Below are 57671 nucleotides of genomic sequence, written 5' to 3' on the forward strand. Positions count from 1 at the left end.
GAAAACACCAAAACCAAGAACCGCCGCCCCGACTGGCTGCGCGTAAAACTTCCGTCAGGAGAAAAATTCAAAGAGGTTTCGGAGACCATCCGCGAAAATAATCTGAACACGGTTTGTTCGGAAGCACGCTGCCCCAATATGGGAGAATGCTGGGGCGCCGGAACCGCTACTTTTATGATTTTAGGCGATGTTTGTACACGTTCCTGTGCTTTCTGTGCCGTAAAAACAGGTCGTCCACCACAAGATCTTGATTGGGATGAACCCCAGCGTGTAGCTGATGCAGCTGCCAAAATGAAACTGAAGCACGTGGTGCTCACTTCTGTAAACCGAGATGAGCGCAAAGACGGCGGAGCTCCTATTTTTGCCGAATGCCACAAAGCCCTGCGTGAAGCTATCCCCGGCGTAACTATTGAGTCGTTGATTCCTGATTTCAGAGGAGAATGGGATGCAGCGCTGCAAATCGTTTTTGATACACCTCCTGATGTGTTGAGCCATAACCTGGAAACCGTACCCAGCAAATATCGAAGAGTACGTCCCCAGGCCCGATATGAGCGCTCACTTGAGTTGCTACAACGTACCAAAAATGCAGGCATCCGCACTAAAACCGGAATCATGGTAGGGTTAGGCGAAACCCGCGAAGAAGTCATTGAGTTGATGCAGGATTGCGTAGAACATGGTGTTGAGGTATTAACTATTGGGCAATATATGCAGCCCACCAAGATGCATCACCCGGTATTAGATTGGGTGCATCCGGACCAGTTTGCCGAGTATAAAGAAATTGGCGAGAAGCTGGGTATTGAGCATGTGGAAAGTGGTCCGCTGGTGCGATCATCTTACCATGCCGAACGTCACGTGTAATAGGCAAGCGGTTATTAGTGTAGACGGCTTCTGATGATAAAATCAGTCCTATTAACCAATAACTATTAACTAAGCTCGCATTGTAGTAACTTCAGGTAAATAAATAGATTATGGTTTCACTACTTATTGTACTGTCAATTAGTTACCTGTTAGGTTCCATCCCTTCTTCATTGTGGGTAGGGCAGATTTTTCATCATACCGATATCCGAAAATTTGGAAGCGGCAACCTTGGAACCACCAATGCCTTTCGTATCCTGGGATGGAAATCCGGCATTTCTGTTCTTTTTCTGGATTTTATGAAGGGCTTCGTAGCTTCCTACTGGGTGGCCATGTATGCGTTTGAAATTGGAAGCGGTCCCATAGCTCCTCCCGGCTGGGAAGCTGATGCTTTTTTGATGATTACTTGCGGGCTGTTTGCCGTAATCGGTCACATGTTTCCCATCTTTGCAAATTTCAAAGGCGGTAAAGGGGCTGCCACAGCCTGTGGCATGCTGTATGGTATCGAACCTATTTCTATTGGTATTTCCTCTGCGATATTTGTCGTAGTTGTTCTCACCACCCGCTACGTTTCACTGGCTTCAATTTTGGGTAGTTTTATTTATCCAATTAGTTTACTGATCATGCGTTATGGCCTTGGATACAATGTAGACGGCAGCATTATCATATTTGCTACTTTTATTGCCACCGGTATTATTGTGAAACACCGTTCCAATATTAAACGACTGATGGACGGAAATGAAAACCGTGTGAACATTTACGGAAATAAAGACAAAAAGAAAGAGACCGCTGAGAATATAGCGGAAGCTGAAGTATGAGTAACAAAAATGTGACTATTATCGGAGCAGGCAGTTTTGGTACTGCCCTCGCTATGGTACTGGATCAGGCTGGAAATAATGTACAGATTTGGGCCCGCGAACCCGAAGTTGCACAGGGCATAAATGAAAATCATATCAACCCTTCGTACCTCAGCGATATCAAAATTCCTGAAACCATCAAGGCCTACAATAACCTGGAGCAATGCCTGCAATCTCAGGACATTATCCTCTTTGCCACCCCCTCTCATGCACTCCGTGATGTAGCCAACAAACTAAAACCCTGCCTGGATGGACATGAGATTTTAGTCACCGTCGCCAAAGGTATTGAGAATGACACCTTCAAAACCATGTCTCAGGTGCTGGTTGAAGTAATGGAAGGCACCACCTATGAGGACAATATTGGTGTACTCTACGGTCCCAGCCACGCTGAAGAAGTAGGACTTTTTAAACCTACCACCGTGGTTTCTGCGGCTTATTCTACACGCACGGCGCGTATCATTCAGGAAACATTCTTGACCCCCATGTTTCGCGTGTACATCAACAACGATGTGATTGGGGTTGAAATCGGCGGATCCGTAAAAAACATTATGGCTATTGCCGCCGGCATCGTAGATGGCGCTGAACTGGGGGATAATGCCAAGGCAGCACTCATCACCCGCGGCCTGCACGAAATGAAACGCATGGGCGTAATGTTAGGAGCACACTCGGATACCTTTTCCGGCTTAACCGGAATGGGTGATTTGATTGTAACCTGTACCAGCTCACACAGCCGTAACCGATCAGTTGGTTATCGGATTGGTAAAGGGGAGAAGCTGGACGATATTATTAAAAGTATGAATATGGTAGCCGAAGGGATCAAAACGGCAAAATCAGTGAGAGACTGGTCGGTTAAAAATAAGGTAGAGATGCCCATCACCCACGCGGTATACCGGGTATTATTTGAGGATGTTGATCCAAGCGATGTACTTTATGAATTAATGACCCGCGATCCCAAAGACGAAATTGTTATGTAAATCGGGTTGCGGGTTTCATGTTTCGGGTTGCGAGACATTAACCCGTATCATGAACCCCGTATCTCGCAACCCAAATCCCATTTGCGATGAAAGACGAGTTTGAATTCTACATGCAGTATTCTGACACGGTCGAGGTGTCGTCTATGACCAAGACCGACCTCAAAAACCTGATTCAAACGGGAGAGAGCAGTTTTTTAGAGTTTAAACACAGTGTGGCATCACCCGAAAAAATAGCCCGCGAAATGGCCGCCTTCGCCAACACCAAAGGCGGAACCCTGTTGATAGGGGTAGAAGATAATGGCGAAATGCTGGGCTTAGAAGCCTATCACGAAGAAGAATTCTGGATTAATCAAGCAGCCCGCGATGAGTGCATTCCCGCCATCGAACCGGAAATAGAACTATTGAATGTGGGCGAACGCGACATTCTGATTGTGAAGATTCATGAAGCCGAAACCAAACCCATCTACGTAAAAGGGAAGAACCACCGGCAGGTTTTTGTGCGTCTCAAAGACGAAAGCGTGGTTGCCAGTGACGAACTGGTGGAAGTGCTGAAACAAAATGACTCCGACGAAGGGGTTACCTTCGAATATGGAGAGAAAGAACAGCAACTGTTCCGCTTTTTGAATGAATACGGAGAAATTACCGTTGAGCGCTATTCCCTGTTGGTAAGTTTAACTACCTACAGTGCCGCCAAGATTTTGGTAAACCTGGTAAGCGCCGGCGTCTTAGACCTATTTGAAAAAGATGGCGTTGCCCATTATACATTTTCCCAAAAAACTTCGTAATTTTGACTCGTTCTAAATAAAGGAGCGATACTACTATGAGCGTTCAAGAAGAAAACTTAGACGATGTAATCTCATCCCTGATTGATGTGGATGAGGAAGACGAAACCACATCTGATTCCACCAATCCCTTTGAAAAAGACGAACTGACCGGCGAACCGGTTATTCTTACCGAACGTGCCGCACGGCAGGTTGAGAAAATAAAAGCAGATGAAGGGATGGATGACAACCTTTACCTGCGCGTAGCCGTGGACGGCGGCGGATGTTCGGGCCTCAGCTATAAACTTGGCCTCGACTATCGCACCGACGAGGACAAAGTATATGAAAGCTACGGGGTTGAAATCATTGTAGCGCCCAAACATCTCATGTATGTTGAGGGGATGCAAATCGACTATCCCGACGGCCTTGACGCACGCGGCTTTACCTTCGACAACCCCAACGCCGTAGAAAACTGTGGCTGCGGAACTTCCTTCGCGGTTTAAGCTATTAGCACAACACAAGTAGATTATACTTAACGTCAGCTCGATATAAAACTTGTCATTGCATGGTATTCAGCGACCGTAAGGGAGCAAATACCGTGGCAATCTCCTGGATAATGCCTCTGAGCTTTGTTCTGGAGATCGCTTCGTCGGAAGGAAAAACACAGCTAATTCCAAAAAAGTGGGCTCCTCGCGATGACCAGCCTATTTTTACATCATTCTTATCTAGAAATCATGTTAATTCCCCGTCTCCGGAGAAGAACTCATTCCAAGCTGCTCCCGCATACGTTTCATCCCTTCCGCAGCTTTTAACTTCCAGTCTTCGGTCACATACCTGCGCACCATCAATACAGAACAAGGCGCCCGGTCGGCAATAATATCTGTGATGGTACCAAACAGCACATTACGTATGCCCCACTCATGCGAAGCCCCGATGATAATCAGATCATCTTTATGAGTTTCGAGGTCTTCGAGCATGCCGCCGGTCACATCTTCCGCTTCTTTTACGGTGATTTCCCAACGGTCAAAATTTTCGGTAAGGGGACGTATTCTTTGGCTAAGGGCTTCTTTCTCTTCTTCGGCATCAATACCCGGCTTCACTAACCGTAGCACTCTCAGGTCAGCCTCAACAGCCCGTGCCACGCGAATCCCGATTTCAAGCCCGAGGCGGGCATGCAGTCCGCCACCCCAGGGTACCACTACTGATTTAATTTCATCCAGATTACGATCTTTCAGCACCGCTACATCAGCCTTCAGGTTTTTGATGATACGCTGCACCGGCGAGTTGTAAATCCGGCCCAGGCTGAAGCCACCTTGCCAACCCATGACCATCATATCCGCTTTTCGATTTTCCGTTTCGGACATCAACCCTTTAAAAATATCATGCGAGGCTGCCGTAGCAGAATCGAATGTAGTTGCCAATAGTGATTCGGAATGTACTTCCTGCTGTTTCTCTGCACGGGATGCTTCACTTATGGATTTAATACTTTCCCGAACCGGCTCCTTATCCTCTAAAATTTGCTCTACCGTGGAAACAGGTGTTTGGTAGGGCACCTTCACCATATTCAACCCTGTTACAGAACCACCTTCCTCATCACCGGTAGCAATAAGCTGGGCTATTTTCAGTAAAGCTTTTTCGTGAACCGGGTTCGCCAAGGCCGCCATTACCTTTCTGGGCTCCGAGGCATTTAACGCACGTATAGCCGGAGTCCATTCTTCAAATTCAGATTCATGTTTTTGCGGGGCTGCGACCAACGCTCCGAAACCCTGCTCTTTCCAGTTTTCAGCCAGCTGGGGAAGGGCATGGTCAATTTCTACGCGATTCCGTCCCCACACAAAATACCAGGCCAGGCTAGCGATAATCAGAACCACCACGGCTATTTGGGCAAAAGGACCCGAATACACAATAATGGACAAACAACCCAGGGCAGCAATAATCTGCAACCAAGGCGTGCCTGGCGTTCGATAGGTCGGTTTATACCAATCCGGATTGGCCACCCGGAGCGCTACGCAACCAATATTCAGCGCGGCATAACTGTATAGCTGCAGCACACTGGCTATTTTTGCTAAATCTTCCAGGCTTTCCAGCAAGAGAAAAAACAGGGCTAACACGCCGGTAAGGATGATAGCACGATAGGGTGTCAATAATTTATCATGGATAGCACTGAGCCAGTTCGGCACCATACGGTCGCGCGCCATGGCCAGATTTATGCGGGATGATGCCATAATACTGGCATTGGCTGAAGAAAGCGTAGCCAGCAAACCGGCAATAATAATCGCGACAGCTCCCGGCGATCCCAAAATAGTACGTGCAGCAGTGGTCAATGGATCGCGAACATCAGCAATGGTAGACTGTTCAAACATACCGCCAATTACCAAAACAATAACTACATACAACAAGGTTACTAAAGCAACAGATCCAATAAGTGCCCGGGGCAGGTTCTTAGAGGGATCTTTTATTTCCTCAGCAACCGCTGCAATCTTCACAAACCCAAGAAAAGAAACAAACACCAAGGCCGTAGTGGCAGATATCGAATCAAATCCAAAAGGCATAAATGGATCATAGTTGGCACTATCAATATGGAATACCCCTAAAAAACTGAAAGAACCCAATATCACAAAAAGGACCAAGACCACTATTACTTGTGTTCGGCCTGACTCTTTAGCCCCTACTACATTTAATATGGTAAGCAGTATTCCTCCTATCACCGCACCCCAAAAAGCCGTTATCGGAAGAAACTGAGAGAGGTACTCCCCCAATCCATACAAATAAAAAGCGATGGCAAAAGTAAGACTCAGCCAAATACCCACACCTGAAATAGCTCCCAATGCCGGACCAAGTGAACGGGAAACAAAAAAGTAATCACCCCCGGAAGTCGGCATCCCGGTGGCTAACTCGGCGGCACTTGAAGCGGTTATCATACAAACAACGCCTGCTATCAGGTAAGCAAAAATGGCAGCCGGACCCGACATCTCCAGGGCAACCCCGGCCAGTAAAAAAATACCGGCACCAATCATCGTTCCAGCCCCGATGGTTAAGGCATCCCAAAAACCAAGCTCACGTTTTAAATCCGTCATAGTATGTATTCCCTTTTAGTTCCTATGTAATCTAATACCAATTTTTAGGAAGTAAAATTCACTTTCCACATAATTTATCGGTAAAATCATTACAAGCCTTTCCTTGTTTCTCTGTAAGATAATTGCGACCATCACAATGATATAAAAACAGATGAGGAGATTCACTACATGTCCACCTATAAATTCTATGAGCAGGTAAACAAGAACTTTGACAAGGCCGCCAGGTACACGCGATTTGATAAAGGTATACTGGCCCAGATAAAAATTTGCAATACAGTCTATCATGTCACTTTTCCCGTTCGGCGGGATGACGGCAGCATCGAAGTAATCGAAGGCTGGCGGGTAGAACATAGCCACCATAAATTACCCACCAAAGGCGGTATCCGCTTCAGCCACAAAGTGGATGAAGATGAAACCATGGCATTGGCGGCGCTTATGTCCTACAAATGTGCCATCGTAGATGTACCTTTTGGAGGTGCCAAAGGCGGGGTAAAAATCAGTACGCGAGAGTATTCCGAATCGGAAATTGAGCGCATCACCCGGCGATACACCTATGAATTGATTAAAAAGGGATTTATTGGTCCGGGCGTAGATGTGCCCGCACCCGATTATGGTACCGGAGCTCGTGAAATGGGTTGGATTCTGGATACCTATCGTCAAATGCATGATGACCTGAACGCCGAAGGCTGTGTAACCGGCAAGCCCATTCAGCAGGGTGGCATCCGGGGACGTACCGAAGCTACAGGACGAGGGGTCTATTTTGGCATCCGCGAGGCTTGTGACTCAAAAGAAGACATGAACAAGATCGGACTTGAAACCGGTGTAGAGGGTAAGACTTTTGTTGTTCAGGGACTTGGTAACGTGGGATATCACGCTTCCAAGTATATGACTGAAGCCGGAGCCAAACTGGTTGGTGTAGCTGAGATTGAAGGCTCCATTTATGATGAGAACGGCATCGACCTGGAGAAATTGATGGCTTTTCGCAAAGATACCGGCTCCATCATCGGTTTTGAAAACACCAAGGAACTGAAGAACCGCGATGATGCTCTGATGGCCGAATGCGATATTCTGATTCCTGCTGCCCTGGAAAGCCAGATTACCGGCGACAATGCCGACCGGGTGAAAGCTAAAATTGTGGCAGAGGCTGCCAACGGTCCTACCACTGCCGATGCACACGATATTCTAAAAAAACGTGGTGCCCTCATCATCCCCGATTCCTATCTGAATGCAGGTGGTGTAGTGGTGTCTTATTTCGAATGGCTTAAAAACATCCAGCATGTTCGCTATGGCCGACTGAGCAAACGCTTTGACGAAACCAGTATGAAGAAAATCCTGGGCGTTATTGAGAACCTCTCAGATCGAAGGTTTACCCAGGAAGAACTCGACAACCTGGCCCACGGTGCTGGTGAATACGACCTGGTTGATTCCGGTCTGGAGGAAACCATGATTACCGCTTATCAACAGATTGCCGAAATCCGTAACGAGCACGATCTCGATGATTTACGAACGGCAGCTTTCATCAATGCGATCAACAAAATCGGCATCATGTACGAACAGATGGGTATTTTCCCGTGATTAGGTAGTTTTTACTTTCCTGTAAGGGCGCATTGCCATGTGTCTTTACGCAATGATTATGAGGCAGGCCGTTTGGTCTGCCTTTTTTTGTTTGCCCAATTCAAAGGATCATCTATATTTAGGAGGGAAATATGTTCGGATTTAAATAGGCCTTATAAGAAAAAACGGTATTAAATTTATTTCTTATTGGGATGGTGGGATTGCGATAGTGGCAACCTACCTGGTATTGACCAAATAGAATCTATCCGAAGTTATAAGGTTATATCACTTTTTTACCCTAAGCACGGTTGAATACCAATTGTTTACTTATCACAGTCAAAATCTGTGGAAATCTCTAAATCCCCTTAATCCGTGATTCAAACACCTGCCTAACCTCCGAAAACCATCAATTTCTTTGGCAGGGCTACCAACATGTGCCCCAATAGAGGCCATGATGCTCACAAGTTAGAAAGAAACCCTTCAATCCACCTACACCGCTACCCCTTTTCCTCCATCACAGTATAGATCCATTCCACATAATAGGATATCCGGGAATTGTAGAATTCTTGTCCGCATACCCCATACCGGAATGCTGAAATATCAACTCCATCCCATCTTACGCCGCTGGCAACACCGGCTAAATACCACTCATTTTCTTTTTTAATGAGCAAAGGACTTCCACTATCACCTCGCCCTATCACTGCCCTATCACTCCTTCTGTAGCCAAAGCTTTGTCACCACAGTCGAATGTATATACGAGCCACTTATCTCTGGCTTCCTCTATCTTATTTTGAGCTCGCCTTAATTGTTGCCTGTTCGGCGAGGCTTCGTATTGACCAAGCTCTCCGTTTCCAGTGGCTCCTTTACCAAAAAGAATCCCAACCTGCCCTGCTTCATCCGCTGTTTGAAGAAGCTTTACGGGGCGTATCTCTTCAATGGGGTTCGCTAATTGAATCAGCGCGATATCATACATCGCCTCTTTGGCATTTATGACAGTCCGCGCTTTTTCCGGTGTTTTTTCAAGTGATATCACCCCGTCCATGTTTTCAACTAACTGATCGTATGACGCTTTGAACTCCGAATGAATAATCACCCGGGACACTTTTCGGGGTTTATTGTTAATGATCACTTCCTCAACAAATTCCGATTCCACAGAATGAGCTGCAACTACCACCCAGCGGCTGGTTATAAGTGTGCCATGACCACTTTCGGGTAAATCCACAAGCTGAGGAAAGGCGTCATCAGGAACCAGGTATTCGGAATCATTCACATCGGCCCGAATAATGATAAATATTTCAGCTATGGCATACAGGCACAGAAAGATGCCTGCAAAATGTAATGGGCTACTCAGCAGCCTGTTCTTGATGATTTGCATTTTGTTGATAATAGGTTCTAAATGGCTGCTCCACCTACGCGGATAGATAATGTTGGTTACGGGAAACACGGTATAAAAACAAAATCCGCGTCTATCACGGAATCCCCTTAAGCCGTGGTTCATGAACCATCTTGCCCAACCTCCGAAAAGCATCAATATCTTTTGCACCAACCCGGCGGAGGTTTCTCTTTTTTCTTTCTTTAACCCCGGGCTGCGTCCGGTTAACACCATAATCCCAATTCCACATTTTTTCGGACTTACCTGGGCTACCAACATATGCCCCCTAACGGGGCCTTTCATAATGACCAACATCACACACACAAAAAGAAAATCCGTGCTATCTGTAAATCTACCTCATCCGTGATTCATACATCATTAGCTTTATACCCAGAAAAGAAATCCGTGAAATCCCTCAATCTGCTAAATCTGTGATCGAAGCCACCTACTCCGAAGTCCAATACCCCACCGCTATAAATGACAAAGCCGAAGCCGTAATCCCAAAAACATTAGGATCTAACTCATAAGGAAGATTTTCTGCTCCCACCTTAAGCTGAAGAAACAGGGTGACACTGCCGCCTAACAGCATGGCTGTCATCGCCGCAGCCGGGGTGCTTCTCTTCCAGTACAAGGCACCTATCACCGGGACAAACAATCCGGAAACCATAAAAGCGTAAGAATACAGCATCAAGGTTAGCACGTCATCCATAGAATATGCCACAAGAATAGCCAGCGCTCCTATCACGAAAGTTACAATTTGGGAGGTCTTCAAAAACGAAGCACTCTCGTGATCCATATCATTTAGCTTAGAAAGAAAATCAGTTACGATATTACCGGATGAAGCCATCAGGCAACTATCAGCGGTAGAAAGGATAGCGGAGAAATAAGCGGCCAGCATCACGCCCATAAAACCCACGGGCAGCACGGTACGCAACAACATCGGCAGACCCGTTTCGGGATCAATTTCACTGACACTGGCAGCCCCCAAATAATCAAACATGCCCTGATCGGCGGCAACCCGGGCGAATAATCCCAAAGCCACGCCCATGAACGCCATTACCGGCCACTCAAACAATCCGGCCAGGTACCACGCTCGTTTAGCTGTTTTTTCATCCCGGCAGGCATAAATGCGCTGGTAGAGCGTCATCCCGATATACCAAATAGGGAAAATGGTAACCAGCCAGTACACCACATCCTGCCAGCTGAAATTGGTGAGCGAAAGCATCTCCGGGGAAACGGTGGCTTGTATTGTATCCCAGCCACCTACAGCCGAATACGAGATGGGAATCCCTACAAACACCAAGCCCAGCATCAGAATGGTCCACTGTATGGTATCGGTGTAGATAACGGCTTTTATCCCGCCCAACACAGTGTATACTACCGCCACAATGCCCATGATCAGGATGCCATTATCCAGGCTAAGATTGGCAAAAGTACCATTAGCCAACTTCGCACCGGCCAGAATCTGGGAGCTGGTAAATCCCGCATAGCCAATGGCTGAAATAACAGCTGCCACCAAAGCTACACTGCCCGAGTAGTGATGTTCGAATATCTGGGGAAAGGTGTAGGCATTTTTAAACACGGGGTTGTTCTTCACTTTGGGGATGAGCAGTACAGCTGCCGACCAAGCCCCCAACAACCCCGTAAACAACATCCACGAACCAGAGAGGCCCATGGTAAAACCGAGTCCGCCCAAGCCAATGGAAAAGCCGCCGCCTACATCCGTGGCCACCACCGAAAGACCGATATGCAGACTGTTCATATCGCGCCCACCCACGTAATAATCTTCCCCGCCTTTGTTTTTTCGGTAGAAATAATAGCCAAATCCCAACAGGCCAATGATATAAATGGCAAAAATGGTCAGGTCGATGGGATGCATGGATAAGGATCGTTGAGGTTAGGATGAGTGCGTAAATAGCCTTCAATATCAGCCATTTAACGTGTTTAAGAGCATTTCACCCAATTATAGGGGATATGAGGCGAAGCTTCAATTTTGAAAGGGGCTACCAGCATTTGCCCCATAGCGGCTCTATTACGATTACCCACATAACATCAAAAAGAAAAACCGTGTCATCCAACAATCTGTCGTAATCCGCGATTCAATCACCTAATTGCCCAACCTCCGCAAACCATCAGCTTCTCTGGCTCCCGCCGGGCGGAGGTTCGTCTTTAATTTTATCATCTAACCCCGGGCTGCGTCCGGCTGACAATTAAACCTATTTCAATATCTCTTCGGACTAACCCGGGGCTACCAATATGTGACCCCTAGCGGGGTCTTTCGTGATGACCGGCATCAAAAAAACAGAAAATCCGTGCTATCCTTAAATCCACCTAATCTGTGATTCATACACCATCAGCTTCATACCCAGAAAAATAATCCGTGCAATCCCACAATCTGCTCAATCCGTGATCACACTCTTTTCATTTTGGGCAAGGCCAGATTCCATCGAATAGATACCGTGCGAATCCCAATAATAACCCCGGTAGTCAGCAAATAATTAAGATTATCCGGAAGATCAATTTCAATCCCCAGGTAAAAAACGACCGCGCCGGCCAGGCAAGCGGTGGCATAAATTTCTTTTCGAAAGATAAGTGGCACTTCGCGGCACAACACATCACGGGTGATACCTCCAACCACGGCGGATATCATCCCCATCATGCCGGCCATAAAAGGATTCAACCCGAACGACAACGCCTTTTCCATCCCGATGATGGTAAACAGCGCAATGCCAATGGTATCAAAGAGGAAGAGGGTCTTGCTGTAATTGTTCAGCTTTTTCCCCATCAGGAAAGTAAAGGGCACGGCGGCCAGAATAACTATGGGGTAATTCATATCGGCCATCCAGGTGATAGGATGGCTGTCGAGCAGTAAATCGCGGACGGTTCCTCCGCCAATGGCCGTTACAAATCCCACGACGGAAGCACCGAAAATATCCATATCGGTTCGCGAGGCCATCCGTATACCACTGATGGCGAACACAAAGGTTCCGAAAAGATCAAGCAGGTAGATTACGTCCATTACTGAGTAATAGCTGGGTAGGTTAAAAGAAAATTACAGGCTTAAAGTATTTTTTTAGAGTATTGGAAGCAGGAGCTTTTGCGTTCCCAACGAGGACGTTGGGAACGAGACCTCAACATGACATCAAAAAAGAAAATCTGTGTCGTCCCACCATCCGTTAAATCTGTGATTCAACCACCTAATTGCCCAACCTCCGACAACCATTAGCTTCTCTGGCACCCTCTGGGCGGAGGTTCGCCCTATTCATCTTCTTTATCCCCGGGCTGCGTCCGGTTTACAATTAAACCTATTTCAATGTCTTTTCGGACTTACCCGGGGCTACCAACATGTGACCCCTAACGGGGTTTTTGATAATGACAAACATCAAAAAAAGAAATCCGCGCAATCCCAAAATCCGCTTAACCCGTGATTCAGGGACGGAATTTAATATCGACCTTCTTCGTGGGAGATTGCTCCTTCAAGCGAATCGCCAGTTGCTGCTGCATGTTGCCGGTGGCTTCCATCAGGGCGGTAGCTGCAGGGGATTCACTGTCTTCCAGCACTATCGGTTTACCGGAGTCGCCGCCTTCGCGCAGGGTTTGCTGCAGGGGAACTTCAGCCAGCACGGGCACATTCATTTCTTCTGCAAGATGCGCGGCTCCGCCTTTGCCAAAGATGTAGTATTTCTTATCCGGCATATCGGGTGGAGTGAAATAGGCCATATTTTCTACCATGCCCAGCACAGGCACATTCACTTTTTTGAACATCGCCACGCCTTTGCGGGCGTCATCCAGGGCCACGGTTTGCGGGGTAGAAACGATCACGGCGCCGGTCAGCGGCACGGTTTGCACAATGGTAAGCTGGATATCACCGGTTCCGGGAGGGAGGTCCATAATCAGGTAGTCCAGTTCGCCCCATTCCACATCGGTCATAAACTGCTTGATGGCGCTGGTAGCCATGGGGCCGCGCCATACCATCGCCTGGTCCACATCCACCAAAAAGCCCATTGAAACTAATTTGATGCCATATTTCTCATGCGGCACCAGTTTCTTTTGGGTGGTGATGTTAGGTCGGTCGTGGATATTAAACATGGTGGGGATGCTTGGCCCGTACACATCGGTGTCCATCAATCCCACTTTATGGCCTTTCTTAGCCAGGGTAGCTGCCAGGTTCACCGCTACGGTAGATTTTCCAACCCCGCCCTTGCCGGAGGCTACAGCAATGATGTTCTTCACGCCTGGCAGTATTTCCTGCTCTTGTTGCTGCTGTCCGGGTTTTGACGCTTCCATCTCCCGTTTCTTGGAGAGATTCACTGCCGTCTGTATATCTACAATGGCTTCACTGTCGATAAACTTGTGGATGGCATTCTCACACTTTTTAGTGAGCTTCTGCTCCAGTGCTTCATCCTTCTCGGGAAATTCGAGCGTGAAGGATACGTATTTGTCTTGCACGATCACGTCCTGAACCATGTCCAGAGAAATGAGATCGCGTCTTTCGGTGGGGTGTAAAATCTGGCTGAGTGCGGATTTAACCTGTTCTTTGTTGATAGCCATAACTGCTTTTTAACCTGTGTCTATTGAACGGTCATAATTTTCATGAATTGAGGCCCCAAAGATAAGTATTCTTGAGGAGGGATATGAACACAGATATTGTGGAATTTGGTTTCTTTTTCGAAGACAACAAGTTAAATAGACAGGACTTCTGCCGGTAAAATGCACAAAGAAAGTTTCCCTCGCCTGTTCCGATTAATTTGGGAAAGGAAGATCCATCAGTCAGTGAGTTCCTGACTGATGATGAGGAATCTGAGATCTGTTATGCGAGATAAAATGTTATAAAGGCCATATCAACCAAAGTCGCTAGCCTCCTTTGTAAGAAGGAATACAGCGAAAACACATCCTTACTTGAAATAAGCCACGAACTTGATTGTATAATACCAAACCTATCCCACATTTCTATAAACATTCCCAATAAATACCTATGTTGTGCCGATTTTTGGTGAACAAAGCCTTACCTTTCGCCTTATCGAAAAACAGGAATCTGGGGTAATAGTATCCCAAAATTCATGAACACAGATTTTATCCTTATACATGGCTAAACAAACGCCCTTTTATCACATCCATCAAAAAGCCGGAGCCAAATTGGTTGATTTTGCCGGTTTTGAAATGCCTGTTCAGTACAAGGGCATCAAGGCAGAACACAAAGCTGTTCGCGAAAGCGTAGGTATTTTTGATGTATCGCACATGGGCGAATTCTATATTCACGGCCCAGAAGCCTTGGATTTAATCCAGAAAGTAACGGTGAACGATGCTTCCAAACTTACGGATGGCAAAGCCCAATACACCTGCATGTGTTACGAAGACGGCGGTATTGTGGACGACCTGATTGTGTACAAATTGTATGATGACGCTGGTTACATTGCCGTGGTAAATGCCTCCAACATTAAAAAGGATTTTGACTGGATTACCCAAAATAACAGCTTTGATGCTGAAGTGATCAATCAATCAGACAACACCTGCCTGCTGGCCGTACAAGGCCCCAACTCCATCGACACCCTTCAAAAGCTGACCGACTTGGACCTCAGCGATATCGGGTTTTATTCTTTTAAGATGGGCAGCCTGGCCGGGATTGAAAACATAGTTTTTTCTGCCACCGGATACACCGGGGAAAAAGGATTTGAATTGTATTTCGATAAAAACATAGCCGATCCGGAAGCTATTTGGGGAGCCATCATTGAGGCCGGTGAGGAATTCGGCATTGAGCCCTGTGGCTTAGGCGCCCGCGATACCTTGCGCCTAGAGATGGGCTATGCCTTATACGGCAACGACATCACCAAAAACACCCACCCACTCGAGGCCCGCCTCGGATGGATTACAAAATTTGATAAAGGCGACTTTATTGGGAAAGCCACACTTCAACAAAAGAAAGAAGAAGGGCTGAACCGAAGACTGATAGGCTTTATGGTAGAGGGAAAGCGTAACATTCCCCGCCAGGGCTATGAACTCCAAAATCAGGATGGCGAACCCATTGGTGAAGTCACCAGCGGAACAATGTCCATCACTTTGGGTAAAGGTATAGGAATGGGGTATGTTGATAAATCCTATGCAGATGAAGGCACTGAGATACAGTTGGTGATACGGAACCGAACGGCACCGGCAGTGATTACACGTCCCCCGTTTATCAATCAATAATTTTTTTATTTAGAGAGAACCATGACCGACATACAACACATAGACGTATTTTTTTCATTACAGGCCTTCCAAGAGGAAGAACTACGCGGCAAAACGGCTGTTATCATTGATGTACTCCGCGCTTCTTCTTCCATTGCTACTGCTATTCATAACGGCGCCAAGAAAGTAATTCCCGTAGCCGATATGAGCGATGCCATGAAAATTGCCACCACTATGGATCAAAAAGATTACCTGCTGTGCGGCGAGAAAAACGGCATCAAAATTGACGGCTACCAACTGGGAAATTCTCCTGCCGAATATGGCCCCGATGTAGTTAAGGACAAAACCCTGATATTTAATACCACCAATGGCACCAAGGCTATTAAAAAAGCCTCTCTTGCCAACGAAGTGTTGGTCGGTACGTTCCTCAATCAGCAAAGCATCATCAATGCCTTGCAAGGTCGAGAAGGTGAAGTGGCCCTGATTTGCTCCGGCTGGCGCGGACGGATTTCCATTGAAGATATTTTGTTTGCAGGCTCGATGCTTCACACCATCTGCGAAGGAAATTTACCAGCCGCCGCCAAAGACGGAGCCAAAGTTGCATTTGGTCTTTTCCAAAAATATGGGGATGATATAGAACAGGCGATCCGCGAAAGTGACTATGCCAAGCGACTGGCCGATGTTGTTTCGTCGGAGGATCTTGCCTTTTGTTGTAAAGTAAATGAATTTGATGTGCTTCCCGGTATGCGGGATGGAATTCTTACAAACCTGAATGGCTAAAAAAGACTTAAATACATCCGGTAAAACCTCCGGCTTAGACGCCAACCGCAAAAAAGAAATTATGGGCATTATCGTAATTTCCATTGCGGTGTTGCTGGGGCTTAGTATTCTCTCCTATAATCCAGAAGATTATCAATACGCCCGGAGTATTTCTTTCCTGGATTTATTTAATCCGGATGCAAATTCCCGGCTGGTGCAAAACTGGTTGGGTCCGGTTGGAGCTTATATCTCTCATTATCTGGTACACAGCTTGTTTGGCTACACCAGCATTATATTGGCCCTGATTGTAGGCTACCACGGTTGGCATATCTTTCGGCGGAGAGATATCAGAGAACTGGGCTGGCTAACAGTGTTATCGGTTTGGGGGATGATTTTGCTTTCCACATTCATCGGATGGCTAAATGCCCATGCTTCCTTCCCGGATGATTCTATATGGAGCGGCACGGCAGGAGTAGCCATTGCCCAGGTGTTGTACAATATCACCAACATCGGTTCCATCATTATTCTTTCTGTGTTGATGCTGATTACCCTGCTGATGTTTGTAGACCGTGATCTCCAAAAAACCATCGACAATATGAAACTGTGGATGGAGAACCTGCAGGAAAAACTGGATGAACGCCGGGCCGCCCGACAACTTCGCAAAGAAGAAAAAGCCAAAGAACGCGAAGAACGGATAGCTCAAAAGCGTGCTGAGCAGGAAAAGAAGAAAGAAGAACAAGCCGCTCAGAAGAAACAAAAACAGGAAGAGAAAGAGCTTCAGAAAAAAGAAATTGCCGAAGCTGAAAGCGAAGAAGAACCCGTAAAACCGGCCCCTTCCATTGATGAAATTGTGGAGAAATCGGAAGAACAGGATCGCGAGAAGCGCGAACAAGAGAAAGCCGAAGCAGGTACTCTGGATACCCGGCAGCGTGCCACCCTCGAGAAAGAGGAAGAAATTGACGAGGACGAAGACGACATCGAGGTTTCGGTATATGTAGGCAAAGGCGAGGAGCAGGCCGATGAGAAAGACCTCGACAAGATGAATAAGAAGAAGGCCAAAGAAGTGCCAGTCATCAAGTACAAGTTCCCCAAAGTGGACTTATTGGACCCGCCGCCTGCTGAAGGCAACGAAGTGGACCTGGAAGAGATCAAGGAAAACAAACGCATCATCCTTGATAAACTGAAGCGCCACAAAATTGAGATTGTGGGCATCAATGCTATTGTTGGTCCTACGGTAACGCTGTATGAGCTGGAACCGGCCCCGGACGTTAAAATCTCCAAGATTGAGAGCTATTCCAATGACCTGAAGATGGCTACGGCTTCCAAAGGCTTGCGTATGCTTTCGCCCATTCCAGGCAAGTCAGCCGTAGGTATTGAAGTGCCCAACAGCACGCGCGAAACAGTGTATATCAAGGAGGTCATCAACACCAAGAAGTTCGTTGAAACGGACATGACCCTGCCTGTAGCATTTGGAAAAACCATTGAGAACGAGGTTTTTATGATTGACCTCACCAAGATGCCTCACTTGCTCATCGCCGGGGCTACCGGTTCTGGTAAGTCGGTAGGTATCAATACCATCATCACCTGCCTGCTGTACAAGTGCCATCCCGATAATCTCAAGTTCGTGATGGTAGATCCAAAGAAGATCGAGCTCTCGCTGTATCGCAATATCCAAAATCACTTTTTGGCCATGTTGCCTGATTCAGATGAGCCCATTATCACTGATACTACCAAAGCGCAGGAAACCCTTGAAAGCCTCTGTAAAGAAATGGATGATCGCTACGACCTGCTGAAGATGGCTATGGTCCGCGACATCAAATCGTACAACGAAAAATTTAAAACCGGTGAGCTGGATGAGGAACTCGGTCACCGCCACCTGCCCTACATCGTAGTAATTATTGATGAGCTGGCTGACTTGATGATGACTGCCGGCAAACAAATTGAGGAACCCATTGCACGACTTGCACAGCTGGCCCGGGCTATTGGTATTCACCTGGTGGTAGCCACACAACGTCCGTCGGTGAACGTAATTACGGGGACCATCAAGGCCAACTTCCCCGCCCGCATTGCTTACCAGGTAGCTTCCAAAGTAGACTCCAGAACCATCCTAGATCAGGGCGGCGCCGATCAATTGATTGGAATGGGGGATATGCTTTTCAACAACGGAACTGGCATGGTTCGCATCCAAAATGCCTTTGTATCCACCGAAGAAGTAGAAAAAATTAACACCTTTATCGGCCAGCAAGCCGGCTACAAGGAACCTTTTCACCTGCCCATCATAAAAGATGATACTGGAGACATCCCTGATCCGTTAGAAGACATAGACGAATACTTTGAGGCTGCAGCCAAACTGGTAGTTATTCACCAGCAGGGGTCGGTTTCACTGTTGCAGCGTAAACTAAAAATCGGCTATAACCGCGCCGGACGAATCATAGATCAATTATTTAATGCAGGCATTGTTGGACCATATCAAGGCAGTACCGCTCGCGACGTTCTGGTACAGGACGAAGACGAGCTTCAGGAACTTTTGGACAATTTGGATGAGTATGAAGGATGATAGTGAGAGCTTTCAGCTTTCAGGCCTTAGCTCTCGGCAGGTTAAGGTAGTCTCCAAAACCTGGCCAAAGGTACTACTCTTATTTTTTGGGGTGATGTTGATCTCCACCACCAGTCTGATCGCTCAAACTCCCAACTTCGATCAGCTTAAAGAACGCTTCGAGAGCGGTGAAGTATTTGTAGCCGATTTCAATCATACTTACACCGATTCCTACACCGGCGAAAGCGTGAGCAGCTCCGGCAACATCTGGATTGATAAAAATCGGTACAAGCTTCAGAGCGAAGGCCAAACAGTAGTGGTAGACGGCAAATTCTCTCGCGTATATGACATGAATCGCAACCGCGTAATCATTGACTATTATGAGCCGGAAGACGATGATTTTGCACCATCCCGCATGCTCAGTGGTATTGATTCCACCTATACTGTATCAGAGGAATCTCTCCGTAATCAAACCAAAATTACCCTGGAGAGCACCGACGACTTTGCCGTGTTTGTGCAAGTTGAAATCATGCTGGATCGCCAAAACCGTCCGGTCAAAATCACCGCATGGGATATCTCAGACAACGAAATTGTGACACGGTTTGAAGAAGGAAAGTTTGTGGGTTCGCAGTCTGGCTTGTTTGAGTTGGAATACCCTGCCGATGCAGAAGTGGTTGATATGAGGTATTAGTATATTTGAATAGATTAAATAACGGTTTGATTTTGAAAGCCATGAAAAAATCCGATGTAAAGAAACTATTAGAAAGAGCGAAGAGAATTAGGGAGTCTGCAAGAGGCTCTTTAACCATGAAGGAAATCCAGAAAGCAATCGAAGAAGGACGACCCTAATTAGCAAGTTTTTAATGCAGAATAAAAAAATACTTAAAGTACTTGGCAGCGTAGCTCTTGGAGCACTTTTCATTTGGTTGGCTTTTCGGTCGGTAGAATTCAGTGAGGTGGTGGAATCCGCCCGCAACATGAGCTGGTGGTGGCTGTTGCCTTTTACTGCAGCTACCTTATTTGCCCATTATGTCCGCGCCCTGCGGTGGGAGATGCTCTTCACCAACAAAGAAAGAACTCCTCCCAAGATCACCTTATTTACAGGCGTGATGTTTGGCTATCTCGTCAACATCCCTTTGCCCCGCGTTGGCGAAGTGGCCCGCCCTGTGTACGTAGCCCGGCAAGTGGGCGAAAGCAACAGTAAAATCATAGGCACTATTGTACTGGAACGCGTAGTGGACTTGCTGGGTATGCTGCTGTTAATGGCTTTTGTAGTTGTATTCCTGATTGCAGACCCGCAAGTGCTTTCACGCCTTTTCGGCATCGACATTACCAATCAGGAAACACAAATAAACATGATTCTTTCTTTACTGAAGTTTGGGGTGATTGCAGTGGCAGCCTTGGCACTGTTGTACTGGGGTTTCAAAAAAGCGGCTGAAAAAACCGAGGGAAAAATTGCTGAGATCGTCATCAAAATTCAGAAAATCATCCGCACCTTTGTAGATGGACTCCTTGCTATCCGTGAACTTAAAAACTGGCCACTGTTTATTTTTTATTCTGCTTTAATCTGGGTGCTCTATATTTCCATGACCTACATTGGTTTCTGGATGTTTGACATGCAAACCGTGTACGATCTTGGTATACAAGAGGCTGTAGTACTTACGGTTGTAAGTGCAGTGGGGCTTACTATTCCTACACCCGGCGGTATTGGCTCCTATCACCTCTTTATCACCAAAAGTTTGTTTATTTTTTATGGCGTACCGGAAGCTACCGGCCTGGCTTATGCCACCATTTCTCACGCCGCCACCCTGGTGCTTATTTTTATTACCTCTCCAAGCCTGTTGGCAATCGACAAGTTTTTGGGGATGAAGCGGGAGGCAAATACCATTTCACAAGAGGCTTAACAAATGGCTCAGGCACAAACATTTACCTACCAAAATCAGGACATCGCATTCCAAACTATAGGGGAAGGCAAACCATTGGTGATTCTGCATGGCTGGGGTAGCAGCAAACGTGTGATGATGCCTGTGGCCAAAAACCTCGCTCACTTGCGCGCCTGCTACGTACTGGATTTACCCGGCTTTGGCGACTCCCCAGAGCCCAAGCGAGCCTGGAATATCGACGACTACACCGATGCCGTTCAAACCTTCATTGAACACCTAGGAGCCGAAAAAGTGGACTTACTGGTACATTCTTACGGCGGACGTATCACCCTGAAACTCTGCGCCCGCGAATTTGGCAAAACCCATATCGATAAAGTGCTGATCACGGGCGGTGCCGGCATGAAACCCAAACGCTCCCTTAAGTTCTATATCAGAAAATACACGGCCAAATTACTCAAAGCTCCTTTTGTACTTTTACCCGGAAGCTTGCGCGAAAAAGCCCTTGGATGGCTCCGTGGCACCGCTCTTTGGAAAAGCCTGGGCTCCAGCGACTACAGCAAGCTCAGCGGGGTGATGCGCGAGACTTTCGTTAAATCCGTCTCTGAACACCTTGAATCTACCCTGCCCAAGATTCCCCATGAGGTGCTGTTGCTTTGGGGTGAAAACGATGACGCCACTCCGGTCTATCAAGGCAGACGCATAGAAAAAGGGATTCAAAATGCCGCCATGGTCATTATCCAGGATGCCGGTCACTACGCCTTTCTTGACAAGCCCAAACAATTTGCCCGTATCGCTACTGCCTTTTTTAAGGGGTGATGTTTTTTAGGAATTCTGAATTCAGAAGTCAGGATTCAGAATGGAAACTGGAGCCCTCGCTTCCTTATCACCGCATTACCTATTTCCCTTTTAGGAAGGACAAGCCCCTCTAATCCAAAATAGTTATAACCATTTTGGATTATATTCCTGTTTAGTTATAACCATTTTGGATTATATTCCTGTTTAGTTATATTTGTTATAGTTTTTCACACTTTATCTTTGAGCGTTAATGATCAAGCGTCAGTTAACAGAACAGCTTAAAAACCGTCTTTTTGAGGGACGGGCTTTGGTGGTCATTGGGCCAAGACGCGTTGGCAAAACTACATTAATTAATGAGCTTTTAAAAGCTACCGATGCCCACGTTCTTTTTTTGGATGGTGATGACCCGACCGTTCGCCGATTATTGGATGAGCCAAATACCGAACAGATTCGTCAGATTATAGGGGAAAACAAAGTAATTTTTGTAGACGAAGCACAACGCATTTCCAGCATAGGACTTACCGCAAAAATTATCACGGATCAATTTAAAGAAAAGCAGCTCATACTGAGTGGCTCTTCTGCTTTTGATTTAAATAACAGCTTACAGGAACCACTAACGGGACGAAAGTGGACGTATAATTTATTTCCGATAAGCTGGAATGAATGGCAACAGCATGTTGGGTATGTAAAAGCTGAACAGGATATAGAAAACCGTTTAGTGTACGGATTTTATCCAGAAGTACTCAATAATCCTGAACAGCCCCGGGAAATCTTGGCTGAATTGGTTGACAGTTATTTATATAAGGATATTCTTAACTATGCGGGTATTCGCAAACCGGACATTATACAAAAACTGGTACAGGCTATTGCGCATCAGGTTGGGCAAGAAGTAGTTCATAAAGAGTTAGCCGATTTGGTGGGCCTTGATCCTAAGACTGTCAGCAATTATATCGACATTTTGGAAAAGGCCTTTGTGCTGTTTAGACTACCGGCTTTTAGTAAAAATGTGCGGAATGAGATAAAGAAGAACCAGAAAATATATTTTTATGACAATGGGATAAGAAATGCTGTAATCCATGATTATGATCCCCTGCAAGGAAGGACAGACCTCGGAGGCCTTTGGGAAAATTTTCTGGTAAGTGAACGCCTTAAACAATTACGCTATGAAAGGAAACCGGCTAAAATGCACTTCTGGAGAACAAAGCAGCAACAAGAAATAGATTACGTGGAAATTTCAGGCAAACAAATATATGCGTATGAGTTTAAATGGAATCCCAAACGAAATATTCACTTTCCCAAAACTTTCACTAAAAACTACCAAGCTGATATAAAAGGCATTCATCGTGAAAATTTCAGGGATTTTGTAATGGAATGGAACTCAACCTAATGAAATCAGCTGCTTGTTCCCTAACATCTTATTCAAATAATTACTGAATGCTGAGTTTTGAATTCTGACTCCTTTAATACACACTCTACCCCAAGCCCCTCAATAACCAACCCTGCATTTAATAAGCTGATGTGTGTCTTTTGTGCCTTTCGGCTGCTTTTATCGCCATTGGGTCCATAGATGGGATCATCCACAATCGGAAAACCCCAGTGCTCCAGGTGCAGACGAATCTGATGGGTACGTCCCGTTTTCGGCCGGCATTTTATTAAAGACGTATCATCATCCCGACGCTCCATAACTTCAAAGTGAGTGACTGCCCGTTTGCCGTTTTCCAATTCAGGGTGACATTCAAACACAAAGCCATGTTTTCGCCGGATGGAGGTTTCAATGGTAACCGAATCTTCTTCCGGAGCTCCAGCAACCACGGCGTAATAGGTTTTTTCTACCTTGCTTTCACTAAAACATTGGATAGCTTTGGTGGCAAAAGCTTTATTACGGGCAAACAGCACAATGCCGGAGGTCACTGCATCTAGCCGGTGCACAATGCGCAAGTCATCAAAACCCTGCTCAAAAAGAATAGCCGTTAGGGAATTCCGGTTATACCGCCCGCCGGGATGCATAGGCAGGGGCGCCGGTTTGTAGACGAACAGGTAGTCATCCGTTTGCCGTAGCACGCGCACATTATTGGGTACGGCCGGTTCTTTTACCCGGGGATTATGATGAAACACTTCATCCCGAAAAGAAAGCGTATAGTCAGGCGCCACTTCTTCGCCATTCACCCCGACCAAACCCTGGCCGATTTTAGCCTCCCAGCCCTGCTGATTTCTGAAGGGAAACCGGTCCGTCAAAAAGCGGAGCAGGGTAGTGCCCGCGTGCTCCGCCTTCACTTTAAACCGATAGGTATTGGGGTAAGGCGGAACGATACGAACCGGGCAGTGTGCAGCCTCTTTTGAAAAATCATTCATAAGAATCAGAGAGACCTGTCAGGTTTTTTCTTTGGTAAATTTATTTAGCTGCACTGACTTCGCGCTCTTTAAACTCTTCCCCAAAATAGTTGTACCACTTGCGGAATGGACGGAAGGCATTCTCAGGATCAAAAGGTCGTTTGTACTCGCTTTGTCGACACTCTTCGGTGCAACAACCTTCCATCTGACGGGCGCCTTCTTCGCTGCATACAAACAGCTTGTTGCATTCCATATTGGCACAGTTGATGTAGGTATCAGCGGGTTTGCCGGTAATTTCACAACGGGCGATGGGAGACAGATCCTGCGGGTTTACGGGAACTACGAGGCGATCATCAAATACAAAGCACTTACCTTTAAAATGCTTGCCACCCTGCTCATGGGCATAGCGCAGGATACCGCCGTGCAGCTGGTTTACGTCTTCCCAGCCTTCCTCTTTCATCAGCACAGAAAACTTCTCGCAGCGTATACCCCCGGTGCAATACATCAGCACTTTCTTGTTTTTGGGGATATCAGCCTCTTGCAGCCATTGGGGGAAATCATAGAAATTTTCCACATCAGGTTGGATAGCTCCTTCAAAATGCCCGATTTTGGATTCGTAGTTATTACGCACGTCAATCATCACGTAATCGTCTTCTTGCTCCATCACGCGTCGCCAATCTTCCGGTTCCAGGTATTTGCCACCGTTTTCAGGATTTACATCATCTACGTGGAGGGCCACAATCTCTTCCCGTACTTTACAGGTCAGGCGGGGAAAGGGAATATAATCACTCTCTTCTTGCTTAAATTCGGTGTCATCAAAACCGGGCAGCGACCAAACATAGTTTTTGTATTCCTCAATTTGCTGATCGGTGCCAGCAGCCGTGCCGTTTAATCCCTCTTCAGATATATAAATACGGCCCATCAGGCCAATCTCTTTACAAAATTTCTTGTGAGCTTTACAAAATCGCTCCGGATCCTCAATAGGCTGAAAATTATAATACAGTATTACTTGATACATATTTCTCTTTAAATTATTAAGAACTGTTACCTTTCAACGTTCTTTTTGCGAACACCAAAGTTAAGGAAAATCCCAATAATGCATAAATACCGGCCACAATTAAAATTCCTGGCGGTCTTACTCCTGTTCTCAGGCTATGGGATTTCTATTTTGGCGCAGCACCAAAGCCATGACCGCGATGCCCTTCTCGAGGTGCAGCAGGCTTTTGTTCGGGGTGATGTGGATGTGAACCAAGCAGCTCTCCAACAGTTCCGGCTTATATTTGAGCCCGAAGCTTCCGGTATAAAGCATCAAAAATGTGCCACGCCTGCTTTCATATTTCTGAAGAATCACCGGGATGAGCTTAGCCCCCAAACCCTGCAGAAAATTAATGCTTTGGTGAAAAGTAATACCCGTTCGGCTGCAGATATGCAGCACAATTATATCTCTCCATCCGGCAAATTTGATATTTATTATGATACCAGCGGACCGGATGCAGTCCCCACAGACGATTTGAACAATAATGGCATTCCCGATTATGTAGAAAAAGCTGCCTTTGCAGCCGACTCCAGTTACCGCCATCAAGTATTAGCTTTGGGCTTCACCAATCCTATTCCATCAGGAAGCACATATGAAATTATTTTACAACATGATGTAGCAGGATATTATGGGCGAACCAACCCTGCTGGAGATGAACCTGCCGGAACCAATATTTATGTTGAAAACGATTTTGAAGGTTTTCGATCTAACACGCATCCCGAAGGGGATGCCATTGGCGCTTTGTATGCCACCATTGCACATGAGTTCAAGCATGCCATACAGTATAGACAACATCAATGGAGAGGCCCGGCTGGTCGTGCGAACTGGAGAGAAATGGACGCCACCCTGATGGAGGAAGTGGTTTTTGATGACGTAAATGATTACTACAACTATATCAAACGCACGTTTACCGGAAAAGAACCAAATTTTTCCTCTCTTTTCTATAATCCTGCCCGTAGTGTCCCTGTGGCCTACAATTATGTAAGCTGGATGATTTACTACTCCGAAATGCTTGGCAATGAGTTTTGGGTGGATGTGTGGGATCTAATTGAAGCCGACAATACCAAAGGCATTGATGAGGCCATGATAGAAACTCTGCCCTTTTACGGGAGCAACTTTGACACCGACTTCGTACGGAATCATCTTTGGCATTTTGCCTCGGGTGCCAATGCCCCTGCTACCAATTACGGTTTTGATGAAAAATCAGCCTACCCCACACCTAATACTGATAACGCTTTAGCGAGCGCACCCTCTGAGGAAATCCCCGTTCAGGATGTAAATAAACTGGCCGCTCGCTATTATGAGATCATACCTGCCGCCAACGATCGAGGGTATGTGAACCTTGCCGTAGAGTTTGACTCAACCACGGCAGGTATTGGTGCGCTGTTATACCTGAAAAACGGAGAAGTGGTAGAGACAGCTGATGCCGGCCGCAATAAAGGACAGGTATACCTGCCCACCAACGTACTTTGGGAAGAAGTGGTCCGAATGGGTATTGTCATTGCCAATTTTAGTTTAACGGACACCACCCGAAACCTCAGCCTCTTAGTAGGTAGCAACCAGTTTTCCTTTAAGATTACGGATCCAAACTATGTGGAATTACCGGATCAAATTGCCATTTCTCAAAACTATCCCAACCCATTTAACCCTCGTACTAACATTGAATTTGAACTTCCCCAGTCGGCCTTTGTAAAACTGGATGTATTTGATGTTACAGGGCAAAAGGTACAAACCCTGATCAACCGCTACCTACAGGTGGGTGGCCACCAAGAAGTATTTGACGGCAGCGGACTTAGCTCGGGCGTGTATTTCTACCGCCTCCGCATTGACAATCAGGTGTACATAAAAAAGATGACACTAATTAAATAAGGCTCAAGATTGTATCATCAAGAATTAGGTTAGTCGTTTTTATCAATAAAAAGCCCCGACAAATTAGGGTCCGCCAGAGGATGAAAATTTAAATACGGTATAACCTTCTCTTTAAATTATAAGAACTGTTACCTTATAACGTTCTTTCTGCGAACATCCCAGCTAAGTAAAATCCAATAATGCATACATACCGGCCACAATTAACATTCCTGGCGGCCTTATTCCTCTTTTCAAGCTTCGGAATTCCTGCTCTGGCACAGCATCAAAGCCATGATCATCATGACCTTCTTGAGATTCAGCAGGCTTTTGTTCGGGGTGAAATGGATGTGAATGAAGCGGCCCTCCGACAGTTCCGGCTGATTTTTGAAGCGGATGCTTACACCGACAATCATCAAAAATGTGCTACGCCGGCTTTTATCTTTTTAAAGAATCACCGTAATGAGCTTTCATCCCAAACGCTGCAAAAAATTGATTCCTTAGCAAAAACCAAGGCTCGCGCTGATGTAACCATGCAGCACAGCTATATCTCTCCATCTGGTAAGTTTGAAATTCATTACGACAGCAGTGGTCCTGATGCCGTGCCGGCAGAAGATCTCAACAACAACGGCCTCCCCGATTACGTGGAGAAAACAGCCTTTTCAGCAGACTCCAGTTACCGCCATGAAGTGCTGACTTTAGGCTTCAGCGATCCCATTCCTGAAGGTTTTCAATACGATGTGTATTTACAAAATATGGGCTTTTACGGGGTTACAAGTGAGGGCGATTCAAACTTCCCTTGCAACACGGATAATGTAGAAACCTGTATTTATATAGAAAACGATTTCGTTGGTTTTCCCGCTAATACACATCCTGAAGGCCATGCTATCGGTGCTTTATATGCTACCATGGCCCACGAATTTAAACACGCCATCCAGTACCAACAGAACCGCTGGGGACTTCCCATCAGATCCAATGACTGGATTGAAATGGATGCAACCCTGATGGAAGAGGTCGTATTTGATGACGTAAACGACTACTACAATTACATTAAAAGAACACTTGATGGACAGGAACCAAACCTGGAATCTCTTTTTTATAACCCGGCCCGCAGCGCGCCCGTTGCCTACAATTATGTAAGCTGGATGATTTACTATTCGGAAGTATTCGGCAATGAGTTCTGGGTGGATGTGTGGGATTTAATTGAAGAAAATAACTTGATAGGCATCGATGAGGCTATGATCCAAACCTTGCCTTTTTACGGCGCCGATTTTGGTCAAGAGCTTGTTCGCAACCATCTCTGGCATTTTGCTTCGGGTGAAAATGCACCTACAAGCAATTATGGCTTTGAAGAAAAAAGCGACTACCCTACCCCAAACCTCGATGAGTCTTTGATCGGCACCCCTTCTGAGCAAATTTCTATTGATGATATCAACGAACTGGCCGCACGGTATATTGAAGTGGTTCCTGAACCCAACGACCGAGGATATGTAAACCTGGCGGTGGATTTTGACTCAACCCAAATCGGCTTGGGAGCTTTGATATATTTAAAAACCGGCGAGGTATTAGAACGTGCGGCAGCAGGCCGGGATAAGCCCCAGGTATACTTGCCCAACGATATAGTTTGGGAAGATGTAGAACGTGTAGGCATTGTCATAACCAATTTTGACCTGTCCGAAGCAACCAGAAACCTAAGCTTATCGGTGGGGAGCAGCGATTATACCATCGAAATAAGAGACCCCGACTATCTCGACTTACCAGAAGAAATTGCAGTATATCAAAATTACCCTAACCCATTCAATCCCCGCACTACCATCGCCTTTGACCTCAACGAACCCGCACGGGTCAATTTAGAGGTGTATGATATCACGGGAAGAAAGGTGAAATCTCTCCTCAACCGCTTTCTGCAAGTAGGACGTTACGAAGAAGAGTTTGACGGCAGCGGTCTCAGCTCCGGCGTGTATTTATACCGGCTGAAAATTGGCAACAAAGTACACGTGAAAAAGATGACGCTGATTAAATAGGTTTTAGGTGTTAGAGGTGAGGTTTTAAGCCCAAGGGGCTAGGAGCAAGGTGCAAGAAGAAACGTATCTGTTGGTATTTTGCCAGCAAGTTTCCCCTCCTGGGAGGGTTTTAAAAGGACGTATTTTGGCATTCTGTTTTGATATGGTCCAACGCTCAAATCAACTATCCTACACTAAAGCCAACAAAAAAGCCCTGAAGATTAATTTCAGGGCTTTGGTAAAATCTGATCTAAAAAAACTTAGCCGTTATTCCTCGATATCATATACTTCTTTAAGGATGGCTTTTGCGTTTGGATCTTTGCCTTGCATCACACGATGTTGCAGGTTAGTAATGATTTCCTGCTCCGCTTTGTCGTAGGCTAATTCTTTAGCTTGCTTTTCGGTGCCGGTGCGTACCAGATCATAAATGTCATCGGCTCGAACTACGCTGTAAATATCATCATCATTAAAAGCGTGAGAACGAAGCTCTTCGTATTCCTTGAAAACCCGTGGAAAATCTTCACTGTCTTCTGCGCGGGTTATAATTTCAACATGCTCGGGGCCTTCCGCACTCAAAGGGGTTTTGCAGAGATAAAAATAATTCTGTGTGTATTGCATCTGCGATATTTTTGGTTTGATAAATTCTGCCCAAATATACTAAAAGCCATATAACTTTATAAGTGGTAATCTTGTTAACCGTTAATGGTTGTGGGTAGATTTTTTCAATTATAAAATCCCATTAACCAATAACTACCGCCAATACACAACCTCAACTGTTCCCTTATTTTCGATAAACACTACTAAATCACCCTCTTTCACTTCCACGCTGATGAGTTCTTCCGAAGCTTCATTAGACGTGCCGTCGCGCAAACCATTTTCCAGGCTTTCATCATCCAGCGAATATTTAAGTCCTTTGGTAACAATACCAGAAGTTTTTCCAGACAGCGGAAACAGTGATATCACCGTTCCCTTCTCAACTTTGGCTTCTATTTTTTGGGAGATGTGCCAGGTAGAAAAACGGTCGTCTTTAAAAACCAGCTGTTTAAATTTTGGGGTGAACTGCTTCAGCACCGATATATTCTTTAATGCATGATCCATCCTCAGCCCGTACATCCCTAAAACAGTGCAACTTTCAGCCCCTTGATCTGAAGCGTATTTCAGGGCTTTCTCCAAATCATTGGTTTCCTGGTCAGGATCATGGATCAGTTCAAAATGCACCTTATTTGGTTTGATGAAGCTGTCCAAATCGCCAATCACTACATCGGGGCTGATATTTTGCTCCAGCAAAGCATTCCCTCCGCCATCGGCCCCAATTACTAAATCAGCTTTTTCTGTTTCCGATTTTATCAGAGAGGCTTTTGGTGCCATCCCGTTGCTAACAATTACCGCGTGCACATCCATAAAGTTGATTAAAGATTCGTGACATAAAATACATGTATTTGTAGCAATGTTCGCCTATTTTTGGCGGGAACCATTCACCCTTTGCAACCGGCACTCCCGGATGTTATTGCACTTATCCATTTCATTTACAGTCATACATGTTCAACCAACTCATTCCAAAGCTACTATCCCACAAAAATATTGCGGTATTTTCTCACGTGCGTCCCGACGGCGATTGCCTCGGCGCCCAGACGGCTCTTAGCCTGTGGCTACAAAAAAACGGGGTAGAAGTTTCGGCCTTCAATGAAGATGACGTCCCCGAAAACCTGAGTTGGCTAACCGATTTTTTCCCTATCCAAAAGCCCACAAACCTGGAAAACTTTGATGCCTTTGTGGTAGTAGACGGTAATGCCTTGCATCGCTTCGGAGATGAAGCCGAGAAAATTGCGGACCTCGACAAGCCGGTGTACATGATTGATCATCACCCCGACCCGGAGGACGTTTTTGAGGAATTTGTATCGCGGGAAGAAAGCTCTTCAACCTGTGAACTGATTTACCAATTGTACGAAGAGTATGATATCGAACAGGTTGATGCCGCGGCTGCCAAAGCGATGTTTACGGGCATCGTCACGGATACGGGTTCATTCCAGTTCGACAGTGTGTCCTCCGAAACCATGCGGGCGGGCTCCGAATTGCTGCGCCGGGGCGGGTTCACTCCAAACGAAATTGCCGAGCGGCTGTATGCATCCCGTCCACTGCGCCAGCTTAAACTGTTGAGCATGGCTTTGGAAACAATCACCCTGCATGCCGGCGGTGATTTTTCCACCATCTCCATCACCCAAAAAATGCTGGAAGATACCGGCTGTACCAAAGAAGACACCGAAGGATTTGTGCAATATCCGCTAAGCGTCGAAGGCGTAAAAGCATGCGTACTGCTGCGGGAAGATGGCGACCGCATCAAGCTAAGCCTGCGTTCACAAAGCCCCGTAGATGTAAACAAATGGGCCCGGCAGTTTAACGGGGGCGGACACAAAAAAGCCGCCGGCGCCTGGCATCCCGGTCCGCTAAACAAAGCCATCGAAGAAGTAATTGCCGTAGGAAAAGAACAATTAGACTCTGAAGCATAGCAGATAAATGAAGCAATCTCACCAACAAGTTTCCCCTCCTTGGAGGGGATTAAGGGGAGGGTAAATGTTGCCAAAGCTCAGCAAGTTCAATTAGTAAACAACAGGAATACAAAAGACATTTTCCCATTTGATCCGCTTGCATAATCATATTACAATTCTTTACTGCAAACATTCGTTAGCTACCTGCTTATTTTGAGTAATACATGAACATAAACAGGCCTAAAATCCTGACTATATGATGCATAGATACTATTTTTTATTCGTTGCTTTGATTTTAACGCTGGCTGGCTGTGCCGATTCCGAAAAACCGGATCAAAACGCGCCCCAGCTTGTTTCCAGCTCTACTACGGCTACCGCTCAAAACCAACCCGTAGCGCCGGCGGAAGAAGCAGATAGTACCGATCAAACTAATGCTGTTGCGGATGACCAAGCCTTAACCTCAACATCCACAAACAGTATTGCTGATTCCCGCCGTAATGCCATCACGAAGGCCGTCAGTGAAGCCGGGAAAGCCGTGGTAAGCATCACCGTAACCGAACTGCAGCGTGGCTACACCCGGGAATTCGACTCCTTCTTCTTCCGGTATTTTGATGTGCCTGTACAGCGCGAAGTGAAAAGTGCCGGCTCGGGTTTTATTATCAGTGAAGACGGCTTGGTGTTGACCAATGAGCATGTGGCATCCAAAAACTCCAAAACCATCAAAGTGGTGCTTACAGATGGCAACACCTACGAAGCCGAATTGGTGGGCGCCGACGAACTCGCCGACATCTCCCTGCTGCGCATCAAAAGTGATCGCGAAAAATTCCCCTATGTTACCTTTGCCGACTCTGATCAAATCATGGTGGGCGAGTGGGCTATTGCGATGGGCAACCCCTTTGGACTGTTTCATGACGGACAGCCGTCTGTAACCGTGGGCGTGGTAAGTGCCAAAGAGCGTGATTTCCGTCCCGACCCACAGGAACCGCGCGTGTATGTGGAGATGATTCAAACCGATGCAGCCATCAACCGCGGCAATTCAGGCGGACCGCTGGTAAACAGCAACGGCGAAGTGATGGGAATGAATGCTTTTATTTTTACCGGGGGGACCAGCGCCGGTTTTGTGGGATTGGGTTTTGCCATCCCCAGCAACCGCATTTTGAAGATTGTCTCCCAGCTGAAAGAGTCGGGAAGCGTCTCGCTGGATTACGATCCCGGGATGAAATTTCAACCGGTAACCCGCGAGCTCATTATGAAATACCGCAACATCCCACGAGTGTTAGGCTTGTTTGTGACCGAGGTAAATAAAAACGGACCGGCTTACGAATCCGGCATTATGCCCGGTGATGTAATTGTGCAAATTGGCGAGGAGCGCGTAACCAGTGAAATGCACGCATGGGCCCTGATGCGTGAGTACAAGGAAGGCGAGGAGATGGAGCTTCATCTCATCCGCGAAAACAAGCAGTATAAAACCACTATGGAGCTAAGGAAGCGCGTGCAAGGCAGGTAGGGAATATCGAACACTGAACATTCAACATTGAATTTCGAAGTTTTTAAGTAGCTCGACTTCACTTTCCCATTTATATAGCCCCTCGTTCCTACGCTCTGCGTTGGAACGTAGAGGTTGCCGACCGCTAAAACCGTTGCTAAAGTCGAAAGCTTTGCTATATTGGCAGGGTGAATACATCCACTGAGGTACATAACGACCACTGCCTGAATTGCGATACCTTGCTAAAGGGCAATTACTGCTATCAATGCGGGCAAAAGGCGCAGTCTACCAATGTGCCCATGCGGGAATTTGTGAAGGACGCTGCAGAGACCCTTTTTAATATCGACAACCGGGTGTTTACAACCATCAAAGACCTGTTTCTTAAGCCTGGATACGTCACTAAAAAATACATTGAAGGCCAGCGAGCACGCTACCTGCCTCCCCTTCGGTTGTACATCACCGCCAGCATTCTCTACTTCTTGGTGATATCCCTGGTGGATAGCAACCAGTTTCTTTTAGCAAAAATAAACTTTGGAGGAGAAGAAGATGCTTTTGGTGATTTTCTCCGGTATTCCATGATTGTTCTGGTTCCGGCTTTCGCCTGGGTGGTGCAATTAGTTCATCGAAAGCAGAAACGGTTTTATGTACAGTTCCTCATCTTCTCCGTTCACCTCCACGTCATCTGGTTCTTTTTCTTTGGGGTGATTTCGATATGCGACCATACTTTAAATACGATTAGTCTTTCATCTGCCGGCTCATTCCTGGTAACGGCCGTTTCAAGCCTGGCCAAATTATCGTTTTTTATCTACCTGGTACTTTTTGTAAAAAATGTTTTTGATGAAGGATGGGGCAAGAGCTTGCTAAAATCCTTCCTCATCATGATGGGCTACAGCCTGTTTATGGCCGCCGTGGTATTCCTGTATCTTTTCTTTTGGCTATAAATTCGACACCGGTAGTAAAAACTCTCAACACGAAACCCGCTACCTGCAACTCTAACCCCTAATTTTCCCCAGTTCTTCAGATATCTAAGTTTTTAGCGAGGGAAAGTACAGTAAGGGGATAGACCTCAAGCGAGCAGTGACTTAAGAGAAACAGCCGATATTTTGATATTACTCCGCGTTCGAACGCATTGGTAACCATAGCTCAACCCGAAACACTGGATCTGCTTCTTGCAACTCACTCTCACAACTCGTTCCAATTCTGATTATCTTCATTCAAAAATAATTCAACTCTTTTTACCCTTATGATTTACGAATTTCTGAAACGCACTCCCGAGTTTGATGACACTGTTTTTGTGGCACCCAGCGCCGACATTATCGGGGATGTGAGCTTTGGCAAAGAATGCAGCGTGTGGTTCAACGTCACCATTCGCGGTGATGTAAACTACATCCAGCTTGGTGATCGCAGCAATGTGCAGGATAACGTCTGCATCCACGTGATGAACCAAACCGGCCCCACCATCATTGGCAATGAAGTAACCATTGGTCATGGCGCCGTGGTGCACGGATGCACCATCAAAGACCGCGTGTTGATAGGCATCAACGCAACTATTTTGGATGAAGTAGTGATTGAACCGGATGTGATTGTGGCCGCCGGAACCCTGGTGCCTCCCGGAAAAACCCTGGAAAGCGGCTACATGTACATGGGCTCACCTGCTAAAAAAGCCCGCAAACTCACGGAAGAAGAACTGGCCTCCATCCCCAAATACGCTGATAACTACGTGAAGTACTCCCGCGCCTACCAGCAAAAAGACACCTACGACGAAAACCCTTTCTACTCTAAGTAATTGGAAATGCTGAATTATGAATGCTGAATTTGTACTGGACCATTCCTCAATCATAATTCAAAATTCATAAATTCAACTATGAGCGGCCTCTATATTCACATTCCTTTTTGTAAGCAGGCGTGCTCGTACTGTGATTTTTACTTTGTGACCCGTCATCAGCAGAAGCAGAATTTTGTGGATGAGCTGCTGAGAGAGATTCGGTCTAAGAAAGATAGCCGGTTCACCCATGAAGCAGTTCGCACAATCTATTTTGGAGGAGGAACGCCTTCACTGCTTTCACCCCAACAGGTGGAAGACATTCTGCAGGCCATAGACGAAACCTTTGAGGTGGCACTGGAGGAAATCACCCTGGAGATGAACCCGGATGATGTAAGCCGGGAATATTTGGCGGGATTGAAATCTGCGGGCATCAACCGCGCCAGTATGGGCGTACAAAGTTTTGATGCCGACCTGCTGGATTTCATGCATCGTGCTCATACCTCAGACGAAGCCCTTCGCTGTCTGGAAATTCTCGCCGTTTCCGACTTTGAAGTCTTTACAACGGATTTGATTTACGGCAACCCCAAACAATCTCTGGACATGCTGGAGCGAGATATCGATACGTTGCTGCAGTTTAATCCTCCGCATATCTCAGCCTACTCTCTGACGGTGGAACCACGTACCCGTCTTGGTAAACAGGTAGAACTGGGACGCATCGCCCCGCCCGAAGACGACGTAGTAGCCGATCACTTTGATTTGGTGGTGGAAAAACTGGCAGAAGCCGGTATTCAGCAATACGAAGTCAGCAATTACGCCAAACCGGGCAGCGAAGCCGTGCATAACTCCAGCTACTGGAGTCATGAAAATTATCTTGGGCTGGGTCCGGCTGCCCATTCTTTTTGGTGGGATGAAGACCTGGAAACGGCTCATCGCTGGAGTAATAAGCCGGACTTAAACCACTACCTGGAAAGCGGATGGACATCACCCCACGATAAAGAAAAGCTGAGACTGCCCACCTTAGCCGAAGAGCGACTGATGCTCGGACTAAGAACGGCTAAAGGTATCACATTGGAGGAACTGAAGCAGCGGTATGAGTTCACCTTCTCCCCAAAACAAAAAGCCTACCTGCAACAAATGGAAAAGCAGGGTAAAGTTGAAACCGGTGAACGCGTACGCCTGACCAAACAAGGCCTCAAAATCGCGGATGCCATTCTGCTGGATTTGGTAACGGCAGCATAGTGTTGAGTTGTTAGTTTGCCAAACACAACACTAAAACCTAAAACCTCACCACTAAAAACTCTTTTCACTGTCGCGATTGCCTTTCCCACTTCTCTGCAAAGCGGGCGTATTCCTCAGCCTTCTCCGTTTTTCCTGCCCTTTGGTAAGCTTCTGAAACCATCGTGGAGGCCAAAGCCAGCCGCTGGTAATCATTGCTTGTAGGGGTTGCTACTGTGCCTTCCAGCTCGGGCACCTCAAGTCCCATACTTGGATACAGCTGATCGGGATCGTCTTCCAGAGTTTCGTTGGCTTGGAATAGCAGCGGCCAAAAGCCGGATTCCCCATACACTTTTTCAGCAATCACCCAATACCATTCGCCCGATTCTACTTGGTAAGTTTCCGGCGTATCAACCGATCCGGTAGCCCTTTGTTCAGTAGTTTCCGGATTTTCTGGCAAACTATCACTTTGGGGCTCGGTGGCTTGTGGCGAATCCGCTTGTCCGACCTGTTCTGTGTTGGTTTCCTCCGAATTCTCTTCCATGGCCACATCATCCATAGTTTCGGTGGCTTCAGGCGTCTGAGGAGTTTCTATCGCGGCCTGATCGGTGGCCGGAGTCTCCTCATCAGCCGTCATCAAAAACCAGCCGGAGGCCAAAGCTACAATCACTAACAGCAGCAATGCTGCAATCATAAGCCCTGAATTATCATTGTCTTTTTTGCGGGAAGATGGAGAGACGGGCTCCTTTTTCGCCTCAGCCTCTTTAGGTGGAGGAGTTACTTCCGATTCTTGCTCATCTGTACCGGATTCTTCTTCCAATAGTTCGGTTTCAAGATGGGCAAAAGGTGCATTTACGCGTTCACGCAGAGGTTTATACGCGGAGAAATTCACGCGTTTATGTGCCGGGATGGTAATAGGCTCGCCGGTTTGGGGATTTTGTCCCTGACGCTCGGCCACTTCCTTCACCGTAAAACTACCAAAATTGGTGATTACAGCCTTGCCGTTTTCATCCAGATCTTGTTTCGCAAGGCCTATCACCCCTTTGATAAACTCCTCGCTCTTACTCTTGCTAAAGCCGGTTTTCCTAGATAGTGCCTCTACAATTTCCGTGTACGTAACCTTATTGCTCATCCTCGCCCTCATTTAATTCATCACGCAGCACACTGCTTTGCTTAAAATGCACCACCTTTTTGGGCGGTATCTTCATCATTTGCTGGTAATGTGGATTATAGGATTTGTGTTCCGTCCTCACTTCAGCATGGAAGCTTCCCAAGCCCGGCAAGGTAAAGCCACGGTTGTTGGATAACAGGGTAATCATGCCCTCCACAAAAGAATCGTACAGCTGATCGGTTTCCTCCTGCGTCAGATCTAATTCTTCTGCAAGTTGTTTTATTACGTCGGCTTTGGTCATAGCGAATCCGTCTTTAAGTCCTTTGGATTAGGGAATAAATGCCAATTGCGGCAAATAAGCAATTATTGGACTTTTGTGGTTACGCAAAGTATGTGGAACAAGTAGCAAATACTTGAATGAAGTGTGCCGTATATCCTTATTTCCTTATCCACTTATCTCCTTTTCCCTCAAAACTACTTCATCAGCGTCATTTTACGGGTGAGTGCCGTTTGACCGGCACGCAGGCGATAAATGTATAAACCACTGGAAAGACCGGCCCCGTCAAAACGTACGGTATGAGGTCCGGCTTGTCTTTGGCCGTTGGCCAACACCGCTACTTCCTGCCCCAGCATGTTGTAGACTCTCAGGTCAACCTCTGCCACATTGGGAAGTTGATAGGTTATTTCTGTGGATGGATTAAAAGGATTGGGATAATTTTGTTGAAGCTTTATGGCGTTTGGCCCCTGGCTGTTTTGTTCGGTGCTGGTGGCTAATGATTCAAACGTGTAGATATTGCCGTCAAAGCCGCCAAAGTAGAGTTCTTGGTTTTGATCTTCCCCAAACATAATAAGCAAGCCGCCACCAAGATTATCAATCAGCTGATTATCCGAAGCCGTTTCTCCATCCCAGGCCAACGACCAAAGATTGCCGGACACAAAATCGCCATAAACGTAGCGTCCATATAAGTCAGGGATATCTTCCCCGCGGTATACAAATCCTCCAGTGATTGAACCACCTTCCGAACGACCGTATTCATATACAGGAAGCTCTCTTCCTTCGGTTTCACACCCATCCGATGGTTCGTAGCACAAGCTTCCTTCCATGGTATTCCAGCCATAATTCAGGCCTTTTTCCACCACATCAATTTCTTCGCGGGTGGATTGCCCCACGTCTCCAACCCAAAGCTCGCCTGTTTCCGCGTCAAAACTAAACCGGTAGGGATTACGAAGTCCATATGCATAAATTTCTTCCCGGTATCCTTCACTGTTGTCAACAAAAGGATTATCTGCAGGGATGCCGTAATTAAGGTCGCCTTCGGTTTCATCCACATCAATCCGCAAAATAGAGCCTAACAAAGTAGTGCGGTCCTCGCCGTTATCTTCCGGATCTCCACCGCTGCCTCCGTCGCCAAGAGCGATATACAGGTAGCCGTCGGGACCAAAGCGAATTTGCCCGGCGTTATGGTTGGTATAGGGTTGATCCACTTCTAACAACACCTGTTCTGTGCCTTCATCAGCGGCCCCACCTGCCTCAGGGACTTCAAAACGGGACACCACCGAACGGAAAGGATCGGCCGCTGTGTAATAGACATACACATAAAGATTGTTCTCATAATCAGGATGAAAGGCAAAACCCAGCAAGCCTCCTTCCCCTGTCGTTTCTACCTGATCTGAAATATCCAGAAATTCGGTTGTTTCAGATGCGCCTGAACTATTCTCAAAGAACACTATCTGTCCGCTCCGTTCGGCCACAAACACCCGTGAATCACTTTCCATAGCGTATTGGTAATCAATAGGGGCGTTAAAACTGAGGTTGGGATAAGCATTTACTACCTCGAATTGGGCAGAAGCATTTACAGAGATCAGCGCAAAAATAACTACGAACAGGAAGTAATACAGTCGTTTCATAGGCATACCTTTTGTTAGCTTGTATAGATCTAACACATTTAATGCCAATATGTTTCCCTTACGACTACGGCTATAAAATTCTAACAATATTTAGTAAAAATAAGCCGGCGTGAAGATGACTTTTACCGATTACACATACTTGTCGCAAAAACAACTTTTGGGATATCGTCTTATCCTTCAAAAGAAATGTCTTTCGGCTGATTTTGCTGCCACCAGTGCCAGGCCCGTAACAAACAGATCACAGTTTTACCATCATTGATTTCTCCAGTATGTACCATTTCAATAGCCTCCGAAAATGGGATGCGGTGGCGGGTAACGAACTCATCTTCATCCACTTTCTGAGGAACAGATTCCAGGTTCCAGCCGGTATAGATATGTATCACTTCGTCCGAATATCCGATGCCTGGGTAGAAATGTCCTACGTATGCATAGTCACCTGTTGTAACTCCCGCTTCTTCTTCCAGTTCACGCATAGCGGTGGTATCTTCGGTTTCACCGGCATCAATTTTACCGGCAGGCACTTCCCAGAAAATCTGGCCAACGGGGTAGCGAAACTGCCTTAAAAGCATGATGTCGCCGTTTTCATACACCGGAACTACCGCACAGGCGCCAGGATGTTTGATCCATTCGCGGGATGAAGTGCTGCCGTCGGGCAGGCGGGCTTCATCATAAAAAACGTGGAGCAGCTTGCCGTTAAAAACTTCTTTTGAGCTTTCCTTGTGTTCAACCAATAATTTGTGGTCGTTCATGGTGGTTTTAGAGACTTAAGGACTGTAAATTTGAAGCGCAATATCGCAAATAAAAACAAGCTTTGGCCACAACCACAAAAAATATTGACGGAAAAAAGGTACAGGTAACAGGTCGGTTTTTTACTTGGTCCAATATGATGTCTTTTTCACGGATCCTGGTAGCCTTCCCAATTGTGTACATTCACTATCATAATGATTTTGAAGTGAATAACGCCATTTATGCGCTTATTCTATACGGCGTGCTCTCGGATTATCTGGACGGATTCATTGCCCGCCAAACTAATACCATCTCAGAAGTGGGTAAAATGATTGACCCGGTTGCCGACAAGTTGTGTGCCCTGGTTTTATTTATTTACACCGTTTGGATTGGCTGGATCCCCCTTTGGTTCCTGCTTTTTGCCATGGCACGCGACATCTCCATTATGGTGGGTTCTTACTACATCAAGAAAAAATACGATAAAGTGGCTATGGCTATCATGTCAGGTAAGATTTCAGTGAATGTACTGGCCTTATACTGGATCGCGGTGTTCTTTTTTCCTGAAGCCCAAAACGTGCATCTCTTCCTGATGGCCTCTTCGGTAACCCTGATGGTGATTTCATGGGTGGATTATTTTAACCGCTACCGGTTGATTATGAGCGGGGCTGAGTTTAATTAGCCTGGGTTCGATATAAAACACGTCATTGCTATAGACGTTAGATAATTCGAGGACATAATTTTGTCAGAAAACCCCGAATGGGGTCAAACAACAATAGCCCCGGGTAAGCCTGTTTAGGCTTACCCGCTTGCGGGGAGCAAACAGACGCAACCCGGGGTTCTGAGAATAAGAAAAACAAGCTTCGCCCCTTAGCGGATGGAATATCTTTGATCGACGAAGCTTTGGCAATCAATCCCCAAAAAGCTTTGGTCGGCCAACCCTCGGCAGCCATTCATGCCTCAATACCATCTAAGCTTCGGGTTCTTCTTTGTGGGGTAGCCAACCCAGGGCTGCATCCACTTGCGTGGATTTACCCTGGGCTATTGATGTGCGTTCCCATTCGGGGACGGTAAGAAAATGGTCATTAAAATATCTAACATCTACAATTGCGAAGTATTCAGCGACCGTATGGGAGCAAATACCGAGCCTGTGCTGCACACTAGTGTCGGTAGCAATTTCCCGGATTATACCTCTGAGCGTTGTTTGGGAGATCGTTTCGTCTAAAGAAATTGTAGTTCAATTTAAACAAATGGCCTCCTCGCGAAGACCGGGAGGGGGACTAATTCTCTAAAACCACCTTTCCATCCACAAAAACCTCGCCATCCCCGGCTCAGACCAAGGATCTCCTAAAAAAGATTGGATATCGAAAATTGGAGATCCCGCATCTTCGCATTCGATACGTGCGGAATGACTTGAAAGCAAAGTACCCTTACAAGAAATAATTCTTATAACAGAATCAAAAAATCGCCTAAAAGCCACCTGGGCCGGATACCAGCACATACACCACGATGAAGCTGGTTACCGAAAGTACCAACCCTACCATAAACAAGTTGTAGGCGATACGCAGCAGCCTGAATTTCTCTGCCAAGACGGAGCCCAAACCATATAAGTCGCGGGCCATGGTGTCATAAAGCCGTTCGCTATCGGTCATCAGTTCTTCCATGCCGATCACGAAATCTTCCCGGCTCAGCTTAAAGAAATTGCCAAAAAAGAGAATATTAGAACGGTTGGCCCGCACATCTTCCAGGGTCACTTTTTCTTTACTCACCCGTGGGCGCGCAGCTAGAATAGCATAAATCAACGAAGCTAAACAAGTTATAAGCAAGATGGATGTTGGTATCAACAACCAGGGGTTGGAATCAATTTTTGGCGAAATGGCCGCAATGATAATGGATATAATAATACCGTTGATACTGATAAGAATATTGGACTTGTTATCCGCAATACCACTCAATTCAACATGCGTACGATAGGAGGTCCGGAACATATCGGATACCCCCCGCTTGCGTGATCCTAATTTTTTGTCGTCGTTATCGGCTGTGTCGTTGGCTGACATTGGTTTTGTAGCTTTAAAATTATTCTATTGAAATTCTATACCGCTTTCACACGGCTGGTTTTCTCTTTGGGCAAACCAATTTTATCTATAAGCTTCTGGAACCGCGCATCATCTTTCAAATTATTGATTACTGGTAAGGTCTTTATAAGCAACACGGATCCCAGCTTCAGCCGTACCGCTTCTTCCAGGTATTCGAATGCTCTGTCATAATCCTTCATAGCAGCATACACCATTGCATAATCAAGGGCCAAATTATGATGTGGTTTTTCCTTATCCCTGAGTTTAATTAACTCCAGATTTTCCTCAGCACGCTCACGGTCTCCCAACAGCGCATAGATAACAGCTAATTGGGAACCTCCTTTGTATTTACCATCCAGCATCCTGGTATATTTTTTTGTGGTGCGTAAGGCCTTGTCATATTTTTTCTGGGTGATATACACCATGGTTTTACCTTCCAGGGCCGAACGAAACATTGGGTCTAACTCTAGGGCCTCATTGAACTGATTGAGAGCCTTTTCGTAATCTCCAATCGTCCAGTATGCTCGTCCCAGTTGCATCAGCGCGGGTAGCGAAAGCGGATCAATTTTTACTGCCGCTTCGGCCTGGGTTACCATTTTGTCGTACCGGCCAATGATGCAATTATAGAAAGCAAAAGCCTGACGTGCTTCGCTGCTGTTAGGTTCAATGGTAATAGCTTTCCGGAAGTTGGCTTCTGCAGCATAAAAGTCCCATTTAAAAAATAAATCAACGTTGCCCAACGCAATGTATGAATCCGCCCGGCTGTTGTTTATTTCAATGGCTTTGAGGGCATTCTTCTCAGCTCTTGTGAAAGCCTTAGCTCCAGGCATATGGCCTATAGTTCCCAAGTAGGTGTAACAGTTGGCCAGATAGGAATAAGCGTTCGTGTAGGTATTGCATTCGCCTATGGCTTTTTCAAAATAAGAGATTGCTTTGTGCACGGCTTCCGGCGTACGCTTGTTCCAGTAAAATAACCCCTGCAAGTAGTAATTGTAGGCATCCACATTCTGAGTGGGTGATTCATACAGTTTGGCGTCGTCTTGCAGGCTGAGACTATCTTCCAGTTTCTCCGCAATTCTGCGGGATATTTCATCCTGAACCGCAAAGATATTTTTCAGTTCACAGTCAAAATTTTCTGACCAGATGTGAAAGCCGTCATCCGTACTCACCAGCTGTGCCGTCACCCGAATTTGGTCGCCTGCCTTACGGACGCTTCCTTCCAGGATAGTCGCCACGTTCAATTCTTTTCCAATATCCCGGATATCCTTATTCACATTTTTGTAGGCAAACACGGAGGTGCGGGAAGTCACCCGCAGGTCTTTGACTTTGGTAAGGGCGTTTATAATTTCTTCTGTGATGCCATCGCTGAAATATTCGTTATCCGGCTCAAAGCTGTAATTGCTAAAGGGTAATACGGCAATGCTTTTTTGGATACTACCCGTAAGCTCCTGTATATAGTTTTGATCGGGAACACTGAGGCCCTTATCGGCAAGTGCATAAATGTTTACGGGGATGTAAATATTCTTGAGTTCATGCTCACCAAATGATTCTACCCGAATACCGGGGTGATTTTTGATTTCGTCAAATACCCGACCGGAGATCATCACAGATCCCGAAATTCCCAGCGATTGAATGCGTGCAGCAATGTTTACGGCATCACCATAAATGCCTTCGTCATCATATACCACATCTCCCACATGTATTCCAATACGTACCGGAACTTCAGGGTCTTCCTTTAATTTTAATTGAACTTCACGAGCACAGTTTACCGCATCCAGGGCACTGCCAAACAGCATCAGGGTTCCATCTCCATAGTACTGCATCACCTGTCCGTGATATTTCAGCAGATAATCTTCAATTATAGCCCGCTGCCGATCCCGAAGTGCTTTTGCTCTCTCTTCGTCTTGCTGCATCATCTTTGAGTATCCAACGATATCTGCAAACATGACTGCAGCAAGCAGTCGTATGTTATTTTCTTGTGCCATAATTATGGCGGTGGGTTAGTGAATGAAATGAAAAAAGTTGTAAGCCAATAATTTAAGCAATTATTGGCGTATTCATATACTTGTTAGAATAAATATCAAAACCAGAACCTTTACGGCAAAAACAGACTTAAGTTCTGTTGTTTTATTGCCATTAAGCCGGACGCATAAATAGCACTTTTCTCTCACTATTCGTTTCCCGAATTGCTTCCTCACATTCCTTGAATGTAATCTCCAAATTTCCATGATGACTGATATTCCGGACTCAGCTCTTTTTCTGTAAGCAAAGCTTTCACCATGGCTACAGGAATGCTGTTATTATGAAGAATGGTATCATGAAACTCTTTTTCACTCATCATCCCGGAATCAACCAATTCCATTCGCAGAGAATAAAACTGCATGGCGCCCACCATATAAGCAATTTGGTACAACGGGCCATAATTACCTTCAAAAGAGCGCCGAACCTCGGCCTCGGCATTGGCATACTCATGCCCTACTTTGTCTACCAGGTAATCAATGCACTGTTGGGGTGACCAATTGCCCAAGTGATAATTGAGCGAAAACACAATGCGTGCAGCCCGGTGCATACGCCAGTACAACATCCCGATTCTGTCTTCGGGATTGTTTGGAAATTCTTTTTCCCATAGCACAAACTCCCAATACAACGCCCAGCCTTCCGTCCAGAAAGGCGTGCGGAAAAGCCGCCGGTGAGTCTCGTAACGTTGATTCATAAATTGCTGCAAATGATGGCCGGGAATCAATTCATGATGAACCACTGCTTTGGAAAAATGTGGATTATTTCCGCGCATGCTCATCAACTTTTCTTCTTGCGTCATAGTGTTGGTGGGATAAGCGATGCGCACCACCTCACCACCTAAAAAGAAAGGGGCTATCTTCTGCCATTCGGGGCTTAGCATTACCATGCGCCAGGTTTCTTTAGCCAGTTCAGGGATGGTCACCAAATCACGTTCTTCTAAAAAAGTTACCGCCTCTTCGGCCAGTTCTTTTACCAGCGGCGGTTGCTCTCCGGCCTCCACGTGAGTGGTTTTTACATATTCCAGGGCGGCTTTCCAGTCATCCCCATAACCAAGTTCGCGAGATGCTTTTAGCATTTCGTTGTAGGTCCACTGGTATTGCTCATTCGCTATTTCAATCAGCTCCTGTGGTGTGTAAGAAATCATCTCAAAGGAAAGGCGCCGATTTATTTCCTCTTCTCCAATGGGCGTGCCTACAATACCACTTTCATCCACGGCTTCTTTTTCGGCATCAAACTGATTGGAGGCAAACTCCTGGTATTCCTCCAGCGAATCGTCCCATTTAGAAAAGGGTTCTTCAACCCACCAGGTAAAATCGGGATCGTACTGATAGTAAAATTTATATGCCTCCTCAACAGCCCGCTGTAATTCTTCAATCGCTTCTCCCAAAAAACCAGCCTCTCTTTTGGTCAGCATTCCATGAGCCTCTAGTTTGCTCTGTGCTGTTGAAATGTCTTCCGTCCATGCGCTAAACCAATTAGCAACCTTTTTACCTTCCATCGAATCGCCTACCCTTCGTTTATTAATGAAAGCCATAGCATTATCTTTGGCTGGGATGAAAGCTTCAATTTTTGCGAAACGCTCTTCCTCAGCCTCCAGAAAATAAGCCGAACGTTGTAGTTCGTTCTTAAACAGCAAATAATCTACTTGTTCAGCCCGACTCAGGTTTTCAAAATCAACCGACTCTAAATTTGTCAGCCAGCCTGCATAAAAACGATCGAAACGCTCAAAATATTCGTCGGATGGCTGTACCGAGTATTTCCGGTTAAGGGCTCCATGATCTGCTTCATACATCGTAATCTTCTCAGCTATAGGTTGCTGAGCCACCACTGGCAAACTCACAAACAGAAAGGAGAATAGGACAAGAAAGGTTTTCATATCGGAATGATTGGTTGGTTACCTCTAATAAAAAGCAATGAACGGAAAAGTTGCCATCCACAATTTGTAAAGATGTGTAGTTTGTTCAAGCTTAATTTGATGAAGCAATAGCAGGCCGATTACCCCAAAGGTCTACAGTCATTCCATTAGACATTTCGATGACAAGTCCGAAGAGAGAAACCCCGAATGGGGTTAAACAAGAATAGCCCCGGGTAAGCCTGTGTAGCTCCCTAGCTTGAGGGGAGCGAACAGGCGCAACCCAGGGGAATAGAACAAAATGAGCTAAGCTTCGCCCCGTTGACAAGAGGGGTAAATTTGCCTGGCGAAGCTTTGGCACTCCCTCCCTATAGGATCTGATTGCCCAACCCTCGGTAAATATTCCTGCCTCTACATCATACAGTTCTCGGGTTCTTCTTTATGGGATAGCCAACCCAGGGTTGCATCCACTTGCGTGGATTTACCCCGGGCTATTCTTATTTGTCCCCATTCGGGGACCATTAGAGAATGGCGATCAAGTTACCTGACTTCTTCCCTTTTTACTGTAATTGAATGGATCTGATGGCATGTTTAATTGATTCCTTATGGCAGACTCACGCTAAAATACTTTTCGCACTGGCTGTGCATCTCGGAATAATTGCTGTACTGCCTACTTTCACGCCAAAACAAACTCACTTAAAACAAAAAGCCGGCCTTAATAGTAAGCAAATGCCCCTCTTCAGAGAATCCCATATTAGCATTCAACAAAAACGCATCAAAAGCATGAAACCAGATGCCGCCTCCATAACCGGTATGCCACAGGGAGGATGATTCATCTTCTACCCAAACCCGCCCGGTATCAAAAAAGCCGTTGATGCCCACCTTACCGCCCAATAGGTACCGGTAGAAATCAAAAAGCTCTAACCGGACTTCTGTGTTATTAAAGAGGTAACCACGCCCGGAAAACCGGCGGCTGTTATAACCTCGCAAATTGGTGGTTCCGCCAAGAGAATTGGCTTCATAAAACGGATACTCACTAAAATTATGCGCCCCACCTGTTCGGTTGGCAAAAGTTATTTGGGGATTGAGGCGTGGTGAAACATACAGCTCCAATTCCGACTGTATGCGGGCATATTGTTCTTCGGTGTTGATCATCCCGATGTTGTGTTCAGCCTCGGTGCTCCAGCGATAGCCCGTACGGGGATTTTGCCCGTCATCCAGATCCTTAAAAGTAAGTCCTGCCAGGAAACCGCCAAACCATAGCTCGTCAAACTGTCCGCGGGGCAAACCTTGGCCGGGATCGGACACGATGTTATCTGGATCACGATCAACATTGGTAGCTCGTATGCGTGTGCCTCCATAAAACTCCAGGGTATTTCTTTGGATTACCATCTTCGGCTCTACCTCATATTGGTACAACCGGGCCCTGTAGTAGTTCAGCGACCGCCCTTCGAGAGTGGTTTCGTTGCCCAACCCAAAGAAGTTCTTGTAACTCTTGGGAAAAAGGAACTCACCTTTTACCTGTACCCGCCAGTCTCCAACGGCCTGATACCACTTGCCGTCATATCTAATGTTGGCGGCACCGGTTGCAGGCGCATAGTTCGCCCGTACAAAATGCCGGGAAGCCGGGTGCTTTCTGAAACCATGACGAATAAACTCCGGCCCTCCACCCAGAAAAAGTCCATCATTGCCATTGTACTCAAAATACAAGCCTGCCAGCAGGGCGTTCCAGCGATAATCTTTTTTGTAATCATAGCGCACATTTTCGGGGATATTTGCCAAACTTACCTTCGCGTTGTCGTTTGTAACAATCGTATTTCCCTGCCGCGTATCATGAATAGCGACTTGTTTAGCCCATCCATTTTTTTGGGTCATGTCATGATATTCATCCCCGCCGGAACCGCCTACCACTTTAAACTCGGTGTCATTATCCGTATCTCCTTTCAGGATGAACCGATCGTCATCACCCATCCCAAAAAGTCGAATTTCTTTGGTTTCATTTGTATGAAATACACGATCGAAATACTGCTTCCTTAACTCTCCTTTGCCTGAAAGTTTGAAAACCTGCACCCGCACTTCCTCTTCACTTAAAATCTCCACCTCAAACTGTTCCCGCTTGTTACTTCCGGGGATGGATACGACTTCGGAAATCAATCCATAATATCGTTCTGCTATTTCAGGAAGCTCGTCACGCCGGATTTTTAGCAGGCGTGTCGTTTGATCACCAAACTCCTCAAATACCGGATCGGGATAATTCCGAACGGCTTTTTCAATCACCTCATCGGTTAAAGCATCACGAATCTCTTCAGCAATGCTTATCCATTCTTCTTTGGTAAGCTGGTTGGTAAAGCGCCGTGTAATGGACAAAGAATTGTTGTTTAGCCCCTTCAGGTTTCCATAGCTCTCGCTGAAATTTTGATATTGTTTGAAAGGGCCAAGCACCTTGGCAATGTTAGGCAAAAGTCCAGTCATGCGCATCAGAGCCAGGTCACGGTCGCGTGGGATGGGCCGATACAATTTGCCCTGTTCATCTTCCGGTTCAAAAGAAGCCCAGCGCCATTGGTCGCCGTGACGGTCCCAGTCGGCCAGCAGCATATCCAGCAGACGGTTCCGGGCAAAATCATCCTGCACTACCCGATGATCGATATCATTGTCCAGCTCACGCAGTAATTCCACTTCGCTAAGGATTTCTTCGGAATAACCCACGCTTTCTACATCACTCATGTCGCCGTTCGGGCGCTCTTCAAATAAAGCCGCTTCGCCACTGAGATCTTCCGTATAAGCTCCCAGCATGGGATCGTGGGGCACATAATACAATTCCGGGTTGGTATGAAAAGTACCAATAGCATCGGCAAGGGGCGGGATGATTACCGCAGCGTACGGGTTGATAATGGAAAACTGATCCTGGGCTACATCCAGGGCAATGGTCTTGCGAAGCTCCTCATCCCACACACGACCGGCTTCTTTATCCAGCGTTCGCAGCACGTAATCCCGGCCGTCTTCGCGTTCCAGGTGCAGCGTAGTAGATTGCCCTTTTCCACCTACCCGAACGGGGGTTAATCCGCCCTCTTTTTCAGTCACATCAAACACCGGGAACTCATTTTTTATAACCCAATAATCCCGGTTATGGGCGCCTACAAACCACTCAAACAGCCTGCTCTTGCCACTGTAGTCGGCATTGGCAGCCATCACTTTGGTGCTGTCGGTGTAGTCGATATCCGGCACTTCCTGTATTTCCTGATTTTCCTCAAAAGCGTCTTCATAGGGTTCTTTTAACTGGGTTCGATATATGAGTTTGCCTGTTGAGCCATCCCCTTCAGGCGCCCAGGCTTCCATCCAAATGGAGCCGTCGGTATAATACTTTACGCTCATAAAACCACGACCAGCATAACTGAATGCCGCGCCCCGGCCCTGCGCTACATAATTCTGTTTGGAACCCGAACCGCTGATGAGATAATGCAGGTTGCCATCGGAATCTTCTTTGCGGTGATACTGAAGATTGTGGGAATGAGCAGAGGCATAAATCAGGTCTTCCAACTCGTAACGGTTAAACAGATCTTCCAGTTCTCCCGCCATTTTTGCGTATCCGTGATGATTCACATCCTGTGCCTTACCAAAAGCCCGGCGATACAAAGCATAAAACGAACCAAATATTGGGGGTTTCAGGTGTACGGACGGTGGCTGATAGCCCCCGTGGTTATCATGGGTTATGATGGGATGATGCGCTGCTATCATCAAATGATCATTCCGCTGTTTTTTGAGAATATCGTCCAGCTCAATGAGTACATCCCCGGCATCAAAGAGCTCGTACTCGCCGGTATCGCCATATGGCTTTTCGTGTTTGTGAAGCCACCACTGGGTATCCAGCACCACCAGCCGAATGTCTTCCCGCAACTGAGGGTGTTCGTTATCATCCATCAGTTTGAAAGTAACGGGACCTGGAAAGCCGCTGTCCGGTAAAAAGGTGTTGCCCCGGTTTAGGTAGGCTTCTACAAATCGCTCTTGCCTTTTCAGGGTTTCCAGCCCGACTTCTTCGCCGTCATTCCAGTCGTGGTTTCCGGGAATGAAAAGTACGCGCCCGGGATAGTTATCAACAATGTCGAGCTGTTCAGTCAGACGCTGCTCGTAATAACTTCTGCGTGGATGAGTGGAATCAGGCAATCCGCGTGGGTACAGATTATCCCCCAAAAAAATAACGGCGCTCTCTTCTTCAGCTTGCTCCAAAAAGGATTGCAGCAGTTTTAGTGTCGGCTCCTGAGTTTCCAGTGAGGGCGCTCCTGCATCGCCTATCAGGAAGGTTTGATAGATAACTTCTTCATCCTGAGGCGGAGTTTCCGGGCGAGACTCATTCTGCTCGGCGTCAATAAATAGCCGGTCGGTTGAACATGAAACCAACAGCAAAGACAATAATATTGCGGAAAGGATTTTTTTCATAACCGGAAATTACCCAAGGATGAGCAAATTTGTTGATATAAACTATCAAAGGGAAGGATAGAACATCCAACAAGGAATATCGAATCTTGAACTTCGAATATAGAGCACTGGATGAGGCTGGTTTTTTACTAATCGAAAGAGAGAAGAAGTGAAAATTATAGTGAAAGGAAGGCATAAAAATAGCCCGACCGGATTGCCTCCGTGGGCTTGTTTTTTGAATAACTGTCACTAATATACGGCGGAACTGGTGCCTCGACCAAATTTGATTTCTTTTGTATAACTAATAGCAGTTAATAATAACTCAATCTATTTTAATGTGTATCTAATCATCTTTTTTATGCGATAATAACGGACTTATGTACTTATTGGCTATTACGGGTGCGTGCGTTTGGTTTCATAGCGTTTTTGATGAAGGTGTTAGGTGTTTATACATGTGCTTGTTATTGTTGAGTTGGAAATTAACCCGTCAAACGCGCATATTTGGGATGTATTCAAATGGTAACCAAATAGAGGCGCGTATGAACGGGGATGATAAACCAGTAAAAACTGAAACTGATATTGAACAGGTCAACAAAAACGTTTTAGAATTAAAAGACCTGCTCACAGTTGCGCAAAATGCCATAAATGAATACACCAACATGAAAGCAACAGAATCGAACAATACACTCACCCAAGAAAAACATCGAATCGACACCCACTTCAAAATGTTCTGGATTGACAGGGCTTTATTTATGGTGGTCATATCTGCTATGATTGTTTTAGGTGTATTAGATAAAATTCCCATTGAGATTGTATGGGGTATTTTACTTATCACAAGTGGGTATCTTTTACGAAATGAGGTATCTAAACGCATTTTTAGTGATTAATTTTGTTTTTGCTTCATAGCGTTGGTTACTAAGGTTTCAAACATATCATCCTTGTTTCGGTTGTTGTATTTAAAGACAAATTCGGCGATATAATCGGGCAGGTACTTCACGGACACTTTGTGGTATTGCCCCATAATGCCCCGCTTTATAATCGCCCAAAAGCTTTCAATGGTGTTGGTGTTAATGCCTCGGTATGAGTACATCTTTTGGTGGTCAACCTTGATGTGGTCAATAATACGGTTCATTTTGTTGTAGCCTTTGTGATTGTCGGTAATGAGTACCGAATCTTCTTCATCAATATTCTTTTCCACCATGGCTTTCAGCTTTTTGGCAGAAATGGTCTTCATCACTTTGGCTATAACGTTTCCGTCTCGTTCTACCATCCCGACTACGGGCGTTTTCCGGTCGGCAATTGTTTTGTGCCCCATGCCTTTGGGAACCCATGGTTTTTTTCGTTTGCCTTCCGAGATATCAAAGTCTTCGGCTTCCAGTTGGGTAATGGCTCGGTCGTAATAGGCTTTATCTTTTTTAGTAAAATTGGGATACCCGCCTTTTCGGGGTTTACCGCCTACATAGGTTTCATCCATTTCGACTACATCATCTAACTTTTGGGCGGGGTCGTACATCAGCTTTCGCATTTTCATGCCCATTCGCCAAGCGGTTTTATAGCTTACTCCCAAGTTGCGTTGCAGTTGTTTAGCGGGAACGCCTTTCTTCGCATCGGTAACCAGTGAGAAGGCTATAAGCCATCTGCGCAGTGGAATGCGGGTTTTGTGAAGCATGGTATTCACGGTAACACTAAAGGACTTATTGCACTTCAGGCAGGTAAAGCGGTGGTCTTTTTTTCGCCTGCTTAGCTTTTCCGATCCGCAGTAAGCGCACGTTGGCGTGTCGCCCCAACGGGCTTGCTCAAAGTGCTTGGTTGCGGATAGTTCATCGGGAAATTTTGAGGTTACTTCAATTAGGTTCATGGAATGTATTTATTGAGCTTAGAAATTCTCTGTAGATTTTGTTCACTTGGTCATTGTTAAGTTTATTATTGCCCTTTTCTAAGATGAACTCTTTATGTTTCTCGTCGCATTTATTGAAAATGATGGGCAGGTCAACATCAGTAATATTGGATATATGCTCGGCTACCCGTCTATTGACCGATTTCTGCATTAATAAATGGTTTTCAACCCTATCCATTCTTGATTCTCCTTTATTCATAAAAGCTTCATTTTCCAAATCCTCAATTCTATCAAGTTGGGCTTGAAACCAATCCTTAGCTTTTAAGTACATCCAATAAATACCCCAACAAATAATTCCTATAATTATCGGTGTTATTGCTTCAAAAACACTCATAATAGTTACTCCTATATCTGAATTTTTCATTTGCTGCATAAAGCTTATAACTGACTCGACTCTGGTGACATATGTAATTGAGACGCCAGCTATAAATACTGCAAATTGCTTTAAGCTTAGGTTGTTACTGTTTTCATTTTTGGACATGGCATTGAGGTTTTAGAGTTAAATAACCCTAAAATACTCTTGCGCACGTTAATAGCCAATAAGTACATAAGTCCGGATAATAAACCTGGAGGATTAATCCTCATTTCCGTTTTATCTACGGTAGACTTCTTATAAATGAGCTAACAGAAAGGCTAATCCCCTGAATGGGGAGGAGTTTTGTTTTGCCAAACTACTTCAAACTGAAGGATTGCAGAAGAAGGATAGAACATCCAACAAGGAATATCGAATCTTGAACTTCGAACGGGGAAATTGGCGGCGGCAAATGTTTGCTGCTTAAAAGAGAAGAGAAGTTAAAACGATAGTAACGGGAAGACATAAAAATAGCCCTTCGGATTGCCTCCGTGGGCTTGTTTTTTGAATAACTGCTCCCAATATACGGCGGAACCGGTGCCTCGACCAAATCTATTTTCTTTTGTATAACTAATAGTAAGTAATCGTAGCCTTATCTCTGTTTGAGTAACTTCAATGATTTATAACATACGTTCATGTGGTACGCTAAAAGAACTCTTCCTCTAATATTCAAAGCCATTTAAAAGCACTTTCGCGCAGCAAATAAATAATATTCTGATTTTTTGCATATCCAGAAGCGGAGTAACCGGTCCATGAAAAACCGGCTTTTTCTGATTCTTGCCCCTGTGCTTTTTCAGGTAATTTGTACTCTTTCATCACCCCATATAATTAAAATAAGTGGGTATTGGTTTTAGTACTTCAATGACTGTAAATTTGGGGGCGGTGTAAATTGCACCTGTTTGCCCTGCCTGCCGGACTTTATACAATGAAATGATATCAAGACAAATCGGCTTTTGGTAAGCACAAGAGTATTAACGCATAGTTTTTTTATATGGGATTTCTCGAAAAATTAGGCCTCAAGAAAAAAGAAAAGCTCGACAAAGGTGTCGAGAAGAGTCGTGACGGACTGCTGAATAAAATCGGCAAAGCCTTTGTGGGTAAAGACCAGGTGGATGATGCCGTACTGGATGAGCTGGAAGAAATCCTGATTACCTCGGATGTAGGCGTGTCTACCACCATTGAGATCATCAAGCGCATTGAAGAGCGGGTGGCGCGTGATAAATATGTGACGCAGGATGAACTGCAGGCCATGCTCCGCGAAGAAATTGTACACCTGCTGGAAGATAACGCTCCTGATAAGCCGGCCGAGTTTGATGCCGAATTTCCCGTAAAACCACACATCGTCTTAGTAGTTGGGGTGAATGGGGTAGGCAAAACGACCACCATCGGCAAACTGGCACATTTATATAAGAAAGCTGGCAAAAAAGTAATGCTGGGTGCCGCCGATACCTTCCGCGCTGCTGCCGTTGATCAATTGAAGATCTGGAGTGAACGAGCGGATGTGCCCATCATACAGCAAGGCCAAAATGCCGATCCCGCTTCCGTGGCTTACGATACGGTAGCTGCCGCCAAGGCCCGCGGCACCGATGTGGCCCTGGTTGATACTGCCGGGCGCCTGCACAACAAAAAAGCCCTGATGGAAGAGCTGGCCAAAATTAAACGCGTGATGGGCAAAGTGGTAGATGGCGCTCCCCACGAAGTGATTCTGGTATTGGACGCCTCCACCGGACAAAACGCGATGCAGCAAGCCAAAGCTTTCACCGAAACGGTGGACATCACGGGGCTGGCCCTCACCAAATTAGATGGCACCGCCAAAGGTGGCATTGTAATTGCAGTTTCTCACGAACTCAGCGTGCCTGTAAAATACATTGGAGTGGGCGAGCAAATTGAAGACCTGCAGGTATTTGACCGCGCCGATTTTGTGAATGCCCTTTTTGGAGAGTAGGGTTTGTGATATGGTGATTTAGTGATTTGGTGATTTAGTGATTTGGTGGTGGGTACGATTTAATCATCTGGCGCCGAAGGGCAATGTCCGCCTGAAGGACGGTTGGGGGTGTATTAATAGGCACCGTCATCCTGAACGGAGATTTCCTGAACACCGTGAAGGAAACGAAGTGAAGGATCTGCAGGATACAGCCCAAGTATTTTTAGAGAAGCATCTGGCTTGCTGATAATATTGGGACACTGACACCATTTAACCCACCCCTCAATCCCCGCCCAAGCGGGGAAGATTCTTTAGAACATTCGATTTTAAATAAAACCAATCTGAACTAGTCCTAATAAACTGGAATAGCTAAGGGCAAAGAATACGTACACGAGCCGTAAAAATAACCAAAGCATTTCCTCTCCTTGGAGAGGAATGAGGAGAGGGGGGTGTAGAAAAGCCTGAAATTTAGATCAAAAAAAAGCCACCCTTGGGCGACTTTATCATACTCATTTATAAGATTGAGTAATTTCACTGGCTTACCTTTTAAAAACATACCCTCCTAAAAGCATGAATTTTTTGGGGCAGCTCTGGAAACTGAATATAAACTTTTGACTTAGATACTCATTCAGGCACCCGGGTCTATTTTACCGCCGCCGGAACCGCCTTTGCCTCCATCATCGTCATCTTTATCTCCATCATCCATCATTTGGCTAAAACCTACGTATAATCTCTTATTCATATTGACTTGTCGTTAATTTGGGGTTAAACCGTAAAAAAACTATATATTGGATAATTAGCAATAAGACCTAAAAGTTTTTCGCGTCATGCGCTCAACAGTAATCATCACCTTACTTTTGTTGATTGGTTTGCCTGGCAATATGTATGCACAAACCACGGCTGCAGATTCCCTGATATCCCTCGGAGATGAAAAGTTTTCTAATGGGAATTATACTGAGGCAGCAGAGTTAGAAAAAGAGGCCATACAGCTTTATTTGCAAAACGGAGACTCCCTGAAGTGGGCCATGACTCAAAAAGATTACGCTACAACTTTGATAGCAATGGGCGCAGTAAAAGAGGCCGTGGATATCCTACTGGAGTTGGATGAACGTAAAATTAAAGTTCTAACGAATGAAGACAAAGCTTCTATCAAGAAAGCGATTGGCTATGCCTACCGGAACCTGGAGCAATATGAGGCAGCACAGAACTATTATTTAGAAGGACTTGAATTATTAAAAGGCAGCCAGGATTCTTCAGACATAGCCGGTTTGTACAATAATATTTCGTACACCTTCAGCGAAACAGGTAACTATGAGCAGGCTCTTGAATATCAGTATGAGGCTAAACGGATATATGAAAAACTGGATGAAAAGCGAAGCCTTTCTCGAGTACTGAATGGTATTTTTCTTTCTCTTATGGATTTAGGCCTGTATGAGCAGGCCGAACCGTATATCAGGCAAAGCCTTGCCTTATCCGAACAGTTGGGAGAACCTCGCCTGCTGGATATTGCCTACCACAACCTGGCCTGGAACTTCGAAAACCAGGGCAAGCGCGACAGTGCCATCATCTACTACCGCAAATCGCTGGAGCTTACCCGGCAGCTGGGCAATCCCTATGAGATGACCCAGACCCTGAATAATATCGGCGGCTTGTATGAAGAATCGGGAGATTATGAGAATGCCCTGGCCTATTACAACGAAGCCCTTGAAGCAAATTATCAAACCGATCGACCTGTTTCCATTGGTCATACCCTGAGACGCCTGGCTCGGGTGGCTATCCAAAATAATGACCTGGATAACGCCACGACCTTTTATGAAGAAGCGCAGAACTGGCTAAGCCAAGCCCAAGCCCCACGTGATCTCGCCATGCTGTACCTGGACCAAGCAGAGCTGGAAATCATTAAAGAACATCACCAAGAGGCAAAACGACATTTGAATAAAGCTGAGGAAATTGCTCGTAAACACAACTTTAAGGGCATCCAAAGCCGGCTTCATACTGTGCGGGGACAGCTGTATTATGAGCAGGGGAAACTTCGGGAAAGTCTTGGTGAATACCGGAAGGCTTATCGGTTATCTGCCGATGAAACAGTAACCGGCAAAATTGGTCCCGCCATAAACCTGGCCCGCTCATATCACCGCCTACAATCCGACAGCGCCTTTATTTTAGCCGACCAAGCCTTCACATTTATCGATTCCGTACGAACCAATGTAGCCGGGCTATCTTTCCGCTCCGGATTCTTCCGGGAACATGCCGGGTTTTATAACGAAGTGGCCTCTTGGTACATCACCCAAAAAAATCAGCCCGAAAAAGCCTTCGACTTAATTGAAGCGGCTAAAGCGCGCGTACTGATGGATGAGATGGCCGAAACCCAACAAAAGGTTTATGAAAACCTGGATGAAGCCACTCTTATCAAAAAGCAACAACTCGCCAAGCAAATAGACCGACTTCACCGGCAAATTGAACAAGCAAAATCAAAACAGCAACGGTCCGCATTACAAGACGAGCTGAAGGACCTGGAGTTTGAATATCAGACGTTCTTAAATGAAATCCACGTTAGCAATCCCGCACTTCATAATTTTGAGTATCCCCGCCCCATTGCCTTAGAGGAAGTGCAAGACATGCTAAACCGTAACTCGGCCCTACTGGAATATGCCTTTGCAGAGAATAGCCTGGTTCGCCTGCTTATTACCAACAACTCCATCTCCGGGTCGGTAACCGATTCGCTCGGACAAACCGATGCTAAAAGCTTTATTACTGAAAAGATTAAACATCTGCGGGAAACCATCATCCATAAGAAACAGGTCGACTCCGTCAAAAAAGTGGGGGAGGAATTGCATGCCTCCATCATCCCTGATCTGAATCAGCAAATAATGGCTGACATCTCTAACCTGCTCATTATCCCGGGCGGTCCGCTCATATTCTTGCCCTTCGAAGCGCTCAGCAACACGGATCGCTATTTGATAGAAGATTTTGGTATTAAATATTTACCCTCGGCCTCTATTTATCCCTTCATTAAAGAACCCCACCGTACCACTAATTTTGATCTGTTGGCGGTTGCCGGGTCCGGCTTTGAAGGTGGTGATGGCCTGGTCAGTGAGTCACGTTCAGAGGCTTCTTTTGCTTCGCTGCCTTCTGCCTTGCTGGAAGTAGATTCTATTTCCGTACACTTCTCCAAATCAAAAATACTGAAGAACGAAGATGTAACAGAAGCCACATTGAAGTCCCACGACTTAAGTGATTTCCGCTACCTCCATTTTGCCACCCACGCAAGCGTAAATGAAGAATCGCCCTCACAAAGCGGCTTGTTATTATCCAAAAAAGCCGATGTGGAATCCCTGTTCGGAGAAGATGGTCACCTGAACAGCCGTGAAATTGCTGAGCTGAGGCTGAATGCTGATTTAGTGATACTAAGTGCCTGCAACACCGGCATGGGTAAAGTGGTGACCGGAGAAGGCTTAATTGGCCTGCAGCGCTCGTTTCTGGCCGCAGGATCTTCATCCGTGATGGTGAGTTTATGGAGCGTTTTTGACCGCAGTACTTCCGTGTTTATGGCGGAATTCTATGAACACATGCTCACCCATCAGGAAGAAGATTACGGCCTGTGGGAGCAAACCATGCAGTGGCTGGAATGGCACGAGCATC

At 46.0% G+C, this 57671-nt stretch carries 46 protein-coding genes (2 of these 46 cut by a window edge); 24 read left to right on the forward strand and 22 right to left on the reverse strand.

The genetic code is table 11. The features are described from left to right. The 5 genes from lipA to FN815_RS10135 all read left to right on the forward strand — a co-directional run. On the forward strand, positions 1-858 hold the 3' portion of the coding sequence (gene lipA, locus FN815_RS10115) for a lipoyl synthase (protein ID WP_185957256.1). 24 nt of this gene lie to the left of the window's left edge; only the last 858 of its 882 coding nucleotides appear in the window; its start codon lies off the left edge, out of view; the stop codon is at positions 856-858. Positions 859-968: 110 nt separating this feature from the next. Continuing rightward, entirely contained in the window at positions 969-1673 is a 705-nt protein-coding gene (plsY, locus tag FN815_RS10120; RefSeq protein WP_142454523.1) for a glycerol-3-phosphate 1-O-acyltransferase PlsY, read from the forward strand. Further along, entirely contained in the window at positions 1670-2686 is a 1017-nt protein-coding gene (locus FN815_RS10125) for an NAD(P)H-dependent glycerol-3-phosphate dehydrogenase (RefSeq protein ID WP_142454524.1), read from the forward strand. The genes plsY and FN815_RS10125 overlap by 4 nt, the downstream gene beginning before the upstream one ends. An 86-nt stretch (positions 2687-2772) precedes the next feature. Next, entirely contained in the window at positions 2773-3471 is a 699-nt protein-coding gene (locus FN815_RS10130; protein WP_142454525.1) for an AlbA family DNA-binding domain-containing protein, read from the forward strand. 35 nt (positions 3472-3506) lie between these two features. Continuing rightward, positions 3507-3950, forward strand: coding sequence for a HesB/IscA family protein (locus FN815_RS10135; protein WP_142454526.1), 444 nt, complete (start codon positions 3507-3509; stop codon positions 3948-3950). A 234-nt stretch (positions 3951-4184) separates the two neighbouring features. Here the strand turns inward: FN815_RS10135 and FN815_RS10140 are convergent, their stop codons facing one another. After that, complete coding sequence (locus FN815_RS10140; protein WP_142454527.1) at positions 4185-6524, reverse strand: amino acid permease; 2340 nt, start codon at positions 6522-6524, stop codon at positions 4185-4187. A 168-nt stretch (positions 6525-6692) separates the two neighbouring features. On the opposite strand from FN815_RS10140, the gene FN815_RS10145 reads away from it, so the two are divergent. Beyond that, positions 6693-8099, forward strand: a complete 1407-nt coding sequence (locus FN815_RS10145) for a Glu/Leu/Phe/Val family dehydrogenase (RefSeq protein ID WP_142454528.1) — start codon at positions 6693-6695, stop codon at positions 8097-8099. 476 nt (positions 8100-8575) lie between these two features. On the opposite strand, the gene FN815_RS18900 is transcribed toward FN815_RS10145, so the two are convergent. The 5 genes from FN815_RS18900 to FN815_RS10165 form a co-directional block, all read right to left on the reverse strand. Then, entirely contained in the window at positions 8576-8749 is a 174-nt protein-coding gene (locus tag FN815_RS18900; protein WP_185957257.1) for a hypothetical protein, read from the reverse strand. Between the two features lie 26 nt (positions 8750-8775). Then, entirely contained in the window at positions 8776-9753 is a 978-nt protein-coding gene (locus FN815_RS10150) for a trypsin-like serine protease (protein ID WP_185957258.1), read from the reverse strand. A gap of 142 nt (positions 9754-9895) precedes the next feature. Next, positions 9896-11329, reverse strand: coding sequence for a sodium:solute symporter family protein (locus tag FN815_RS10155; protein ID WP_142454530.1), 1434 nt, complete (start codon positions 11327-11329; stop codon positions 9896-9898). A gap of 531 nt (positions 11330-11860) precedes the next feature. Further along, entirely contained in the window at positions 11861-12469 is a 609-nt protein-coding gene (locus FN815_RS10160; RefSeq protein ID WP_142454531.1) for a trimeric intracellular cation channel family protein, read from the reverse strand. 410 nt (positions 12470-12879) lie between these two features. Beyond that, positions 12880-14001, reverse strand: a complete 1122-nt coding sequence (locus FN815_RS10165) for an Mrp/NBP35 family ATP-binding protein (protein WP_142454532.1) — start codon at positions 13999-14001, stop codon at positions 12880-12882. A gap of 534 nt (positions 14002-14535) precedes the next feature. Here FN815_RS10165 and gcvT point away from each other — a divergent pair. The 7 genes from gcvT (at position 14536) to FN815_RS10200 (ending at position 22975) form a co-directional block, all read left to right on the forward strand. Beyond that, positions 14536-15636, forward strand: a complete 1101-nt coding sequence (gene gcvT / locus FN815_RS10170) for a glycine cleavage system aminomethyltransferase GcvT (protein WP_142454533.1) — start codon at positions 14536-14538, stop codon at positions 15634-15636. A gap of 21 nt (positions 15637-15657) precedes the next feature. Continuing rightward, positions 15658-16395 (forward strand): 2-phosphosulfolactate phosphatase, encoded by a 738-nt coding sequence (locus FN815_RS10175; protein WP_142454534.1) that lies wholly within the window; start codon positions 15658-15660, stop codon positions 16393-16395. Continuing rightward, positions 16388-18931, forward strand: coding sequence for a DNA translocase FtsK (locus FN815_RS10180; protein ID WP_142454535.1), 2544 nt, complete (start codon positions 16388-16390; stop codon positions 18929-18931). Before FN815_RS10175 ends, FN815_RS10180 begins: the two co-directional genes overlap by 8 nt. Beyond that, entirely contained in the window at positions 18921-19601 is a 681-nt protein-coding gene (locus FN815_RS10185) for a LolA family protein (protein WP_246075228.1), read from the forward strand. The genes FN815_RS10180 and FN815_RS10185 overlap by 11 nt, the downstream gene beginning before the upstream one ends. Before the next feature lie 172 nt (positions 19602-19773). After that, positions 19774-20814 carry a lysylphosphatidylglycerol synthase transmembrane domain-containing protein gene (locus FN815_RS10190; RefSeq protein ID WP_142454537.1) on the forward strand — a complete coding sequence of 347 codons (1041 nt, stop codon included), beginning with the start codon at positions 19774-19776 and terminating at the stop codon, positions 20812-20814. Positions 20815-20817: 3 nt separating this feature from the next. Then, positions 20818-21609 (forward strand): alpha/beta fold hydrolase, encoded by a 792-nt coding sequence (locus FN815_RS10195; protein ID WP_142454538.1) that lies wholly within the window; start codon positions 20818-20820, stop codon positions 21607-21609. 229 nt (positions 21610-21838) lie between these two features. Further along, positions 21839-22975 carry an ATP-binding protein gene (locus FN815_RS10200; RefSeq protein WP_142454539.1) on the forward strand — a complete coding sequence of 379 codons (1137 nt, stop codon included), beginning with the start codon at positions 21839-21841 and terminating at the stop codon, positions 22973-22975. A 32-nt stretch (positions 22976-23007) separates the two neighbouring features. Here the strand turns inward: FN815_RS10200 and FN815_RS10205 are convergent, their stop codons facing one another. Both FN815_RS10205 and trhO read right to left on the reverse strand, forming a co-directional pair. Continuing rightward, positions 23008-23940, reverse strand: coding sequence for a pseudouridine synthase family protein (locus FN815_RS10205; protein ID WP_142454540.1), 933 nt, complete (start codon positions 23938-23940; stop codon positions 23008-23010). 40 nt (positions 23941-23980) lie between these two features. Continuing rightward, a complete protein-coding gene (gene trhO, locus FN815_RS10210; RefSeq protein WP_142454541.1) occupies positions 23981-24937 on the reverse strand; it encodes an oxygen-dependent tRNA uridine(34) hydroxylase TrhO in 957 nt (318 codons plus the stop codon). Between the two features lie 78 nt (positions 24938-25015). Between trhO and FN815_RS10215 the strand changes: the two genes are divergently transcribed. Then, positions 25016-26824 (forward strand): T9SS type A sorting domain-containing protein, encoded by a 1809-nt coding sequence (locus FN815_RS10215; protein ID WP_142454542.1) that lies wholly within the window; start codon positions 25016-25018, stop codon positions 26822-26824. A gap of 179 nt (positions 26825-27003) precedes the next feature. After that, a complete protein-coding gene (locus tag FN815_RS10220; RefSeq protein ID WP_142454543.1) occupies positions 27004-28824 on the forward strand; it encodes a T9SS type A sorting domain-containing protein in 1821 nt (606 codons plus the stop codon). A 246-nt stretch (positions 28825-29070) separates the two neighbouring features. Here FN815_RS10220 and FN815_RS10225 read toward each other — a convergent pair whose 3' ends face one another. Further along, positions 29071-29421: a hypothetical protein gene (locus FN815_RS10225; RefSeq protein WP_142454544.1), complete on the reverse strand. Its 351-nt coding sequence runs from the start codon at positions 29419-29421 to the stop codon at positions 29071-29073. A 132-nt stretch (positions 29422-29553) separates the two neighbouring features. Next, the gene (locus FN815_RS10230) at positions 29554-30204 is read right to left on the reverse strand and encodes a thiamine diphosphokinase (RefSeq protein ID WP_142454545.1); all 651 of its coding nucleotides are present in this window, start codon (positions 30202-30204) and stop codon (positions 29554-29556) included. A 137-nt stretch (positions 30205-30341) separates the two neighbouring features. Here FN815_RS10230 and FN815_RS10235 point away from each other — a divergent pair, with 137 nt between their 5' ends. The 5 genes from FN815_RS10235 (at position 30342) to hemW (ending at position 35779) form a co-directional block, all read left to right on the forward strand. Continuing rightward, positions 30342-31310 (forward strand): DHH family phosphoesterase, encoded by a 969-nt coding sequence (locus tag FN815_RS10235; RefSeq protein ID WP_142454546.1) that lies wholly within the window; start codon positions 30342-30344, stop codon positions 31308-31310. A gap of 235 nt (positions 31311-31545) precedes the next feature. After that, positions 31546-32796 carry a S1C family serine protease gene (locus FN815_RS10240; protein ID WP_142454547.1) on the forward strand — a complete coding sequence of 417 codons (1251 nt, stop codon included), beginning with the start codon at positions 31546-31548 and terminating at the stop codon, positions 32794-32796. 167 nt (positions 32797-32963) lie between these two features. After that, a complete protein-coding gene (locus FN815_RS10245) occupies positions 32964-33716 on the forward strand; it encodes a DUF3667 domain-containing protein (RefSeq protein WP_142454548.1) in 753 nt (250 codons plus the stop codon). Between the two features lie 302 nt (positions 33717-34018). After that, the gene (locus FN815_RS10250) at positions 34019-34561 is read left to right on the forward strand and encodes a gamma carbonic anhydrase family protein (protein ID WP_142454549.1); all 543 of its coding nucleotides are present in this window, start codon (positions 34019-34021) and stop codon (positions 34559-34561) included. Positions 34562-34639: 78 nt separating this feature from the next. Continuing rightward, entirely contained in the window at positions 34640-35779 is a 1140-nt protein-coding gene (gene hemW, locus FN815_RS10255; RefSeq protein ID WP_142454550.1) for a radical SAM family heme chaperone HemW, read from the forward strand. 64 nt (positions 35780-35843) lie between these two features. On the opposite strand, the gene FN815_RS10260 is transcribed toward hemW, so the two are convergent. The 4 genes from FN815_RS10260 to FN815_RS10275 all read right to left on the reverse strand — a co-directional run bounded on the left by FN815_RS10260 (position 35844) and on the right by FN815_RS10275 (position 39523). Further along, positions 35844-36887, reverse strand: coding sequence for an HU family DNA-binding protein (locus tag FN815_RS10260; RefSeq protein ID WP_185957259.1), 1044 nt, complete (start codon positions 36885-36887; stop codon positions 35844-35846). Continuing rightward, positions 36877-37167, reverse strand: a complete 291-nt coding sequence (locus tag FN815_RS10265) for an HU family DNA-binding protein (protein WP_142454552.1) — start codon at positions 37165-37167, stop codon at positions 36877-36879. The genes FN815_RS10260 and FN815_RS10265 overlap by 11 nt, the downstream gene beginning before the upstream one ends. A gap of 173 nt (positions 37168-37340) precedes the next feature. After that, positions 37341-38774, reverse strand: coding sequence for a PQQ-dependent sugar dehydrogenase (locus tag FN815_RS10270; protein WP_142454553.1), 1434 nt, complete (start codon positions 38772-38774; stop codon positions 37341-37343). A gap of 170 nt (positions 38775-38944) precedes the next feature. After that, positions 38945-39523: an NUDIX domain-containing protein gene (locus tag FN815_RS10275; protein ID WP_142454554.1), complete on the reverse strand. Its 579-nt coding sequence runs from the start codon at positions 39521-39523 to the stop codon at positions 38945-38947. 62 nt (positions 39524-39585) lie between these two features. Between FN815_RS10275 and FN815_RS10280 the strand changes: the two genes are divergently transcribed. After that, positions 39586-40179 (forward strand): CDP-alcohol phosphatidyltransferase family protein, encoded by a 594-nt coding sequence (locus FN815_RS10280; RefSeq protein ID WP_142454555.1) that lies wholly within the window; start codon positions 39586-39588, stop codon positions 40177-40179. 288 nt (positions 40180-40467) lie between these two features. Here FN815_RS10280 and FN815_RS10285 read toward each other — a convergent pair whose 3' ends face one another. The 5 genes from FN815_RS10285 to FN815_RS10305 all read right to left on the reverse strand — a co-directional run bounded on the left by FN815_RS10285 (position 40468) and on the right by FN815_RS10305 (position 49877). Continuing rightward, the gene (locus FN815_RS10285) at positions 40468-40656 is read right to left on the reverse strand and encodes a hypothetical protein (protein ID WP_142454556.1); all 189 of its coding nucleotides are present in this window, start codon (positions 40654-40656) and stop codon (positions 40468-40470) included. 310 nt (positions 40657-40966) lie between these two features. Next, the gene (locus tag FN815_RS10290) at positions 40967-41554 is read right to left on the reverse strand and encodes a Pycsar system effector family protein (RefSeq protein WP_142454557.1); all 588 of its coding nucleotides are present in this window, start codon (positions 41552-41554) and stop codon (positions 40967-40969) included. Between the two features lie 35 nt (positions 41555-41589). Then, the gene (locus tag FN815_RS10295) at positions 41590-43557 is read right to left on the reverse strand and encodes a TPR end-of-group domain-containing protein (RefSeq protein ID WP_142454558.1); all 1968 of its coding nucleotides are present in this window, start codon (positions 43555-43557) and stop codon (positions 41590-41592) included. 209 nt (positions 43558-43766) lie between these two features. Further along, complete coding sequence (locus tag FN815_RS10300) at positions 43767-45467, reverse strand: DUF885 family protein (protein ID WP_142454559.1); 1701 nt, start codon at positions 45465-45467, stop codon at positions 43767-43769. A 672-nt stretch (positions 45468-46139) separates the two neighbouring features. Then, on the reverse strand, positions 46140-49877 hold the full coding sequence (locus FN815_RS10305) for a BamA/TamA family outer membrane protein (protein ID WP_142454560.1): 3738 nt from the start codon (positions 49875-49877) through the stop codon (positions 46140-46142). Between the two features lie 356 nt (positions 49878-50233). Between FN815_RS10305 and FN815_RS10310 the strand changes: the two genes are divergently transcribed. Beyond that, positions 50234-50743, forward strand: a complete 510-nt coding sequence (locus tag FN815_RS10310) for a hypothetical protein (protein WP_142454561.1) — start codon at positions 50234-50236, stop codon at positions 50741-50743. On the opposite strand, the gene FN815_RS10315 is transcribed toward FN815_RS10310, so the two are convergent. The 3 genes from FN815_RS10315 to FN815_RS18905 form a co-directional block, all read right to left on the reverse strand. Further along, positions 50740-51714, reverse strand: a complete 975-nt coding sequence (locus tag FN815_RS10315) for an IS1595 family transposase (protein ID WP_142454562.1) — start codon at positions 51712-51714, stop codon at positions 50740-50742. The two genes, FN815_RS10310 and FN815_RS10315, sit on opposite strands and share 4 nt — an antisense overlap. Continuing rightward, a complete protein-coding gene (locus FN815_RS10320; protein WP_142454563.1) occupies positions 51701-52234 on the reverse strand; it encodes a hypothetical protein in 534 nt (177 codons plus the stop codon). Before FN815_RS10320 ends, FN815_RS10315 begins: the two co-directional genes overlap by 14 nt. Before the next feature lie 540 nt (positions 52235-52774). Further along, entirely contained in the window at positions 52775-52921 is a 147-nt protein-coding gene (locus tag FN815_RS18905) for a hypothetical protein (RefSeq protein WP_185957260.1), read from the reverse strand. Between the two features lie 175 nt (positions 52922-53096). On the opposite strand from FN815_RS18905, the gene ftsY reads away from it, so the two are divergent. Together ftsY and FN815_RS10330 are read left to right on the forward strand one after the other, a co-directional pair. After that, positions 53097-54050, forward strand: coding sequence for a signal recognition particle-docking protein FtsY (gene ftsY, locus FN815_RS10325; RefSeq protein ID WP_142454564.1), 954 nt, complete (start codon positions 53097-53099; stop codon positions 54048-54050). A gap of 806 nt (positions 54051-54856) precedes the next feature. Next, positions 54857-57671, forward strand: the 5' portion of a protein-coding gene (locus FN815_RS10330) for a CHAT domain-containing protein (RefSeq protein ID WP_142454565.1). It continues 113 nt past the right edge of the window; the window shows 2815 of its 2928 coding nt (coding positions 1-2815); it begins with the start codon at positions 54857-54859; its stop codon lies off the right edge, out of view.

This window comes from Gracilimonas mengyeensis, from assembly GCF_900182705.1.
Lineage (GTDB): Bacteria > Bacteroidota > Rhodothermia > Balneolales > Balneolaceae > Gracilimonas > Gracilimonas mengyeensis.

What these genes read in the sequence shown, in the direction of transcription:
- plsY (WP_142454523.1), top strand. Translation starts at nt 969, where the DNA reads ATGGTTTCACTACTTATTGTACTGTCAATTAGTTACCTGTTAGGTTCC.
- FN815_RS10125 (WP_142454524.1), top strand. Translation starts at nt 1,670, where the DNA reads ATGAGTAACAAAAATGTGACTATTATCGGAGCAGGCAGTTTTGGTACT.
- FN815_RS10130 (WP_142454525.1), top strand. Translation starts at nt 2,773, where the DNA reads ATGAAAGACGAGTTTGAATTCTACATGCAGTATTCTGACACGGTCGAG.
- FN815_RS10135 (WP_142454526.1), top strand. Translation starts at nt 3,507, where the DNA reads ATGAGCGTTCAAGAAGAAAACTTAGACGATGTAATCTCATCCCTGATT.
- FN815_RS10140 (WP_142454527.1), bottom strand. Translation starts at nt 6,524, where the DNA reads ATGACGGATTTAAAACGTGAGCTTGGTTTTTGGGATGCCTTAACCATC.
- FN815_RS10145 (WP_142454528.1), top strand. Translation starts at nt 6,693, where the DNA reads ATGTCCACCTATAAATTCTATGAGCAGGTAAACAAGAACTTTGACAAG.
- FN815_RS10150 (WP_185957258.1), bottom strand. Translation starts at nt 9,753, where the DNA reads ATGAAAGGCCCCGTTAGGGGGCATATGTTGGTAGCCCAGGTAAGTCCG.
- FN815_RS10155 (WP_142454530.1), bottom strand. Translation starts at nt 11,329, where the DNA reads ATGCATCCCATCGACCTGACCATTTTTGCCATTTATATCATTGGCCTG.
- FN815_RS10160 (WP_142454531.1), bottom strand. Translation starts at nt 12,469, where the DNA reads ATGGACGTAATCTACCTGCTTGATCTTTTCGGAACCTTTGTGTTCGCC.
- FN815_RS10165 (WP_142454532.1), bottom strand. Translation starts at nt 14,001, where the DNA reads ATGGCTATCAACAAAGAACAGGTTAAATCCGCACTCAGCCAGATTTTA.
- gcvT (WP_142454533.1), top strand. Translation starts at nt 14,536, where the DNA reads ATGGCTAAACAAACGCCCTTTTATCACATCCATCAAAAAGCCGGAGCC.
- FN815_RS10175 (WP_142454534.1), top strand. Translation starts at nt 15,658, where the DNA reads ATGACCGACATACAACACATAGACGTATTTTTTTCATTACAGGCCTTC.
- FN815_RS10180 (WP_142454535.1), top strand. Translation starts at nt 16,388, where the DNA reads ATGGCTAAAAAAGACTTAAATACATCCGGTAAAACCTCCGGCTTAGAC.
- FN815_RS10185 (WP_246075228.1), top strand. Translation starts at nt 18,921, where the DNA reads ATGAAGGATGATAGTGAGAGCTTTCAGCTTTCAGGCCTTAGCTCTCGG.
- FN815_RS10190 (WP_142454537.1), top strand. Translation starts at nt 19,774, where the DNA reads ATGCAGAATAAAAAAATACTTAAAGTACTTGGCAGCGTAGCTCTTGGA.
- FN815_RS10195 (WP_142454538.1), top strand. Translation starts at nt 20,818, where the DNA reads ATGGCTCAGGCACAAACATTTACCTACCAAAATCAGGACATCGCATTC.
- FN815_RS10200 (WP_142454539.1), top strand. Translation starts at nt 21,839, where the DNA reads ATGATCAAGCGTCAGTTAACAGAACAGCTTAAAAACCGTCTTTTTGAG.
- FN815_RS10205 (WP_142454540.1), bottom strand. Translation starts at nt 23,940, where the DNA reads ATGAATGATTTTTCAAAAGAGGCTGCACACTGCCCGGTTCGTATCGTT.
- trhO (WP_142454541.1), bottom strand. Translation starts at nt 24,937, where the DNA reads ATGTATCAAGTAATACTGTATTATAATTTTCAGCCTATTGAGGATCCG.
- FN815_RS10215 (WP_142454542.1), top strand. Translation starts at nt 25,016, where the DNA reads ATGCATAAATACCGGCCACAATTAAAATTCCTGGCGGTCTTACTCCTG.
- FN815_RS10220 (WP_142454543.1), top strand. Translation starts at nt 27,004, where the DNA reads ATGCATACATACCGGCCACAATTAACATTCCTGGCGGCCTTATTCCTC.
- FN815_RS10225 (WP_142454544.1), bottom strand. Translation starts at nt 29,421, where the DNA reads ATGCAATACACACAGAATTATTTTTATCTCTGCAAAACCCCTTTGAGT.
- FN815_RS10230 (WP_142454545.1), bottom strand. Translation starts at nt 30,204, where the DNA reads ATGGATGTGCACGCGGTAATTGTTAGCAACGGGATGGCACCAAAAGCC.
- FN815_RS10235 (WP_142454546.1), top strand. Translation starts at nt 30,342, where the DNA reads ATGTTCAACCAACTCATTCCAAAGCTACTATCCCACAAAAATATTGCG.
- FN815_RS10240 (WP_142454547.1), top strand. Translation starts at nt 31,546, where the DNA reads ATGATGCATAGATACTATTTTTTATTCGTTGCTTTGATTTTAACGCTG.
- FN815_RS10250 (WP_142454549.1), top strand. Translation starts at nt 34,019, where the DNA reads ATGATTTACGAATTTCTGAAACGCACTCCCGAGTTTGATGACACTGTT.
- hemW (WP_142454550.1), top strand. Translation starts at nt 34,640, where the DNA reads ATGAGCGGCCTCTATATTCACATTCCTTTTTGTAAGCAGGCGTGCTCG.
- FN815_RS10260 (WP_185957259.1), bottom strand. Translation starts at nt 36,887, where the DNA reads ATGAGCAATAAGGTTACGTACACGGAAATTGTAGAGGCACTATCTAGG.
- FN815_RS10265 (WP_142454552.1), bottom strand. Translation starts at nt 37,167, where the DNA reads ATGACCAAAGCCGACGTAATAAAACAACTTGCAGAAGAATTAGATCTG.
- FN815_RS10270 (WP_142454553.1), bottom strand. Translation starts at nt 38,774, where the DNA reads ATGAAACGACTGTATTACTTCCTGTTCGTAGTTATTTTTGCGCTGATC.
- FN815_RS10275 (WP_142454554.1), bottom strand. Translation starts at nt 39,523, where the DNA reads ATGAACGACCACAAATTATTGGTTGAACACAAGGAAAGCTCAAAAGAA.
- FN815_RS10290 (WP_142454557.1), bottom strand. Translation starts at nt 41,554, where the DNA reads ATGTCAGCCAACGACACAGCCGATAACGACGACAAAAAATTAGGATCA.
- FN815_RS10295 (WP_142454558.1), bottom strand. Translation starts at nt 43,557, where the DNA reads ATGGCACAAGAAAATAACATACGACTGCTTGCTGCAGTCATGTTTGCA.
- FN815_RS10300 (WP_142454559.1), bottom strand. Translation starts at nt 45,467, where the DNA reads ATGAAAACCTTTCTTGTCCTATTCTCCTTTCTGTTTGTGAGTTTGCCA.
- FN815_RS10305 (WP_142454560.1), bottom strand. Translation starts at nt 49,877, where the DNA reads ATGAAAAAAATCCTTTCCGCAATATTATTGTCTTTGCTGTTGGTTTCA.
- FN815_RS10310 (WP_142454561.1), top strand. Translation starts at nt 50,234, where the DNA reads ATGTACTTATTGGCTATTACGGGTGCGTGCGTTTGGTTTCATAGCGTT.
- FN815_RS10315 (WP_142454562.1), bottom strand. Translation starts at nt 51,714, where the DNA reads ATGAACCTAATTGAAGTAACCTCAAAATTTCCCGATGAACTATCCGCA.
- FN815_RS10320 (WP_142454563.1), bottom strand. Translation starts at nt 52,234, where the DNA reads ATGTCCAAAAATGAAAACAGTAACAACCTAAGCTTAAAGCAATTTGCA.
- FN815_RS18905 (WP_185957260.1), bottom strand. Translation starts at nt 52,921, where the DNA reads ATGAAAGAGTACAAATTACCTGAAAAAGCACAGGGGCAAGAATCAGAA.
- ftsY (WP_142454564.1), top strand. Translation starts at nt 53,097, where the DNA reads ATGGGATTTCTCGAAAAATTAGGCCTCAAGAAAAAAGAAAAGCTCGAC.